The organism is Spirosoma sp. 209 (genome assembly GCF_002006735.1).
GTDB lineage: Bacteria > Bacteroidota > Bacteroidia > Cytophagales > Spirosomataceae > Spirosoma > Spirosoma sordidisoli.
Map to the genome: position 1 here is coordinate 115,343 of NZ_MVEC01000010.1, position 41,974 is coordinate 157,316.

General features: G+C 55.4%; 39 protein-coding genes and 1 CRISPR repeat array (1 of these 40 only partly in view). Of the genes, 25 read left to right on the forward strand and 14 right to left on the reverse strand.

The genetic code is table 11. The features are described from left to right. A protein-coding gene (locus B1C80_RS18015; RefSeq protein WP_077922593.1) for a cellulose synthase family protein crosses the window boundary here: on the reverse strand, nt 1–889 show its 5' portion. It extends 632 nt beyond the left edge of the window; the window shows 889 of its 1,521 coding nt (coding positions 1–889); it begins with the start codon at nt 887–889; its stop codon lies off the left edge, out of view. A gap of 97 nt (nt 890–986) precedes the next feature. Next, nucleotides 987–1,670, reverse strand: coding sequence for a glycosyltransferase family 2 protein (locus tag B1C80_RS18020; RefSeq protein WP_170315655.1), 684 nt, complete (start codon nt 1,668–1,670; stop codon nt 987–989). Nucleotides 1,671–1,799: 129 nt separating this feature from the next. Here B1C80_RS18020 and B1C80_RS18025 point away from each other — a divergent pair, with 129 nt between their 5' ends. The 4 genes from B1C80_RS18025 to B1C80_RS18040 all read left to right on the forward strand — a co-directional run bounded on the left by B1C80_RS18025 (nt 1,800) and on the right by B1C80_RS18040 (nt 5,502). Further along, nucleotides 1,800–2,600: a Rossmann-like and DUF2520 domain-containing protein gene (locus tag B1C80_RS18025; protein ID WP_077922595.1), complete on the forward strand. Its 801-nt coding sequence runs from the start codon at nt 1,800–1,802 to the stop codon at nt 2,598–2,600. A gap of 158 nt (nt 2,601–2,758) precedes the next feature. Continuing rightward, on the forward strand, nt 2,759–3,238 hold the full coding sequence (locus B1C80_RS18030; protein ID WP_139361680.1) for a hypothetical protein: 480 nt from the start codon (nt 2,759–2,761) through the stop codon (nt 3,236–3,238). Nucleotides 3,239–3,289: 51 nt separating this feature from the next. After that, nucleotides 3,290–4,315: a YCF48-related protein gene (locus tag B1C80_RS18035; RefSeq protein WP_077922597.1), complete on the forward strand. Its 1,026-nt coding sequence runs from the start codon at nt 3,290–3,292 to the stop codon at nt 4,313–4,315. A 164-nt stretch (nt 4,316–4,479) separates the two neighbouring features. Further along, on the forward strand, nt 4,480–5,502 hold the full coding sequence (locus tag B1C80_RS18040) for a M48 family metalloprotease (RefSeq protein ID WP_236648826.1): 1,023 nt from the start codon (nt 4,480–4,482) through the stop codon (nt 5,500–5,502). Nucleotides 5,503–5,559: 57 nt separating this feature from the next. On the opposite strand, the gene rocD is transcribed toward B1C80_RS18040, so the two are convergent. Next, nucleotides 5,560–6,810, reverse strand: a complete 1,251-nt coding sequence (gene rocD / locus B1C80_RS18045) for an ornithine--oxo-acid transaminase (RefSeq protein WP_077922599.1) — start codon at nt 6,808–6,810, stop codon at nt 5,560–5,562. A gap of 118 nt (nt 6,811–6,928) precedes the next feature. Between rocD and B1C80_RS28445 the strand changes: the two genes are divergently transcribed. From B1C80_RS28445 to B1C80_RS18060, 4 genes are all read left to right on the forward strand, one after another. After that, the gene (locus B1C80_RS28445) at nt 6,929–7,099 is read left to right on the forward strand and encodes a DUF5522 domain-containing protein (protein WP_170315653.1); all 171 of its coding nucleotides are present in this window, start codon (nt 6,929–6,931) and stop codon (nt 7,097–7,099) included. A gap of 60 nt (nt 7,100–7,159) precedes the next feature. Further along, entirely contained in the window at nt 7,160–7,399 is a 240-nt protein-coding gene (gene rpmB, locus B1C80_RS18050) for a 50S ribosomal protein L28 (protein WP_077922600.1), read from the forward strand. A 136-nt stretch (nt 7,400–7,535) separates the two neighbouring features. Then, the gene (locus B1C80_RS18055) at nt 7,536–8,258 is read left to right on the forward strand and encodes an RluA family pseudouridine synthase (protein WP_077922601.1); all 723 of its coding nucleotides are present in this window, start codon (nt 7,536–7,538) and stop codon (nt 8,256–8,258) included. A gap of 81 nt (nt 8,259–8,339) precedes the next feature. Further along, nucleotides 8,340–8,639, forward strand: coding sequence for a Dabb family protein (locus B1C80_RS18060; protein WP_077922602.1), 300 nt, complete (start codon nt 8,340–8,342; stop codon nt 8,637–8,639). A gap of 72 nt (nt 8,640–8,711) precedes the next feature. Here B1C80_RS18060 and B1C80_RS18065 read toward each other — a convergent pair whose 3' ends face one another. Further along, the gene (locus B1C80_RS18065) at nt 8,712–9,152 is read right to left on the reverse strand and encodes an Ohr family peroxiredoxin (protein ID WP_077922603.1); all 441 of its coding nucleotides are present in this window, start codon (nt 9,150–9,152) and stop codon (nt 8,712–8,714) included. Nucleotides 9,153–9,352: 200 nt separating this feature from the next. On the opposite strand from B1C80_RS18065, the gene B1C80_RS18070 reads away from it, so the two are divergent. From B1C80_RS18070 to B1C80_RS18090, 5 genes are all read left to right on the forward strand, one after another. Further along, nucleotides 9,353–11,134, forward strand: a complete 1,782-nt coding sequence (locus B1C80_RS18070) for a tetratricopeptide repeat protein (protein WP_077922604.1) — start codon at nt 9,353–9,355, stop codon at nt 11,132–11,134. 273 nt (nt 11,135–11,407) lie between these two features. Continuing rightward, nucleotides 11,408–12,130, forward strand: a complete 723-nt coding sequence (locus B1C80_RS18075) for a DUF4292 domain-containing protein (RefSeq protein WP_236648827.1) — start codon at nt 11,408–11,410, stop codon at nt 12,128–12,130. Between the two features lie 156 nt (nt 12,131–12,286). Beyond that, a complete protein-coding gene (locus B1C80_RS18080; protein WP_236648828.1) occupies nt 12,287–13,648 on the forward strand; it encodes a murein hydrolase activator EnvC in 1,362 nt (453 codons plus the stop codon). Nucleotides 13,649–13,756: 108 nt separating this feature from the next. After that, nucleotides 13,757–14,575 carry a 3-methyl-2-oxobutanoate hydroxymethyltransferase gene (gene panB, locus B1C80_RS18085; RefSeq protein ID WP_077922607.1) on the forward strand — a complete coding sequence of 273 codons (819 nt, stop codon included), beginning with the start codon at nt 13,757–13,759 and terminating at the stop codon, nt 14,573–14,575. 75 nt (nt 14,576–14,650) lie between these two features. Next, nucleotides 14,651–15,382: an RluA family pseudouridine synthase gene (locus tag B1C80_RS18090; RefSeq protein WP_077922608.1), complete on the forward strand. Its 732-nt coding sequence runs from the start codon at nt 14,651–14,653 to the stop codon at nt 15,380–15,382. Nucleotides 15,383–15,448: 66 nt separating this feature from the next. Here B1C80_RS18090 and B1C80_RS28155 read toward each other — a convergent pair whose 3' ends face one another. After that, complete coding sequence (locus B1C80_RS28155) at nt 15,449–15,637, reverse strand: hypothetical protein (protein WP_129602818.1); 189 nt, start codon at nt 15,635–15,637, stop codon at nt 15,449–15,451. Between the two features lie 328 nt (nt 15,638–15,965). Here B1C80_RS28155 and B1C80_RS18095 point away from each other — a divergent pair, with 328 nt between their 5' ends. Then, nucleotides 15,966–16,331 carry a hypothetical protein gene (locus B1C80_RS18095; protein WP_139361678.1) on the forward strand — a complete coding sequence of 122 codons (366 nt, stop codon included), beginning with the start codon at nt 15,966–15,968 and terminating at the stop codon, nt 16,329–16,331. 136 nt (nt 16,332–16,467) lie between these two features. Next, entirely contained in the window at nt 16,468–18,894 is a 2,427-nt protein-coding gene (locus B1C80_RS18100; protein WP_077922610.1) for a TonB-dependent receptor, read from the forward strand. Between the two features lie 54 nt (nt 18,895–18,948). Here B1C80_RS18100 and B1C80_RS18105 read toward each other — a convergent pair whose 3' ends face one another. Together B1C80_RS18105 and rsmH are read right to left on the reverse strand one after the other, a co-directional pair. After that, nucleotides 18,949–20,166 (reverse strand): pyridoxal phosphate-dependent aminotransferase, encoded by a 1,218-nt coding sequence (locus B1C80_RS18105; protein WP_077922611.1) that lies wholly within the window; start codon nt 20,164–20,166, stop codon nt 18,949–18,951. A 92-nt stretch (nt 20,167–20,258) separates the two neighbouring features. After that, nucleotides 20,259–21,167, reverse strand: a complete 909-nt coding sequence (gene rsmH, locus B1C80_RS18110) for a 16S rRNA (cytosine(1402)-N(4))-methyltransferase RsmH (RefSeq protein WP_077922612.1) — start codon at nt 21,165–21,167, stop codon at nt 20,259–20,261. 117 nt (nt 21,168–21,284) lie between these two features. Between rsmH and B1C80_RS18115 the strand changes: the two genes are divergently transcribed. Next, nucleotides 21,285–22,535, forward strand: coding sequence for a TlpA disulfide reductase family protein (locus B1C80_RS18115; RefSeq protein WP_077922636.1), 1,251 nt, complete (start codon nt 21,285–21,287; stop codon nt 22,533–22,535). Between the two features lie 105 nt (nt 22,536–22,640). On the opposite strand, the gene lpdA is transcribed toward B1C80_RS18115, so the two are convergent. Further along, a complete protein-coding gene (gene lpdA / locus B1C80_RS18120; RefSeq protein ID WP_077922613.1) occupies nt 22,641–24,041 on the reverse strand; it encodes a dihydrolipoyl dehydrogenase in 1,401 nt (466 codons plus the stop codon). Between the two features lie 217 nt (nt 24,042–24,258). On the opposite strand from lpdA, the gene B1C80_RS18125 reads away from it, so the two are divergent. Continuing rightward, entirely contained in the window at nt 24,259–24,825 is a 567-nt protein-coding gene (locus B1C80_RS18125) for a hypothetical protein (RefSeq protein ID WP_077922614.1), read from the forward strand. 7 nt (nt 24,826–24,832) lie between these two features. Here B1C80_RS18125 and B1C80_RS18130 read toward each other — a convergent pair whose 3' ends face one another. Next, nucleotides 24,833–27,013, reverse strand: a complete 2,181-nt coding sequence (locus B1C80_RS18130) for a tetratricopeptide repeat protein (RefSeq protein WP_077922615.1) — start codon at nt 27,011–27,013, stop codon at nt 24,833–24,835. A 560-nt stretch (nt 27,014–27,573) separates the two neighbouring features. Between B1C80_RS18130 and B1C80_RS18135 the strand changes: the two genes are divergently transcribed. The 3 genes from B1C80_RS18135 to nth all read left to right on the forward strand — a co-directional run bounded on the left by B1C80_RS18135 (nt 27,574) and on the right by nth (nt 29,164). Continuing rightward, nucleotides 27,574–28,173: an RNA polymerase sigma factor gene (locus tag B1C80_RS18135; protein ID WP_077922616.1), complete on the forward strand. Its 600-nt coding sequence runs from the start codon at nt 27,574–27,576 to the stop codon at nt 28,171–28,173. After that, nucleotides 28,148–28,399 (forward strand): hypothetical protein, encoded by a 252-nt coding sequence (locus B1C80_RS18140; RefSeq protein ID WP_077922617.1) that lies wholly within the window; start codon nt 28,148–28,150, stop codon nt 28,397–28,399. Before B1C80_RS18135 ends, B1C80_RS18140 begins: the two co-directional genes overlap by 26 nt. Before the next feature lie 105 nt (nt 28,400–28,504). Further along, entirely contained in the window at nt 28,505–29,164 is a 660-nt protein-coding gene (gene nth / locus B1C80_RS18145) for an endonuclease III (RefSeq protein ID WP_077922637.1), read from the forward strand. Nucleotides 29,165–29,191: 27 nt separating this feature from the next. Here the strand turns inward: nth and B1C80_RS18150 are convergent, their stop codons facing one another. Continuing rightward, nucleotides 29,192–29,611, reverse strand: a complete 420-nt coding sequence (locus B1C80_RS18150; protein WP_077922618.1) for a nucleoside-diphosphate kinase — start codon at nt 29,609–29,611, stop codon at nt 29,192–29,194. A gap of 138 nt (nt 29,612–29,749) precedes the next feature. Here B1C80_RS18150 and B1C80_RS18155 point away from each other — a divergent pair, with 138 nt between their 5' ends. From B1C80_RS18155 to rdgB, 4 genes are all read left to right on the forward strand, one after another. Continuing rightward, entirely contained in the window at nt 29,750–30,781 is a 1,032-nt protein-coding gene (locus tag B1C80_RS18155) for a bifunctional oligoribonuclease/PAP phosphatase NrnA (RefSeq protein WP_077922619.1), read from the forward strand. A gap of 80 nt (nt 30,782–30,861) precedes the next feature. After that, on the forward strand, nt 30,862–31,782 hold the full coding sequence (locus B1C80_RS18160) for an FKBP-type peptidyl-prolyl cis-trans isomerase (protein ID WP_077922620.1): 921 nt from the start codon (nt 30,862–30,864) through the stop codon (nt 31,780–31,782). A gap of 145 nt (nt 31,783–31,927) precedes the next feature. After that, on the forward strand, nt 31,928–32,833 hold the full coding sequence (locus B1C80_RS18165) for an FKBP-type peptidyl-prolyl cis-trans isomerase (RefSeq protein ID WP_077922621.1): 906 nt from the start codon (nt 31,928–31,930) through the stop codon (nt 32,831–32,833). Nucleotides 32,834–32,892: 59 nt separating this feature from the next. Beyond that, the gene (gene rdgB / locus B1C80_RS18170; RefSeq protein ID WP_077922622.1) at nt 32,893–33,471 is read left to right on the forward strand and encodes an RdgB/HAM1 family non-canonical purine NTP pyrophosphatase; all 579 of its coding nucleotides are present in this window, start codon (nt 32,893–32,895) and stop codon (nt 33,469–33,471) included. A 90-nt stretch (nt 33,472–33,561) separates the two neighbouring features. Here rdgB and B1C80_RS18175 read toward each other — a convergent pair whose 3' ends face one another. Together B1C80_RS18175 and B1C80_RS18180 are read right to left on the reverse strand one after the other, a co-directional pair. Further along, a complete protein-coding gene (locus B1C80_RS18175; RefSeq protein ID WP_077922623.1) occupies nt 33,562–35,676 on the reverse strand; it encodes a peptidylprolyl isomerase in 2,115 nt (704 codons plus the stop codon). Nucleotides 35,677–35,901: 225 nt separating this feature from the next. Continuing rightward, the gene (locus tag B1C80_RS18180) at nt 35,902–36,633 is read right to left on the reverse strand and encodes a DUF3291 domain-containing protein (RefSeq protein WP_077922624.1); all 732 of its coding nucleotides are present in this window, start codon (nt 36,631–36,633) and stop codon (nt 35,902–35,904) included. 42 nt (nt 36,634–36,675) lie between these two features. On the opposite strand from B1C80_RS18180, the gene B1C80_RS18185 reads away from it, so the two are divergent. After that, entirely contained in the window at nt 36,676–39,009 is a 2,334-nt protein-coding gene (locus B1C80_RS18185) for a glycoside hydrolase family 95-like protein (protein WP_139361679.1), read from the forward strand. A 123-nt stretch (nt 39,010–39,132) separates the two neighbouring features. Here the strand turns inward: B1C80_RS18185 and B1C80_RS18190 are convergent, their stop codons facing one another. After that, nucleotides 39,133–39,660, reverse strand: coding sequence for a hypothetical protein (locus B1C80_RS18190; protein WP_077922626.1), 528 nt, complete (start codon nt 39,658–39,660; stop codon nt 39,133–39,135). A gap of 93 nt (nt 39,661–39,753) precedes the next feature. Further along, a complete protein-coding gene (locus tag B1C80_RS18195) occupies nt 39,754–40,359 on the reverse strand; it encodes a thioredoxin family protein (RefSeq protein WP_077922627.1) in 606 nt (201 codons plus the stop codon). 286 nt (nt 40,360–40,645) lie between these two features. Next, a CRISPR array of direct repeats spans nt 40,646–41,944; the repeat unit is 37 nt; unit sequence GTTTCAATCCATCTTTCTCTGGATCAGCCATTTGAAG. Nucleotides 41,945–41,974 lie beyond the last annotated feature (30 nt).

Here is a 41,974-nt window from a genome sequence, read left to right on the forward strand (position 1 = left end):
GGAGGACCTTGACGAACAGCTTGCGGGCACACTCGGCCGCGCCCTTCATCCAGCGGTACTGCTGCGACTTCAGCGCGTTCATGGCCACCGGCAGCTCGGCGGGCGACCCAACGTCCTGCCGATATACGAATTTCCAGCCCCGCAGCTGCGCCCGGTAGCTGAGGTCGAGGTCTTCGGTCAGGGTATCGCTCTGCCAGCCACCCGCGTCGGCAATGGCTACCTTCCGCCAGACGCCCCCCGTCCCGTTGAAATTGGCTAGAAACCCACCCGCATACCGGCCGCTCTGCTCAATCGTAAAGTGGGCGTTGAGCCCAAACGCCTGCAGCTGGGTCATGAGCGAAAAGTCTTCGTTCAGGTGCTCCCAGCGCGTTTGTACGATTGCCACTTTAGGATCGGCAAAGTGCGGAACGGTTTTGAGCAGAAAATCGGGGTCGGGAACAAAGTCGGCGTCGAAGATGGCAATGAACTCGCCTTTGGCAAATTCGAGACCGTAGCCTAACGCCCCCGCCTTGAATCCTTTCCGCTCGGGTCGGCGCACGTGCTCGATGTCGAGCCCCCGCCGTTGGTATTCGGCTACCTTGGCCGCAATGATCGCCACCGTTTCGTCGGTCGAGTCGTCGAGTACCTGTATGTCGAGTTTATCGCTGGGGTAGTTAAGCTTTGCTACGGCATCGATCAGTCGCTCAACCACGTACAGTTCGTTATAGACCGGCAGCTGCACCGTTACGCGCGGCAGGCGGTCGGGCTGCGTCAGATCGGCCGACTGGATCATCTCACGCCGTTTTCGCTCCGTGCGCAGGTAGATGATGATCAGGCTTAGCTGACCGCAGTTGTAGAGAAACAACAGCATCAACGCCAGCCCGTATAGGATAAGCACCAGCACTTCCATGTTCGTTTTGATTCAGTCGTGACGTTGAGTAGGCAGGCAGAGTCGGGTGATAGGCGTGTTTCTTGTCCACATATTCGTTCAGCCCGGTTCCGTTCCCTCACCAATACTTAAATATAGTTGTAATGATCTTATAACCAGCCAGTACCGTTCCTTTCACGGTTCCCGATATTTTCGAGAAACCAATTCGCTTGCGGTAGTTGACGGGCACTTCTGTTGTTCGTAACCCCTGTTTGGCCGCTTTCAGCTGCATTTCTACCGTCCAGCCGTAGGTCGTATCCCGCATTCCCAGCGCCAGCAGACTATCGAACCGGATAGCCCGGAAGGGGCCCAGGTCCGTGTAGCGAACGCCATACAGCCAGCGCAGCAGGGTGGTTGCCAGCCAGTTGCCGAACACCTGCTGGGGTGTCATCGACCCTGACTCCCGATGCCCCAGCGCCCGCGATCCAATCACCAGATCGGCCGTGCCCGCAGCAATCGGAGCTACCACGTCCGGCATCTCGCCCGGGTAGTCGGAGTAGTCAGCATCAAGGAAAACTACAACATCTGGTTTTTGTTGCCGATTCTGAGCATAGGCGATGCCGCGCAGGCAGGCACGGCCGTATCCCTGGATCGGTTCGTGCAGTACGGTGGCTCCGGCGCGGGCCGCTTCTACGGCTGTCTGATCATTGGAGTTGTTGTTAACAACGATTACTTCGTCGACCAGATGGGCCGGAATGTCACGAACCACCGAACCAACCGAGTTCTCTTCGTTAAAGGCGGGAATGATAACGACTATTCTCAAGAGCTGTTTATTCAAACGTGTACCAGGGGCGGTTTGCTGACAGGCGCGTTGAGCCGACACCGAACACCGATTAGCGCCCACATTACATCCATAAACTCTACTTCACCCAAAAAAATCCTATACTTGACCATGGAAATTTCGTTCATCGGTGCGGGCAACCTCGCCTGGCATCTGGCCCCGGCCCTCGAAAACGCGGGGCATCACATCAACGAGGTATATAGCCGACAGCTTCAGCACGCTCGCCAGCTGGTCAGTAACCTATACGACGCCCACACGCACTCCGATCTGAATTTTGCCGATAGCCCATCCGAATTGTTTGTCCTGGCCGTTCCGGACGATGCGCTCGAAACGGTCTGCTCGCGGCTGGTACTCCCCGAAAATGCGCTGGTCGTTCATACGTCGGGCAGTATGCCGCTCGATTCGCTGAGTCAGTGGCTCAGTATATACAGCGACGTTCCGGTGCGGGCGGGAGTTCTTTACGCGCTGCAGACCTTCAGCCGTGGCATTACCTTCATGCCCTTCGACGAAATTCCGCTCTGCCTGGAAGCCGCCGACACCGCCACGGAAGAAACGCTGGTTCAACTAGGCCAGCAGCTCAGCGACGTGGTCTACGTACTCACTTCCGACGAACGCCGGGTGCTGCACATGTCGGCGGTATTTGCCTGCAACTTCACCAACCATCTGCTGGCGGTGGCGCATGACCTCACCACGACCCAGGGACTGGAGTTCGATCTGCTCCGCCCGCTCATTACCGAAACCGTTCGGAAAGCCCTTGCCGCCGACAACCCCGCCGACGTGCAGACGGGTCCGGCCCGCCGGGGCGACCTGGGCACCATTGAAAGTCACCTCCAGTTACTGACCGATCAGCCCCGCCTGTCGGAGATCTATCAGGTCATGACGACCAGCATCCGACGCCGGTATGAGCCTTAATTAGCGCGTTATGACGTATTTTCGCAAAATTCTACAACCTGAGTGGAGTAAATTTTGTAATAAAGTGGTTATGCAACTAGTTGTAATTACTGGCGATATTTGTTTAGCTTACCCATCGCCGTACTAATTCTCCTGAATCTGTGTCTACCAATCATTATTTGATCCATACACTCCTGAAGCCATATCTGGCGGGTTTATCGACCGAAGCAGAGAAAAAGGAGCTGGAAAGGCTACTGGCCGAAGATCCTGATCTTGTGGCGCAGATCGAAGAGGTAGAAGCAGGTCTCGAGCACTATCTGCAAAAAAACGCGGTGCCGCCCCCACCCAGCCTCGACTCAGCCATCTGGCAGCGCATCAACGGTACGGAAATTCAGAAGCGGGAACCCCAGCAACGCACCCAGGCCCCGCCACCGCCCCCCGAACCAGCCAGATCACCCTATATCGATGTCGAGGTCAGCAATACCCACATTCAGGTACACAAACACTGGCGTACAGCCTTCATCGCGGTATTCATTCTCTCAAAGGTCTTCCTGATTCTGGGGCTCTATTACTATTTCAAGGCCAGCAGTCAGGAGCAGGAGATCGAACGGCTCAAAGCCACCGTTCAGCAAACGGCACCCGCCGGCCGGCTCCCCTGAGCGCCCTGACCAACCGGCCACCGGCTACACGCATGTGTTAAGACCCGTTTTATGAAGATTTTCAGTAGCCTGCTTCTCGCGTTTCTGCTCCCCATCACGTCTGTACTGGCGCAGTGGCAACCGCAATCGGTACAGACCGACGCCCACTTCCGGTCAGTCAGTATGGCCAGCCCCGATGTTGTCTGGCTGGGCGGTTCAAAAGGCACCTTCGTTCGCACCACAGACGGGGGCCAGACCTGGCAAACCGGTACCGTTCCCAACGCTCAGGACTGCGACTTCCGCGATGTTCAGGCTATCGATGCCCAGACGGCCTTGCTGATGAGCGCTGGTCCGGCCGAGAAAGGACAGGCCCGACTCTACAAAACGACCGATGCAGGCCAGACCTGGTCGCTGGTGTATCAGACGCAGCAGTCGGGCGTATTTTTCGACGGCCTGGATTTCTGGGACAAACAGCACGGCATCGTTTTCAGCGATCCGGTCGATAACAAATGGGTGGTTCTCACGACCGATAACGGTGGCCAGTCCTGGCAGCCGGTACCACCGGGGAACCTGCCCCTCATGCAGCCCGGCGAAGCAGCTTTTGCCGCCAGCGGTACCAGCCTGGTCGTTCAGGGTAAACGCAACGTTTGGATTGCGTCGGGCGGTTCTACGAGCGGTCGTGTATTTCGGTCAAGAGACCGGGGCCGCAGCTGGAATGTTGCCACTACGCCCCTGCCCGCCGGTGAGGCAACGGGCCTGTTCGGCATGCGGTTCTTCAGCGAGAAGGTAGGAGTGGTCGTAGGCGGCAATTACAAAGCAGAGAGCCAGCCCGGCCCCAACGCAGCCATCACCCGCGACGGGGGCCAGACCTGGGAGCGGCTGACCGAAACCAACCCGCCCGGCCTGAAAGAAGCCGTGGCGCTACTGCCCGGCGACCGGCTGCTGGTCGTAGGTCCGACGGGTACCAGCCTATCGGCCGATCAGGGCCAGACCTGGCAACGGCTCGATACCGAAGGGTTCCACGCCGTAGCCTGCCTGAAGGGTACCTGCTATGCCGTGGGCGCCAAAGGGAAAGTCAGCAAGCAGGTCTTTAAGTAGGACCAATGAACGGCCATCAGCGCAGCCGGTGTCTCACGATAACAGCCAGAACCGCTTCAGCCAATAAAGTATAAACCGCCGTCGTTATTCAGCCGTGTTGAACGAATAACCCCATCCGGTTTACAGTGAAAGCGGTATCCTCTCTATCAGTCCTTTTATTGAGCGTGGTCGCTGCTGGCCCGCTATTGGCCCAGCCATCCGGCATCCTGAACCGGCCCGAAAATTTTATCTGCAACTACACCGGGCGGGGTACCAGTCCGCAGGTCGTCTGCAACCAGGCTACGGCCTCTAACGGTCACGCCGAACGCGTTGTGGACCGGATTCTCAGACCCATCGGGCTGATGCGCAACTTCAAGGTGGTAGAGTGTTCCAACACCGATAACTGTTTCGCTACGGTGCTGAAAGGGCAGCGGTTTATCGTCTACGATGCGGCTTTCATGCAGGGCATCGAAGAAGAAACCGAAACCGACTGGTCGGCCATCAGCATCATGGCCCACGAGATCGGTCATCACCTGCAGGGACATACCATCGATGGTCGGGGCGGGCAGCCGCAGAAAGAAATAGAAGCCGATAAGTTTTCGGGCTTCGTGCTGCATCAGCTGGGTGCCTCGCTGGACGAATCGGTGGTGGCCGTTCGGGCACTGGGCAACGAACACCCTACTCCCACCCACCCCGCCAAACCCGCCCGGATCGACGCCATTCGCAAGGGCTGGCTCGAAGCCGAAGCGATGTATCCCAAAAATCGACTGGCCGGCAAACCCGCCACCGCTATTGCGCCCAGGCCGGTTACCAATTCGGGCATGACCTCCCCCGTTGTGCGGCCACCGGTCGTAGCTAAAGCCCCGGCGGCTCCCGTACGTATGGCCGTCGGCTGCGTCTCGGGCGACTGTGCCGACGGGAAGGGCGTATTTGTGTACCCAACCCGCGAACGCTACGTGGGCGAGTTTGAAGAAGGCGACAAACACGGCGAAGGCACCGAATACTACCCCGACGGGAAGCTGAAATACCGGGGCAATTTCCGCGACAACCTCCGCACCGACTACGGCGTGTACTACTACCGCAACGGCGACCGGTACGAAGGCTGGTTTGCCCGCAACGTACCCAACGGCAAAGGCACCTACACCTTTGCCGACGGCGCCCGGTTCTCGGGCGTCTTCAAAAATGGGCAGCCGGTCTCAAGAGAATAACCAACGAGAAGGGGGACACGTCGATCGACGCGTCCTCCTTCTCGTTGGCTCCAGCTTCTAAAAATCCAGAATCGTCTTTTCGATAATGTCGCAGGCTTCGTGCATCTGCTCGCTGTTGATGACGAGCGGGGGCGCAAACCGGATCTTGTCGCCGTGGGTAGGTTTACAGAGCAGGCCGTTGTCCTTGAGTTTCATACAGATCTCCCAGGCCGTTTCGTCGCCGAACTGAGGACGCTCTGCCACGATGATGGCATTCAGCAGGCCTTTGCCCCGTACGGCTTTGACCAGATCGGTTTTCTGGATCAGCCCGGTCATGCGGTTCCGGAAAATCTCACCCATGGCCGCGGCATTTTCGGTCAGTTTTTCTTCCTCTACCACCTTCAGGGCTTCGATCGTTACGGCGCAGGCCAGCGGGTTGCCGCCGTAGGTACTGCCGTGTTCGCCGGGTTTGATGGTCAGCATCACCTCGTCCGAAGCCAGCACCGCCGATACGGGCATGGTTCCTCCCGACAGGGCTTTACCCAGCACCAGCAGGTCGGGCTTCACGTCTTCATGATCGCAGCAGATGCGTTTACCCGTCCGGCCAATCCCCGTTTGTACTTCGTCGGCAATAAAGAGCACGTTATAGCGGGTGCAGAGGTCACGAACGCCACGCAGGTACCCTTCGTCAGGCACCAGCACCCCCGCTTCGCCCTGGATCGGCTCGACCATGAACCCGGCAATGTTCGGGTCGCTCCGGAACGCATCTTCCAGCGCATTGAGGTCGTTATACGGAACAATGATATAGCCCGGCAGCAGTGGACCGAAATCGTTGGTACTGCTCGGGTCCGTCGACGACGATATGGCGGCCAGCGTACGCCCCCAGAAATTACCGGCTGCGTAAACGGTTTTGGCCTGGTTCTGCGGAATACCTTTGACTTTATAGGCCCATTTCCGGGTCAGTTTGAGCGCTGTTTCGCCCGCTTCGGCCCCCGAGTTCATCATCAGCGCTTTGTCGTAGCCAAAGTACTCGCACAGAAAGCGGACGCAGAGGCCGGCTTTTTCGTTGTAGAAAGCCCGCGAGGTCAGCGTCAGGCGCTGTGCCTGCTCGATCAGCGTGTTGATGATACGCGGGTGGCAGTGGCCCTGGCTCACGGCACTGTAGGCCGACAGGAAATCGAAATACTGCTTTTCTTCGACATCCCAGACATAAACGCCCTTTCCCCGCGATAATACAACCGGAATGGGGTGGTAGTTGTGGGCGCCGTACTGCCACTCTAACTCAATAGCCCGGTCCGTAGCCGAGGTGGTGGGAATCAATGTATCCATACGTGTAGCCGTTAATTGTCAGCCGATTACTAAAATCAGCTGACCTATTTTGCAACCAACTGACTGAACAGTCGGTTTCCCTCAAAAATACGGCTTCTCTGACAGACGCCCAAAAGCGATGCTGCCCCACCAACCCAGAAAGAAGATCCCCGGCCTGGCCGATGAGGATTATTATTACACCCCCGAAGGCTTCGTAGTTTTTACGGAGGCTTATCATCTCAAGCGTGGCTATTGCTGCAAGAACGGCTGCCGCCACTGCCCCTATGGATATAAAAAAAAGGAGAAGTGAGTTGCAGATTATGAATAAATTAGCCAATTTTGCGCCCTCATACGGAAAACGAGTACGGTAATGGCCAGAATTTGTCAAATCACAGGAAAACGCACGCGGTCGGGAAACAACGTTTCTCACGCCAATAATAAAACGAAGCGCAAGTTCTATCCGAACCTGCAGAAGAAGCGTTTCTTCGTCGAATCAACCGGCGAGTGGGTTACGCTTCGTGTGGCTACATCGGCCATCAAGACCATCAACAAAAACGGTCTGGAAGTAACGCTCCGCAAGGCTTACCAACGCGGTACGCTGTCGCTATAAGTCGATACCATCGGCATTCACGAGCCTCTTCCGCATCGGAGGGGGCTTTTTGTGTTTGCTTCGTGTTGAGCCGATCTATGGATTCGTTGACCCCTCAGCCGCCTGATCACGAACGCAGACCCACAACCCTCAATTCATGAAACTATCCTTCGAATCACTCATCGTTTTTGAGAACGACGATTACATACTCATCAACAAACCGCCCCACGTGGCTTCGCTCGATGAGCGAACCACCGACCGGAGCGGCCAGAGTATTATCCGACTGGCAAAGGCCTATCACGCCGATGCGCAGTTGGGCCACCGGCTGGATAAAGAAACCTCGGGCATACTGGCTATCGCCAAACACCCCGATGCCTACCGGCACCTGGCCATGCAGTTTGAGCACCGCGAGGTGACTAAACGCTACCATGCCGTTGTAAACGGCGTTCATAATTTTGAGGGCATCTCGGTATACCTGCCCATCTCACCCATCAAAGACGGAACCGCCGTGCGGATTGACCGGGAGAAAGGCAAAGTAGCCGAAACCATTTTCAATACGCTGCAGGCCTACCGAACCACAACGCTCGTCGAGTGTATGCCCGTGACGGGGCGAATGCACCAGATCCGGGTCCACCTGATGTGCCTCAAAGCGCCCATCGTCAACGACCCGACCTACGGCGGAGAACCCGTGTTTCTGTCAGACGTGAAACGGAAATTTAATCTGAAGCAGGGTACCGAAGAGCTGCCGCTGATTCAGCGGGTAGCACTCCACGCCCACTCGCTCACGTTTGCCCTGCTCGACGGTACGGAACATACCTTCGAAGCTCCCTATCCGAAAGACTTCGGCGTCCTGGTAAAACAGCTGGAGAAGTTTAACTAGTGGGCAACTCGATAGGTCGGGCACCCGGAAACTGGCAAAGTCTGGCAGACTGATTAACTTGCCAACTTACCGACTTATGCTATGTTTGTTCATACCGTATTCTTCTGGCTCAATCGCCCCGAAAGCCAGGACGACCGCACCGCCCTCCGGGCTGGTCTCGAAACGCTCAAAGAAATAAGCGACATCTCGGCTGCGTACATTGGCGCCCCGGCCGATACCCGGCGCCCTGTCATTGATCACACCTACGCCTTCTCGCTGACGTTTGTCTTCACCGACCAGGCGGCCCACGATGCCTACCAGGTTCATCCGGTTCACCTGGCGTTTGTCGACAGCTGTCGCCACCTCTGGGAACGCGTGCAGATCTACGACGCCGTTGGCTGATCACGCATAGAAAAAGGCCGGGCCAACAGAGTTGATCTGCTGGCCCGGCCTTTTTCATTACACTGCCGTCGGCTAGATCATCACTTCGATGGCCATGTCCATGTTGCCTTTAACGGCTTTGGAGTATGGACATACCGCATGAGCCGTTTCGGCCAGCTGCTGCAGCTGCTCCTTATCCATGCCGGGCGCCTTCACGACGATCTTCCCGGACAGGAACATGTTGTTGCCGTCTTTATTGAGCGAGATGCTGACTTCTACCGCGTGCTGGGGCAAAATTACTTTACGGCGCTCGGCCACAGCCATCAGCGCTCCGTTGTAGCATGAGCTGTAAGCCGCAGCGAACAGCATTTCCGGATTGGCGGCTTTTCCTTCGCCATGCATCTCGATAGGCCGGCGGACATCCAGCTCCAGAACGCCATCGAGCGATTTTACGTCGCCTTCGCGCCCGCCAACGTTGCTGACCGTAGCCGTGTATAGGGTTTCGACTTTAGATTGTGGTTCCTGGGTTGTCATACGAGCTGTTTGGTTGTTGAGCCATGAATACGTGTTGATAACCTAACCCGTAAATCGGCAAACTGTTAGCCGCCCGCCCGAGACAGCAATTATCAGTTATTTTGAACTACCTTTGTTTAAAGGACTTATTCGCGATAAAGCCGCAATAGAACCAACTAAGCCGCGTTTTTAGAGATACGCACGATAAGGTACCGACCAGCATGAATCCACTAATCAACGTATATCGCAACCGATCGGTCAGAGGATGGGCCATCGGGCTGGGGCTGCTGATGAGTATCGGGCTGCTGCCAGCGTCAGCCCAGCGAAAGCGTGCCGAAACCAAAGCCGATACCAGCCTCGCCAAAGCCAGCTCCACCACAACCGTTCGGATGGAAGAGGAAACGCTGTTTGCCGACGGGATGCGTTTTCTGATGACCGACGAGCCGTCAAAAGCCGTTACGCAGTTTGGCAAGGTACTCCAGAAAAACCCCGGTAACGCAGCCGCCCAGTACGCTACGGCCAGCGCCCTGATGAAGATGGGCAAAACGGCGGAAGCCATCCCCTTCGCCACCAAAGCCCACTCGCTCGACGCCGGTAATAAGTTCTACGCCCTGGTACTGGCCGAACTCTACGTGAAGCAGAAGCGGTACAGCGAAGCCGAAGAACTCTACGAAGTGCTCGTTAAAAAAGGAGCCGAAAACGCCGAATATGGCGTCGAGCTGGCCGCGATCTACCTCTTCGACGACAAACCCGACAAAGCGCTCGAAGCCTACGAACGGGTTGAACGCGAGCTGGGCATGAACGAAGAGATTACCCGCCAGAGGCAGCGCATCTACCTCAAACAGAACAAAATTGACAAGGCCGTCGAAGAAGCCGAAAAACTGGTGCAGTCAGAACCCGGCGACCCGGAATACCTGCTCGAAGGCGCCGAACTGCTCATTGCCAACGACCGCTCCGATCAGGCCATTACCTGGATTGACCGCGCGCTCAAGCTAAATGCCGACCTGCCCCAGGCGCACGTGCTGCTGGCCGATATCTACCGCAAAAAAGGGGATATGAACCGGGTTACGCAGGAGCTTAACCAGGTGTTTGCCAACCCGAATCTGGAAGCCGGCCTGAAAGCCCGGATCCTGTCCAGCTACGTGGGCCTGACCGGCGAGAACACCCCTGCTCAGCAGGATGCGCTCAAAATGGCTCAGGATCTGGCCAAATCGAACCCCAAAGACCCCAAGTCACAGATTATGGTAGCCGATCTGCTCATGCAGCAGGGCAAGAAAGCCGAAGCCCGCGACGCCTACGCCCGGGCGGCCCGGCTCGACGGCTCGGTCTACGAAGTATGGGGGTCGCTGCTGCAGCTCGACGGCGAACTTAACCAGGTCGATAGTTTGCTGGTTCACTCCGAGCAGGCGCTGGAGGTCTTCCCAACGCAGGGCCTCTTCTGGTACTCCAACGGCTCCGCAAACCTGTACAAACGGCGTTATCAGCAGGCCGTCGATGCCCTCGAAGAAAGTCAGAAGCTACTGGCAGCCACCACCAACAACGAGCTGAAACGCGGTATTCAGGCCCAGCTGGGCGACGCCTACAACGGCCTGGGCGATCACGCCAGGTCTGACGAAGCCTACGAAGCCGTGCTTAAAGTCGACCCGCTCAACGACCACGTCCTCAACAATTACAGCTACTTTCTGTCGCTGCGCAAGGCTAACCTGCCCCGCGCGCTGCAACTGGCCCAGAAGCTGGTCGAACGTCATCCTACCAACGCTACCTATCTGGATACCTACGCCTGGGTTTTGTACGTGTCGAAAGACTACGCCAAAGCACGCCAGTATCTCGAAAAAGCCCTGGCCGACCCGGCTGGCGTAAGCGGAACCATTATTGAACATTACGGCGATGTGCTGTACCAGCTTGGCGAACGCACACAGGCCGCCGAGCAATGGAAGCGAGCCAAAGCCAAAGGCGGCACCGGCCCCGAACTGGATAAGAAGATTACTACCGGCACGCTGTAAAACGGCCTGTTGTAAAAGCCGGTTTCTGATCGTTGCTTTGTCAGCATGGGCGGCAGACCGCCCGGCTTCTTACCCGTCGGAGCCCGAACGGACCGCTTACCGAAACGCGCATAAATGAATAGATACCTGTTGTTTGCTCTCTTACTGAGCATTTTACTCCATACAGAAGGCTGCCGAAGCCGAAACCTGCCGGGCTCAACTCCGTCCCCCACCGTCGGGACCACTACCCCGACGACCCGGTCCGATTCGGCAACGGCTCAGCGTCCGTCACCAGTGGCACCTGATACGGTAACGACCGCGCCCCCCGCCCGGCCGGGTATTGAAGAAGCCCGGACCAACGTGGCCGAAATCGACTTCCGGTATCTGACGGCCCGCTCCAAGATATCGTTTAAAAGCCCCCAGCAGGATATCGACAATGCCAACATCAACCTGCGGGTTCGCAAAGACAGCCTGATCTGGTTGTCGGTCAGTAAACTGGGTATCGAAGCCGTTCGGGGCCTGATCACCCGCGACTCCATCATTATTGTCGATAAGATTCACGGCGAGTACTCGGTCTACGATTTTCCGACGCTGAGCCGGCAGTTTAACTTTGCCATGAACTTCCAGCTCTTGCAGGCGCTCATAGTCGGCAATCTGCCCCTGCCCAAGCGCCCGGCTCAGAAAATCAAGAACGAGCGCGATTACCTGCTACTGCGGCAGAGTGAGGGCAAAGTACTGGTAGAAAATTACATCGGCGAGGAGGATCGAAAGCTGAAAAAACTGATGGTTACCGAGCAGCCTACCAAGAATACGCTGCGGCTCGACTACGAAGATTTCACATCGCTCAACAACTTCCTGTTTCCGTATACCAGCCTCGTTACGCTCGATTACCAGTCGAAAACCGACGGCCAGTTTTACCAGACGCTGCTGCGGATCAAGCACAGCAAGGTTGAACTGATCGAGAAAACCCCTGGGTTTCCATTTACCATTCCGGCCAGCTATAAAAGGCGGCCATAAACAAGTTTTTCGGCGCCCCTGCCCGGTCTATGGCCACGCCTTATGCCGATGTATGACCGCCGAAAATTGACAACTGAATTTTTGTTTATGCGTATCCCGCTCCTGTTCCTCTCTCTTCGTTGGCTGCTGGTCGGTTCGTTGCTGCTGCTTGGTCTGATGCAGCCGCCAGCGGCTATTGCCCAGCAAACACAGCGCAGCCGGCAGGCGCTGGAGAAAGAGAAAAAGCAGAATATCGAGAAAATGAATCAGATCCGGACCGTACTTAAACAGACGGCGTCCGAGAAACAGGTGAGCATGGGCCAGCTGAAAGCCCTCGATCAGCAAATTCAGACCCAGTCGCGCCAGATTGGGCTGCTGAACAAAGACCTCCAACTGACCGAATCCGAAATTGCCGAACTCAGACAGGCCAGCCGGGCCCTGACCCGCGACCTCGAAAAGCTCAAGGATGAGTACGGTTCCATGGTCTACGCAGCTGACAAACGCCGGCAGCAGGTTAACCCACTTGGTTTTCTGTTCGCTTCAGACAACTTCAACCAGCTGGTAGCCCGGTACCGATACCTGCGCCAGTACTCCGACGCGCGCCAGAGCCAGGTCCGCCAGATGAACAATGTGCAGACCATGCTGCAGGGCAAGCAGCAGACTACCCAGCGCAAGCGCCAGCAGCAACGCGGCACCCTGGTGGTGAAGATGAGTGAGACCAAAAAGCTCGAGCTGCTGAAGGTAGAGAAAAACCAGGTCGTTAAAGCCCTCGGTCAGAAAGAAACCGAACTGCGTACCGAACTGGCCGAAAGCCGACGGGCCGTTAGCCAGCTGGAGTCGATGATCACCCGCATCATTGCCCGCGAAGCCCGTGAACGCGCCGAGCGAGAGGCCCGCGAACGCGCCGAACGCGAACGCATCGAGCGGGTAGCGCGGCTGGAAGCGGCCCGGAAAGCCGCCGAGCGCAAGAAAGCCGAAGCCGCCGTGGCAGCCGCCGAAAAAGCTGGCGAAAAACCAAACCCGGCCGACGTAGCCAAGGTAGAACGCCCCGCCGATCCGGAACCTGCTCCGCCCAAACCTGACGAACGGCGTAACAACAACCTGAACGACGAAGAAACCGCGCTGGCCTCGTCATTTGCCTCGTCGCGGGCGCGGCTGCCCTGGCCCGTTGGTCGCGGTTTCGTCTCCGACCACTTTGGCCGCCGACCGCACGCGGTCCTCAAAGGCATTTACGTAGAAAACCAGGGAGTGGATATTCAGACCAACGCGGGCGAAGGCGTTCGGTCGGTTTATGACGGCATTGTACAGGACGTAGCCAATATGCCGGGCATGAACAACGTCGTGGCCATTCAGCACGGCAACTACTTTACGGTCTATGCCAAACTGCGGAGCGTCTCGGTGCGGGTTGGTCAGCGCGTCAAAGCCCGCGAAACCATCGGCACCGTAGCGACCGACAAAAATGGTGTCTCCGAAATCCAGTTTCAGATCTGGAAAGAGTTTACCAAGCTCAATCCCGAATCGTGGCTGGCTCCCCGGTAAACAGCGTACCGATACAGTCCAGACACCCATAACGAATACCGATCGTAAAAGCCGTACTTTTGCGGTCGGTATTCGTTTATCGAAACCTGTACACTGAAACTTGACGGTATGTCTGTCCATAACCCCGACATAAAGCGCATTACGACGCACACCATTCAGGAGCTGAAGAATAAAGGGGAGAAAATCTCTGCGCTCACGGCTTACGATTACTCCATGGCCCGCGCCGTCGATACCGCCGGTGTTGAGCTGATTCTGGTCGGCGACTCAGCCTCGAACGTTATGGCGGGTCACGAGACAACGCTGCCCATCACCCTCGACCAGATGATCTACCATGCGTCATCGGTGGTGCGGGCGGTGAAGCGGGCGTTGGTGGTGGTCGATCTGCCTTTCGGCTCGTATCAGGGCAACTCGTCAGAAGCCCTCCGGTCTGCTATCCGCATCATGAAAGAATCGGGGGCTCATGCCGTGAAGATGGAAGGCGGCCTGGAAATCAAGGAATCGATCGTGCGGGTGTTAAGCGCGGGTGTACCGGTTATGGGCCACCTGGGCCTGACACCCCAGTCCATTTACAAGTTCGGAACCTACGCGGTACGGGCTAAAGAAGAGGCCGAAGCGCAGAAACTGATCGACGATGCCCACATGCTTCAGGAGGTAGGCTGCTTCAGCCTGGTACTGGAGAAAATACCGGCGGCTCTCACCAAAAAAGTGTCCCAAAGCCTGGTTATCCCCTCCATCGGTATTGGTGCCGGGCCCGATGCCGACGGACAGATTCTGGTCGTGCATGATCTGCTGGGCATTACCAACGAGTTCAAGCCGCGCTTCCTGCGCCGGTATGCCGACCTGCATACCATTATGACCGAGGCTATTGCGCACTACGTTGATGACGTGAAAGCCAGCGACTTCCCGAACGAGAAGGAAGCTTATTAAGTTAAACTACATAATATAGTCTGATTGTGGGGCGATATACGCTCAGCGACCATGATACAGTAGGCACGATACAGCATGAAGAAGAAACCATTTCAGGTCATATACGAAGACAATCACCTGCTCATTGTCAATAAAGAGCCGGGTATACTGGTGCAGGGCGACCGCACCGGCGACACCACCCTGCTGACTGTACTGAAAGAGTACATTAAGGAGAAATACAACAAGCCGGGAGAGGTATTCCTGGGGCTGGTTCATCGACTCGACCGGCCGGTTAGCGGCCTGGTCGTGTTTGCGCGTACGTCAAAGGCGCTGGAACGTATGAACGAGATTTTCCGGAAGCGCCAGGTGCAGAAAACCTACTGGGCCGTTGTTCGGCAGAAACCGCCCAAAACTACTGATAAGCTTGTTAACTGGCTGGTGAAAGATGAGCAGAAGAACCAGGTAACCGTCTACGAGTACGAAGCTCCCAACTCGCAGCGGGCCGAACTCTCGTATCGGGTGCTGGGACGCATTAATGAACACTACCTGCTGGAAGTAACGCCTGTCACCGGCCGGCCCCACCAGATTCGGTCGCAGCTGGCGCATATGGGTTGCCCGATCCGGGGCGACGTCAAATACGGGTACGACCGGGCCGTTGCCGACAAGAAGATTTACCTGCATGCCCGGCGGCTTTATTTTCTGCACCCGGTCAAAAAAGAGCCGCTTATTTGTAAAGCAGCGCTGCCGGCCGATCCGTTCTGGGAAGAATTTCTCGAACTCGACGATGAAAATTACAAAGACAAAAACATGGATTTCATCTTTGGGTAAGGCTCATAATTGACAAAGCCGACTGCTCCCGGGAGCAGTCGGCTTTGTCAATTATGCTGAGAAAACTTACATCTGATACTTGTCAACTGTGGTTTGCGTCTCGCTATGCGGAATAACATCGGTCACAATCTGTTCCATCACTCGTTCGGCCATCTGGATGGCACCCCGTAGCGCACCGTATGCCAGGCAGAGGGGCAAGATAATGGGTAGAAAGAATGCCCACTGAAAAATCATATACAATCGAACGTTTCTCATCGGTTAAAGTGGTAAGAGAGTATAGTTAAGTTTACGGTAAAGCAACTTTGGCATCTTCTGAGTGGGCTGTTCTAAAACGATGCTCTTTTCATATTCAAAGTTAACCTTGCCTTAATACAAAAACAAGATTAAAATCAAAAAGTTTGAATGAGTGAAGGTTACCAGAACATATAAGTTTTAAATATAGCCCTCGCCTGTTTCCTACACAATCAGACATCATATCAAGTTGTGTGCCAGAATTTTAAGTAGTATGTCTGTATATTAGATAGTTGGATTTGAAGTCTATTTGATATTTTTACGCGTTCACCTGTATTTCGTCTGTATTCGCGTGTCTGTACTGGAACGTTATCGGTTTGGGCTGGGCCGTTTGCTGCTTGGTTTGTACCTCGCGGTACTAACCAACGGCGTCGTTTTCCGCCATGCCCACCGCTTGGCCGATGGTACGATCATTTGCCACGCGCACCCGTACAAGTCATCGCCGGGGACGCAGTTCCCTACCCATGCCCACAGCCGCGATGAGCTGATCTGGCTCGATGCCTTTGCCAATGCTTTGTATACCGATGCTGCGCCCGTTGCCTGGCTGGCGCTGCTGCTGACGGTCTTCTTCCTGACAGGCCCCTCTGTGCCCCGCCCGATTGCCCGGCCCGAGTCGGTCCATGTTGCTTTCCGCCACCGGGGGCCCCCGTGTGTATAGGTTATCTCAGCTTTTCCGATTTGTCTGATACGCTGTATGAGCCCGGCCTGCCCGCATTGAGCGGTTCAGGCTCGTGCGTATACGCCTTACCTGACAGCATTCGGCTGATTTATTCATTCTATACACTGCCACGTACATGGTTCGATTTCTTCTATTCATTTGTCTCATTCCCGGTCTGGCGTCTGCCCAGACGATACTCAGCGGTCACATTACCGATAAAACCACCCGCGAGCCGTTGATTGGCGCTACGGTGTACATCCCCTCCTCTCAGAAAGGCGGGGCCGCCGACTCAACGGGTCGGTACCGCATTACGGGCCTGACGGCGGGCTCGGTTCGGGTCCAGGTACAGCTGGTAGGTTACCGAAACATGACCCGCACCATTCAGCTCGGCGACGGCGAAACAACGCTCGACATGACCCTCGAACCCGAAGCAGCCCAGCTCCAGGAGGTAGTTGTAACGGGACTCACCACCGGGCAGACCGTCAAAGACAGTCCGGTTCCGATCATGACGTACAACAAGATTCAGTGGCTCCAGACCTCATCAACCAATCTGGTCGATGCCATCGGGAAGCTGCCGGGTATGTCGCAGATCACCACGGGCGTTGGCTTGTCGAAACCTGTCATTCGCGGACTGGGGTTCAACCGGGTTATTACCGTTCACGACGGCGTTCGGCAGGAAGACAACCAGTGGGGCGAAGAACACGCGCTTCAGATCGACGAGTACAGCATCGACCGGTATGAGATTATCAAAGGGTCGGGCAGTCTGCTCTACGGCTCCGACGGGCTGGGCGGGGTTATGAGCGTCATATCGGCTCGTCCGCCAGAACCCGGCGTGATGCGCGGGCAGATTTTGAGCAACTACCAGAGCAATAACGGCATGATTGGTTTATCGGGCGTGGTGGAAGGAACGAACCAGGGCGGCTTGTTCGGCCGCGTACGGGTGAGCACCAAAAGCGCCGGTAACTACCGGAACCGTTACGACGGGCGGGTATACGGATCCGCCTATCGGGAGTTTGACATCAACGGAACCATTGGCATTACCCGGAAATGGGGCTACTCGCAGTTGTATATCTCCAACTGGCACCAGGACATCAACATCGTTACGGGCGAACGCGACCGCAACGGCCGGTTCCTGAAGCTTGTACAGGTAAGCCCCGACTCAGAAGCGCTGGCGCCCGTTCCCGATGCCGAACTACGCAGCCGCCCAATCGAGCTGGCCAACTACCAGAATCTGAATCACTTCAAGACGTCGTGGAATACCTTCGCTAAAGTCGGGGGCGGCAACCTGTCGGCGATCATCAGTTACAGCCAGAACCGTCGGCAGGAGTTTGCCAGTACGCTTACGCCCGGGCAGCCAGCGCTGTATTTTTACCTTCAGAATGTATTCTATGATCTGAAGTATTACCTGGCCGGGCGCAACGGCTGGGACATTACCCTGGGTGGCAACGGGCTTTACCAGTACAACCAGAACCGGGGTCTGGAAGTCCTTTACCCGGGCTACCGATCGTTCGACAATGGCGTATTTGCATTCGCCCAGAAGAAAACCGAACGGCTGACGGTAAACGGGGGCGTTCGGGTTGACGTCCGGCGTATGCGCATCAACCAGCTTTATGCCGATGCTGAAGGTGCCTTCAGCGAGTCTCCGATTCAGGGGGGCCAGACTCGCTTTGGAGGCCTTGACAAAGTTTACTCGAACCCAACGGCCAGCCTGGGAGCAACGTATCTGCTGTCGAGCCGCTGGACCGTAAAAGCCAATCTGGCCCGGGGCTTCCGCGCACCCGCTACATCGGAACTCTCGGCCAATGGCGAGCATGCGGGCACCTTCCGTTATGAAATCGGCAGCCCCGACCTACGCTCCGAAACCTCGTGGCAGGGCGACCTGGGTGTTCAGTACGAATCACCCGACCTGACCGTTATGGCCAGCCTGTTTCAGAATCGGATCAACAACTACACCTATTCCGAAAAAGTGCTCGACCGGTTTGGCCGCGACTCGATCGTTGACCCGGCCCGCCCAATCCTGACCTACCGCTACGTGCAGGGAAACGCGGTGCTGTATGGCGTTGAAACTCAGGTTACGGTGAATCCCCGATCGGCCCGCTGGTTTCATTTTACCACCTCGTATTCGCTGGTGCGGTCACGAAATCTGTCGGCCAAAAATGATTCGGCGCGTTATCTGCCTTTTCTGCCGCCCCCCCGCCTGATCAGCCAGATCCGACTTACCAAAGCCGAAGCCGGCAGCCGTTGGCGCAATCTGTACGCCATGGTAGAACTGGAACACAACTGGCGGCAGAATCAGGCGTTGCTGGCCTTCGGTACCGAAACACCGACCCCCGCCTATACCCTTGTCAACCTGGGCACCGGCAGCGATATTGTCAGCAATAGCGGGCGAACCCTGTTCTCGCTGTACCTGACCGTTCAGAACCTGTTCGACATAGCTTACCAGAGTCACCAGAACCGACTCAAATATTTCGGCGTCAACGAAGCAACCGGTCGCGCCGGGGTTTTCAACATGGGCCGAAACGTCAGTCTGAAAGCGGTAATTCCCTTCGGAAAACGCTCCTAACCGAAAGCGGCCCGAACAGTCTTGTTCGGGCCGCTTTCGGTTATAACCTACTGCTTAGTGCAGCGTTGCTACGGCATCTTTAATGCGCTGAACCGCTTCGGCCAGGGCCTCGTCAGACGCAGCCGTACTGATACGCAGGCAGTTGGGAGCGCCAAATCCAGAACCGGCCACGGTTGACACATAGGCCGTATTCAGCAGCCACTCCGCAAAATCATCTGAATTTTCGATGCGGGTCGTACCGTCGGTCTTACCGTAGTAGTGGCTGATGTCGGGGAAAGCATAGAAAGCTCCTTCCGGCACGTTGGTCCGGAAGCCGGGTACTTCCCGCAGGAGTTGAACGACCAGATCCCGACGGCGCTGGTAGGCCTGGGTCATCTCTTTCGACGCATCGAGCGGGCCGCTGATGGCAGCAACAGCGGCTTTCTGAGCAATGGAGTTGGTACCCGAGGTTACCTGTCCCTGAAGTTTCTCTACCCCTTCCGCAATCCACTTGGCAGCACCGATATAGCCGATGCGCCAGCCCGTCATGGCGTATCCTTTCGCCACGCCATTGACCGTAATAACCCGATCGGCAATGGCCGGAATCGAGCCGATACTGAAATGACCTTCGGGCGTGAAGTTGATGTATTCGTAAATCTCATCGGCCAGCACGAACAGGTTGTCGTGTCGGGCAACCACGTCGGCAATGGCCCGCAGGTCGGCTTCAGAATAGATCGAGCCCGTTGGGTTATTCGGCGACGCGTACATCACGATCCGGGTGCGTTCCGTGATGGCGGCCTCAAACTGCTCAGGGGTTACTTTGAAGTTATTCTCGAACGCTCCGTCGAGCACAACGGCCTTCCCTTCGGCGAGTTTAACCATTTCGGAGTAGCTCACCCAGTAAGGCGCGAAGATGATCACCTCATCGCCGGGGTTGATCAGCGTCTGGATTACGTTGGCCAGCGAGTGTTTGGCGCCGGTCGACACAACAATATTTTCGGGTTTCCAGTCGATGTTGTTGTCACGCTTGAACTTGTCGGCAATCGCTTTGCGCAGGTCCGGATAGCCGGCAACGGGCGAGTATCCGTGGAACCCGTCGTCAATGGCTTTCTTGGCGGCTTCGCAGATGTGGGCGGGGGTTTTAAAATCCGGCTCTCCTACGCTCAGGCTGATTACTTTATGACCTAGCGCGGCTAGTTCACGGGCTTTTTTGGTCATCGCCAGCGTGGACGACTCCTCCAGCGCGTTGATGCGATCGGCTAACAAACTCACGGTGTCAAGCGTGGCAGACATAACAGGATGGTTTTTTATGAAATTGACAACAAACCGACCGCAAAGATACTAGGTTTTTAACGGCGGGGCAGTATCGTTTGACAAATAAAAATTTACAGTTTTTCAGCGATCCGCAGTTTAGCACTACGGGCGCGGGGATTACGGGCTACTTCGTCGGGCGTGGCTTCGATAGGTTTTCGCGTAACCGAACGGAGCGGCTTGATCTCATTCCCGAACAGATCCTTCTCTACTTCGCCCTGGAACTTGCCTTTGTTGATGAAATTTTTCACCAGCCGGTCTTCGAGCGAGTGATACGCCATCACCACCAGTCGCCCGCCCGGTTTCAGGATACCCGGCACCTGCTCCAGAAACTCCTCCAGCGCCGTCAGCTCTTCGTTCACCTCGATGCGCAATGCCTGAAAAACCTGTGCAAAGTATTTGTTTTCCTTGCCACGCGGGGCAAACCGCTGCAGCGCATTTTTCAGATCGTTAACGGTATTGAGGGACCGGTTCGATCGGGCCGACACGATGGCACCGGCTGCCGTTCGGGCGTTGGTGATTTCGCCGTACATACCCAGAATCCGGTGCAGGTCAGCTTCCGTGTATTCGTTGACAACCTGCCGGGCCGTACGGTCGGCCTGCTGATTCATGCGCATATCGAGGTCGGCGTCGAAGCGGGTAGAAAAGCCCCGCTCGGGCGTGTCGATCTGGTGCGACGAAATGCCCAGGTCGGCCAGAATGCCATCTACCTGATCCGCTTTATAGAGCCGGAGGTAACGCTTGATATTTCGGAAATTGGATGCCACAAACGTCAGGCGCGGATCGTTGATGGCCTGCGCGTTGGCCCGGGCGTCGGCATCCTGATCGAACCCAAACAGCCGCCCGCCTTCCAGCTGTTCGAGAAGGGCACGGCTGTGGCCCCCACCGCCAAAGGTTACGTCGACATAGGTGCCGCCCGGCTGCAGGTTCAGTCCGTCGAGGCAGGCCTGCAGCATAACAGGCTCGTGGTAATTCGTTGTCATTCGTTATTATTGGTTATCATTCGTCTAACCGCCCTTTTTGGCGCTGTCGAATGATTATTTTCGGTTGAACCAACCTGTTTGCCCGGTCGTTTCGTGAACAGCATGTCCCATCTCCGCATGAAAAAAATCGTTTCCTTCGGGGCCATTGCCCTGCTCATTGCCACAGCCATGGCCTGCTCAGGTCAGTCAGAATCAGTAACCGTCACACCGGGTCAATACCGCGCCGTACTGAAAACCCGCGGTGGTGACTTACCGTTCGGTCTCGATATCCAGCCGGGCCAGGCAGCAGGCTATACCGTTTTTGCACTCAACGGCAGCGAACGGCTTCCCATGGACCCGGCTACGGTACAGGGCGACTCGATCCGGATTCCGATGGCCCTTTTTGAATCAGAATTAGTTGCAAAGATAGACGGTAATACGCTCCGGGGCGTGTGGCGCCGGCGACGAACTGCTCAACAAATACAAACATTACCGTTTGAGGCCACGCTCGGCTACACGCAGCGCTTTGTACCGACTACCCAAACCGCAGCAGCGACCCTGACTGGCAGCTGGGCTACCGACTTCGGCAACAAATCGGGGCGGGTCGATACGGTCAATGCGGTAGGGGTGTTTAAGCAGACAGGCAACCGAGTGGCCGGTACCTTCCTGACTCCCACCGGCGACTACCGCTATCTGGATGGCAACGTGGTTGGCGACAGCCTGTTCCTATCCTGCTTTGATGGGTCGCACCTGTTTTTGTTCAAGGCCAGGCACAATCCGCAGGCTAAAACGCTGTCCGGAGGGTTCTGGTCGGGCGTATCGGGCTACGAACCCTGGGCGGCCCGCTTCGATCCGGCAGCCAAACTCCCCGATCCGGCCAGCCTCACCTACCTGAAGCCGGGCGCCAAAACGCTGCGCGTCTCCTTCCCCGAACCCAACGGCCAGCTGGTCTCCCTGAGCGATCCGCGCTTTAAGAATAAAGTGACCGTCGTGCAGATTTTGGGGTCCTGGTGTCCGAACTGCATGGATGAAACCAATTTCCTGAGCCCCTGGTACAAGCGCAACCGCGGCCGGGGCGTCGAAGTACTGGGCCTGGCTTTCGAGCGATCGGCCAACATGGCCGAGTCAGGGCCAAAAATTGACCGGATGAAGCAACGCTTCCAGATCGACTACCCGGTCGTGCTGGCCGGCACCAACGACAAAGCCGAAGCCAGTAAAGCACTCCCCGACCTGAATGCAGTGGTGGCCTTTCCGACCACCCTCTTCATCGATAAGAAAGGCCAGGTTCGGCACATACACACCGGCTTCAGCGGCCCCGGAACCGGAGCGTATTACGACCAGTATGTCTCCGAATTCAACCGACTGATCGATAAACTACTGACTGAATAAGCCTCCGCACGGACCACTGTCGAACGAAGTACGGCTCAAAATCAACGAAGCCCGGCTGTTGAAAAACAGCCGGGCTTCGTTTTATAGGTTTGCCAAAAAAAAGCCTTACATGTTGATAGCCCGGTTATCGGTAGCGGCCAGACAGGCTTCTTTAAACGCTTCGGTATACGTCGGGTGGGCGTGCGACATCCGGCTGACGTCCTCGGCCGAGGCCCGGAACTCCATAGCCACAACCGCTTCGGCAATCATGTCTGCCGCCCGGGGGCCGATGATGTGAACCCCCAGAATCTCGTCCGTTTCTTTATGAGCCAGCACTTTCACCAGCCCGTCGATGTCCATACTCGCCCGCGCACGACCCAGTGCTTTGAACGGGAATGAGCCGGTCTTGTACGGGATACCCTGTTGCTTCACCTCTTCTTCGGTATAACCAACGGCGGCTACTTCGGGCCAGGTGTATACCACGTTCGGAATGAGCCGATAGTGAATATGGGGTTTTTGACCCGCAATGGTTTCGGCAATGAACGTACCTTCTTCTTCCGCTTTATGGGCCAGCATAGCCCCCCGAATAACATCGCCCAGTGCGTAGATGTGTGGCACGCTGGTCCGCAGGTTATTATCAACCTCAACTTTCCCCTTGGCATCGGTTTTCAGACCGGCAGCTTCCAGATTGAGACCATCCGTATACGGACGGCGCCCTACCGAAACCAGGCAGTAATCACCCGTCAGCGTAATCTGTTTGCCGTCGGGCGTGTCGACGCTCACCACCACTTCATCGCCCTTGTTCTCAACCTGGGTTACCTTGTGGTTGAAATAAAAATCAGCGCCGAGTTTCTTGATGGCTTTCTGTAACTCTTTACCCATCGTTTTATCCATGGTAGGAATCATGGAATCGAAAAACTCGACGAACGATACTTTACCCCCCAGCCGGGCGTAAACCGACCCAAGCTCAGCGCCGATAACGCCAGCCCCGATAATGATCATGTGCTTCGGCACCTGTTCGAGCTTCAGCGCTTCGGTTGAGGTGATGATACGTTTCTTATCAACCGGCATCGACGGAAACGACAGCGGTTTCGAGCCGGTGGCGATGACAATGTTCTTACCTTTTATGGTTTCTTCGCCCCCGTCCGTTTTGGCAATTTTAACCGTATGCGCGTCTACGAAAGAGCCTAATCCATAGAAGGTATCGATTTTGTTTTTCTTCATCAGAAAAGCAACTCCCTTCGTGGTCTGATCAACGACGTCCTGTTTGCGGCTGATCATCTGCGCCAGATCGACCTGCAGGTTGTCGAGTTTGATACCGTGCTGGGTAAACGTGTGAGCGGCATTGTAATAGTGCTCCGACGAATCGAGAAGGGCTTTGGAGGGGATACAGCCTACATTGAGGCAGGTTCCGCCCAGGGCTGGGTATTTCTCGATGATAGCTGTTTTAAGCCCGAGTTGCGCACACCGGATCGCGCCGGTATAACCGCCCGGTCCTGAACCGATAATAATTACGTCGTATTCCATGAAACAGTTGTTCAGCAGTTTAAGGCATCAGATTTCAGTTCATTGCAGGCTCCGACCTGTGATCGATACCCTGTACGCCTGAGACATGAACCCGTTTAGTAAATAGCATTGTCGCTGCAAATTTGGTTCAGAATTCTGTTCGCTAAACCGATTTCTAAAAAATCGTGTTGGTGGTTGGTGAAGGTCATTGCCTTCAACCGTCATCCGGCATTCGTTTATGCGCTTCGTTTCGCTACTTATCTTCCCTGTATGGCTGACTGTCAGCAGCTGCAACAACCCCAACCAGCAAAACCAGCCTCCTGTTTATTATGATGTGGCCGGTTTTGTTCAGAAACAAATTAAGGGACTAACGGCCCGCAAGCCACTTGTTCGGAAAACCGTTCAGATCAATCAGGAACGCAGCCAGCAGCAAACCGCCGAACTGGACTGGAGCCGCGAGCTGGAACTGTTCAGCCAGGCAGATATCAACAAACCGGCGCTACGCAGCAGCTATCAGATTGCCCGCCCCGATTCGCTGACGTATCAGTACACCCTGAAAAAATCAGAAGAACGCCTGACGGTTCGCTCGCTGACGGTCCGGCTCGACTCAACAACGCGGCAGCCCCGCCAGATTGAGGCCGTACTGCAAACCAGTAACCCACTGTATTCGTCAGAGCGCCATCTATTGCTGGAGAACGGCCTGTCAGGACAGCAGTGGCAGGTGAAACGGTATAAGCTGGCCGGATTTCAAAAGCTGTCGTACTTCGACAAAAACGAGTTCATGGTAGAAGGTCGCCTTCCCTAGCCGACCATCAGCTTACTACGGTGTTGACCGATACGGGCAGGATAAAAATGAAGGTTGTGCCCCCGCCCCGCTCCGAGTGCACTTCGTAACGACCCTGAATCTGATCCATCCGGGCCTGAATATTGCGTAGCCCCATACCGGTGGCATCGGTCGGGTCCATTCCGCAGCCGTTATCCTTGATAATCATGTTCAGTTCCTGATCGAACCGACGGAATAGTATGTCGGCTTCGGTAGCTTCTGAATGCCGTAAGATATTACTGCACAACTCGATACAGATTGAATACAGATTAAACTCGGTTGTTTTTCCCAAGCGTGGTAGCGCGGCCACGTCCAGCCGGAACGTTACGGTCTGCATCAGGTTGAGCTTGTTAATCAGCCGCATCAGCGCTTCGGACAATCCCTGCTTTTCGAGTTCGTCGGGCTGCAGGTTATGCGACAGGTAGCGTACCTCCGCGAAGGCTTCTTTGGTCATACCGAGCAGGTTCTGGTAAATCAACTGCTCACGCTCCGACAGATGCGTCGGGTTCAACGCCGACAGGCTCGTTTTGATGGCCGCCAGCAGACCACCCAGGCTATCGTGCAGATCGGCGGCCATTCGTTTGCGCTCCAGCGTTTGCCCACGTAGCAGCGCGTCTTCAATTTCCCGGTTTTTGGCCCGCAGCTGGTCGTTAGCCGCTTTTAGCTCCGCCGTTCGTTCTACGACTTTCCCTTCCAGATCGTGGTTAAACTCCTCGATCCTGCGCTTTTGTCGATCAATGAGCCGGCTTTTCCGGAAGTAGATTACGGTAAATACGAGCAGCATGACCAGTCCACTCACCAGGAAAAAGCGAATGATTTGCTCTCGTTCAATATCGCGTTTGAGCGCGTCGACGCGGGCCATACTCTCCAGTCGGCTTTTCTGCGAATCGGCCCTCAACCGTTCGGTCTCAACGCGCTGCTGCAACTGGCTCAGCCGGGTTTTACTGGCGAGCTGCTCCCGTTCCGTCTCGGCCAGTAACCGGCTTATTTCAGCCTGCCGACGTACATCGATCAGCTGTTGCTGTTGAATCAGCCGTTCCCGATCGGCTTCGGCCCGCACCTGGTTGATGTCATACTTTTTCTGCATGGCCGACAGCTCTTCTACCCGCCGGAGATTGGTCAGACTATCCCGCAGCACTACGTATTCTTCGTACATAGCCAGCGCCTGATCAGACTGGCCGGCTGCCCGATACGCCCGATACAAGGCCTGGGTAGCCATCTGCCGCATACGCAGGTAACCGGACTGACGGGCAACGGCCAATGCTTTTTCGCCAAACTCAATGGCCAGACGCGGTCGGTTGGTAAGGGTGTAACATTCGGCCAGCCTGGCCCAAACGGCAGCCTGCCCCGCCCGGTCGTTCAGCTGAGTCCAGACGGCAAGCCCTTCGTCAAAGATCCGTATGGCCTGCTCGGGCTGGCGCCGGCTGATGAAAAAATCACCCAGCCGCTCATCAGCATAAGCCAGATTAGTTTGCGAGCGCGTTTCCAGCGCAATCTGCCGACTGGCTTCAAACTGCTGACGGGCCAGGTCGTACTGCCCCTGAATTTCATAGACCTCTCCCATCTGCGTAATGGCCTGGGCCGTTAGCAGCTTGCGGTTTTTCCCTGTCAGGGAGGTGTTCTGGGCCAGCAGGTTCAGGGAGGCCTGGTAACTCTTGAGCGCGTTCTGGTATTCTTTCAGCAGTACGTAGATATCGCCCATGTTCATCTGCACCTGCCAGAGCGGAGAGCTCTCGCGCGGCAAACGTATACAGGCCTGGGAAACGCGCTGATTGATCTGTAGCGCCTGCAGATAGTCGGCCTTGACAACGCGCAGGTAATATTCCTGCTGCATGAGGCCGCGCACCACGAACAAAGGATTATGATACGCCAGGGCGCGCTCTTCCAGCCGTTTGGCGTAGGTATAGCTACTGTCGCGCAGCGAGCCGCGGGTTTGCTTGAACACGGCCGTCATGAACCGCAGTCCTTCGAGCCGCAGGGAATCGGTACGACGGGAGCGTGGCAGCGATTCGACCTGCTGACGGTAGGTACGGCCCAGCGTCAGCAGACTGTCAATATACCCCGCATCGCCCCGCCGGTCGAAGTTAAATTCCGGCAAACCCGGGAACGATTGGGCTATACCGGCCAGATGCAGGCCGAGCACCGCGATACCGAACCAAAACCATCTCATAGGTATGTACTGGAAATCCAGCAGACAACGTAGCCTCTAAAGTAAGAAATATACTCAGAAAATCAAGCAATTAGCCCGGCAATTTTGTTGAACGGCATGGGGTTTTTGGGAAGTGCGGCCCAGTGGTTTCTGAATAGAATTTACGGAAATGCCCTCGCGTATTCAATCAAAACCATTTACTTTACGACCTCGGGTTGCTGGCCCCCCGTTATTAGTCGTCTGAAAATGCCGCCCGGGCAACCCGGTCAAAAACTATTTTTTCATTCATTTAAACGATTGCCCCTCTGGGTGAATCTATACTGAAGACGCTAACGTAAGTACAATTAAATCTGCGAAAAAGCATTTCTTTGCCAATCCAAATCAAAACCGGACAGAAGCGCCTATTCAATTATTTTTTCGCTGCGTTTAGCCCGGTTTGGCAGATTTTTTGTACTGACAATTTGGAAATGAGCACAGAATATTCTTAATTTTATAGCGACGAATCTCCCGGTTACAAAAAACTTAATCCCCCCACACACTATCGGAACACAGCTCTACGTTACTTAATTGTCTTACTGAAAATGGAAAAAGCCCAGGTAAACGATAGTGAGCTGATTTCCCTGTATATCCGTGGTAATGAAAAAGCCTTTGCCAAACTAGTGCAACGGCATAAGTCGAAGATTTACACCACCATTTACTTAATTGTAAAAGACCAGTATGTGGCGGAAGATTTGATGCAGGACACGTTCATCAAGGCCGTGGATACGCTCAAGTCAGGTAAATACAACGAGGAAGGTAAATTCCTACCCTGGATCATCCGGATCGCTCATAACTTGGCCATTGACTATTTCCGAAAAGATAAACGCTACCCCAGTGTGGTGTTTGAGGACGGAAGCAGTGTGTTCAACACGCTAGAGTTCGCGGAGGATTCGGTCGAATCACTCCAGATTCGGCAGGAAACACACGAGCATTTGCGCGAGTTGATCCAGCGGTTGCCCGAACAACAGCGTCAGGTGCTTATCATGCGGCACTACGAGGAAATGAGTTTCCAGGAGATTGCCGATGCTACCGGCGTCAGTATTAACACGGCATTGGGACGTATGCGTTACGCGTTGATCAATTTGCGTAAACAACTAAGCAAACGTTCGCCGAGTTATGACAAAAACTTTTACCCAAGATGATGTAGTCCGGTATGTCTACGAGGAAACCTCTCCCGAGGAAAGCCTCCTCATTGAAGACGCCCTGATGTCGGAACCGGAATTGATGACGTTCTTTCTCGACGCCCTCGAAATGAGGTCGTTGATGAACCGGATTGAACGCGAACCCCGGCCAGATACGGTCCAGTCTATTCTCAATTATTCCAGAAACCATCCGGCAAACCCGCCTGCCCGTCTGCGTCATACGTAAGCGAGCTGGTGTGTTTTGTCGTTATGTAACGGGTATAACCCCGCACAAGGTCAGTTTCCCAATCGGGAACCTACCTTTGTTCGGGGCTATACCCGTATTATCTATATGCTGAAAAAAGAACGTTTCCGCCGTTTCATTGAGTACTTTACCCAACACTATCCCGAGCCACAGACCGAGCTGAATTTTTCCAATCCGTTCGAGCTGCTCGTAGCGGTGATTCTGTCCGCCCAGTGCACCGACAAACGCATCAACCAGATTTCGCCCGCCTTATTTGCACGGTTCCCGGAGCCGGAGTCACTGGCGGTAGCCTCGGTCGACGAGGTCTTCAGCTACATCCGTAGTGTGTCGTATCCGAATAATAAAGCCAAACACCTGGTTGGCATGGCCCGAACCCTGCTGGAGCGGTTTGGAGGAGAGATCCCGGCTACGGTGGAGGAGTTACAGACGTTGCCGGGCGTGGGCCGTAAAACAGCCCATGTGATACTGTCGGTCGTGTATAATGAACCGACTATGGCTGTCGATACCCATGTATTTCGGGTATCACACCGGCTGGGGCTGGCTCCGCTTACCGCCACAACCCCACTGGCCGTTGAAAAGGCCCTCATGGCCCACATACCCAAACAGTACGTTCCGAAAGCGCACCACTGGCTTATACTTCACGGCCGGTACGTTTGCCTGGCGCGGAGTCCCAAATGCGACGCTTGTGCGCTGCGGGATTTTTGTAAGTACTACGAAAAGCGAATGGGGTCCATAGTGGTGCAGTGAGCTAATCGGCTCACTGCACCAGTGGATTTAATACTGCTCCGTAGCGGAGAAAAAGAAACTGCCCTCAATCTGAGCGTTCTCGTCAGAATCAGACCCGTGAATTGCATTGGCCTCGATCGACTTGGCATACAGTTTCCGGATGGTCCCTTCTTCGGCCTGGGCGGGATTGGTTGCTCCGATCAGCTTCCGGAAATCGGCTACTGCATTCTCTTTCTCGAGAATCATCGGAACGATGGCACCTGACGACATGTACGTTTTCAGGTCGTTGTAGAACGGACGCTCGCTGTGTACAGCGTAAAACTGCCCCGCCCGCTCGGTTGTCAACTGCGTTTTTTTGATAGCGACGATGCGGAAACCCGCTTCTTCGATCATTTTCGTGATTGCTCCGGTATGCCCGGCCGCTACGGCGTCGGGCTTAATCATGGTGAACGTACGGTTCGTAGCCATTATGGGTTATTGTATCCAAATTTTATTTGGGCGCAAAGCTACGAACTTCCCATCGAAATGCCGCGCTGGTACATAGGCCGACTGGTATCCAAATTATTCGTACTTTTGGGTTTCGATTGAGGCTCCGGCCGTTTGTGTATGCAAGACATTGAAGCAATTGGTGCGGTTATTGGGAAACACCCAGGTGGCCCCGCGCAAACCGTACTGATTACCACCCACCAGAACCCCGATGCCGATGCTATGGGCTCTTCGCTGGGACTGGCGGGCTACCTCCGCAAAAAAGGCCACCGGGTTACGGTGGTTACTCCTACCGACTACGGCCAGAACCTGCATTGGATGCCGGGTAATGAGGGTGTCATCGCGTTTGACGAGAAGCAGCGCGTAGCCGTCAGCCAGCTGTTCGACGAAGCCGATCTGATCTTTTGCCTCGATTTTTCGGCCCTCGACCGCATCCGGGAACTGGGCCCGCTGGTACGGCAATCGCGGGCGCGGAAAGTGATGATCGATCATCACCTCGAACCCGAATCGTTTGCCGACCTCACCCTCTGGGACCCTACCGCTGCCGCTACGGCCGAGCTGGTATACCGGCTCATTGTTGAACTCGGCGATAGAGACCTGCTCGATGTGCCGATTGCAGAATGCCTTTACTCGGGCCTGATGACCGACACGGGCTCGTTCCGCCACTCCAACACGACCGGTAATGTGCATCGCATGGCCGCTGACCTCCTCGACCTCAACATCGACGTAAGCAGCATCCACCGGCGCATTTTCGATAACGTCTCCCTCGACAAGTTTCGGATGCTCGGCTACGTGCTGAACGAAAAGCTGAAGGTCCTGCCTCAGTACCGGTTCGCATACATCACCCTGACCGATGCCGAACTCAAACGCTACCGCTCCAAAACCGGCGATACCGAAGGCATGGTCAACTACGCGCTGGCCGTTGAAGGGGTGGTGATGGCCTGTATTCTCATTGACCGGGTTGACGAAATCCGGTTGTCGTTTCGTTCTGTAGGTGACTTCTCGGTGCGCGAACTGGCCAGTACGCACTTCGACGGTGGAGGCCATCGGAATGCAGCGGGCGGACGCTCGAAAAGCAGTCTGGCCGAAACGGAACAGAAACTCTTATCCATATTGCCGGACTATCAACAAAAGTTGGCAGAAACGGTGTAAACCAGCAGTTTTGTCGTTTCCGACCGGCACTGGCCCTCGGAAACGCTAAACCACAAACCAACCAATAAACCAGTTAAAACATGTCTCTTAAACATTTCGGGAAAGCCGCCCTGATCGTCGCTGTGGTAGCGGCCTGCGGTAAAAACCGCGTTCAGGTAACGGATAACGGCCTGAAGTACCAGATTCACGAGCAAACCGAGAGCACCCGCAAAGGTAAGGTAGGCGATATTCTGACGCTTCACCTGACGCTGATGAACAATAAAGACTCGGTGCTGCGCGATACGCATAAAGAAGGCGCTCCCTTCCAGATGCTGCTGCAGGTTCCACCTTTCAAAGGATCGTATGAAGAGGGCCTGACCATGCTGGGCAAAGGCGACAGCGCCACGTTCTACGTAAGTGCCGACTCGCTCTTCACCCGCGCCATGCAGCCGCTGCCGCCGGGCGTTCAGAAAGGTACCGATATCGGTATTGCGGTAAAGGTACTGAACGTACAGACCGAAGATGAGTACAAGAAAACCCAGGCCGCCGATTTCGAGAAACAAAAAGGCATTGATACCAAAACCATCGAGAGCTACGTGGTCAAGAATGGCCTGGCCGGTAAAGCTCAGAAAACGGCGGGTGGCGTATATTACGTAGTTACCCAGCCGGGCGCGGGTCCTACCCCCTCGGCCGGCGATATCGTATCGGTACAGTATACCGGCAAACTGCTGGATGGTAAAGTATTCGATAGCTCCAGCAAGAATTTCAACCCGCAGGCCGACGGTCGGCCCGTCCAGTTCCCGATTGGCGTTGGTCAGGTCATTCCGGGTTGGGAAGAAGGGGTGATGCGGATGCACAAAGGTGAGAAAGCTACCCTGATCATTCCGTCAACGCTGGCTTACGGCTCCCGCGCCAACCCCAAGATTCCGGCCAACTCGGTACTGCTGTTCGACATCGAACTGGTCGATTTCCAGAAAGGCCAGCCCAATCAGATGCCGGGCATGCCACAACCAGGCCGGTAAGCAGTTCAGGTCGTACTGACGGGCGTGCGTTTGGCTCATCCGTCAGTACGACAGCCTGATTTTTACAGGCTTCAGTAAACAGAGAACGGCGTTATTTTCGTTCTCTGTACAGAAACTCCCGGCAAAGGGCCTTGTATAAAAAGTTATGATACTCAGTAAGAATCGCTCGTTTTGGGCCGTTGGCCTGTTGGCTGTTTCGGCATTGCTTAGCGCCTGCGAACAACCAGGCGAAGCCCTGATCGAACGGAAGAAGCGCGAGAACGAAGCCGATATACTGGCTTACATCGCCCAGAACAACCTGAACGCAACCAAAACCGACGAAGGAATCTGGTATTTTCAGACAAAGGCGAACGCAACCGGCCAGGCTCCCCTGACCGGCGACGAGGTGAAATATCATTTCGTTGCCCGTCGGCTGGATGGTGTCATTGTCGATAGTACCGATCAGGCCGGTAACAAACCCGAAACGGTTATTCTGGCCGGTACCAACACGATTGGTATTACCCTCGGTAAATACGCGGGTATTCTGAAGCTGAAACAGGGCGAAGAAGGAGCCGTACTCGTTCCGGCCTACCTGGATGGCGGCCGAAACGGGAATCTGGTGCTGCCCCAGTACTCCCCGGTTCGGTACGACCTCAAAATCGTATCGGTTCGGAATCAGAATCAGCAGATTCAGGATTACATCCGGGCCAATAATCTTACCGTCACGACCCTGACCACCGATAGTGTTCGGGTCATCAAAACGCTGACGCAGCCTGCTGACTCGATGGCTATTGTAACCGGCAAAACGGTGACGATGAAGTATGTTGGCAAGCGGCTGAACGGCACAACGTTCGACTCGAACACCGCGGGTACGTTTAAGGTGCAGATCGGCACCAAGCAGGTTGTTCCCGGCTTTGAGAGCGGACTGACAGCCCTTCGGGCCGGTGAGAAAGCAACCATCATCTTCCCGTCATCGCTTGGTTACGGAACAACGGGTACCGGAAGCGGAGCCAACCGGATTCTGCCCTATACGCCACTTCTATTCGAGCTGGAAATCGTCAAAGTCGAGTAACCCGGCCGCAACCTCAGGAAGCCGTTTGTAGTTCTATCTGCAAACGGCTTTTTTTGCTTATGGAACTTTGCTTTGCCACCAACAATCCGAATAAACTGAACGAAGTATCAGCCGCCCTGGGCGACGCTTTCACCCTTCGTACCCTGCAGGACATTGGCTGCACGGATGAACTACCCGAAACCAGCGGCACTATAGCCGGCAATTCGCGCCAGAAAGCGGAATACATCTGGAAGCATTTTGGGGTATCCTGCTTTGCCGATGACTCAGGACTCGAAATAGACGCCCTGGATGGTCGCCCTGGTGTTGACTCAGCTTACTATTCGGGCAGCCGCGATGCCGCTCAGAACATACAGCGGGTGTTAACCGAGCTGCAGGGACAAACCAACCGTAAAGCCCGGTTTGTTACCGTATTTACGCTGATTCTGCATGGGGTTGAACACCAGTTTGAAGGCATTTTTGAGGGCTCCATTATCGACAGCCCACGGGGTACAGGCGGGTTCGGCTATGACCCGATCTTCCTGCCCGACGGGGCCGACCGGACGCTGGCCGAGTTGACCATGGCCGAGAAAACCGCCATCAGCCACCGTTCCCGGGCGCTCGCCAAAATGGTGGCTGATCTGCGGGAACAAGCGTCCTGAACCAATCCTATTGATTGCCGGTACCGTGTCGGCTGGACATAAAAAAACCTGCTTCTGATCAGAAGCAGGTTTTTCTTTGAAGCGGTATCTTTAATAAAACTTGGCCCGGCGATCTTCAACTTTAGCGGCTTCTTTGATAGCCTCGTTGATATAGAAACCAGTGCGGGAAGCTACGTTCTGTTGCAGCTGGGTTTTGTACAGATTGTAATCGGCAACCGCTGGCGCTGGCGTCAGGCGGGTTGTCTCAACCATCAGTACACCGGCGTCTCCGGCAAACGGCTTCGAACGCTTGCCAGCCTTCTGGCCAAATGCACGACCCAGGGCTACCGGATCGACACCAGCGCTACGCAGGAAGCCCGTTGCCAGGTTTACATCCTGAACTTCTTCAACCAGCGCACCGGCACCGTATTTCTGCGCGATCGACTCGAGGGTGCCGCTGGCACTGCCGAGTTTGCCTATGATCTGCTCCGCTTTCAGTTCGTTGCGAACTTTGGCGGTCAGTTCGGTACGGTAGTCGTCAATTTTAACCTCGTCTTTGTCGGTCTTGTTGGTCAGCACCGCAATAACGTACTGGTCGCCAACTTCAAACGGCTCCGATACCTCGTTAACGTCCGTTTTGTCGTCAAATGCCCAGCGTACCACCGCCCGGGCATCGGTTAGCGCGTTGATGTTCGATGCGCCTTCGGGGATACGATCGGCGGTGGCCACAACCAGCGATTTGTCTTCTTTAACCTTAGCGTCGAACTCCTCCTTCGTCTGCACTTGCGAGGCAAACTGATCGGCTTTGCGAAGTGCTTCGTCGCGGGTGGTCTGGCTGGGCGCAATGGTTTTGCCGATACCTACAACCCGGTACAGCTGGTTCGTTTTGGCTTCGGTTACTTTGATGATGTGGTAACCGAAATCGGTTTCGATAACGCGCGGAATCAGTCCTTCACCAGCAGCACCGAACACGGCCGACTCAAACGGTTTCACCATCTGGCCATCGTTTTTAAAGTACCCCAGGTCACCACCATTCTGCGCCGATCCGTCGGCACTGTTGGTTTGGGCCAGTGCTTCAAAGTTGGCACCACCCTGAATCTGGGCCAGGAGTGCTTCGGCCCGGCGACGGGCATCGGCCTTGGCCGAATCGGTCTGAGCCGTTGGGCGAACCAGGATGTGGCTGGCGCGGGCCGTGAAGCTCGTGTCGCGCTTGGTACCGCCGTACTTATAGATGAAATAAGTGTTGCCTTCGCGGAAGGGGCCGTAGATACCACCCGGCGAGAAGGTAGGAATGGACGCGCGGAGCTGCTCGGGCATTTCGCCAGCCGTCAGGTACAGCGGCACGCGAACGTCAGAGTTTTGCTGGGCAAAAGTCGAGTCGTTCGGTGCGGCACCCAGGCCACGGGCCAGGGTCTTGATTTCGTTGTACAGGGCGGTGCTGTCTTCTTTCGATGGCGCCACCGAGAACGTCACGTATTGGAGCGAGCGGCTGTTGGCACCCGGATACTCGTCTTTGTGCTTGTTGAGGTAGTCCTGCAGCTGCGAGTCGGTAACCTTCACCGTTGTGTCGTTGATCGTGTAGTAGGGCACGAACAACAGCTTCACATCGGCTTTAGTGTTCTGGGCCTGGTATTCCTTCTGGGCTTCGGCCGTGGTGGCAAAGATCGACAGACGCATCAGGCCTTCGTACTTACTGCGAAGCCGGTCGGCGCTCAGGTTTTTCTCGAAACTGGCCCAGGCAGCCTGTTGCTGCGGAGGGAGGTTCTTCAGACCCTTGAGGTAGCTAACGATCTGGCTCTTGTCAAACACGCCCGTTTGGGGGTTCGTAAAGGCCTGCCGAACAGCTGGGCTGATGTTATTTCCCTGAACCATGTCGATGAGTTCTTCGGGCGATACTTTCAGACCGAGCTTGTCGAATTCTTCCTGGTAAGCAATCTCGAACAGCAGCTGGTTCCAGGCCTGCTCGCGGAGCTGAGCCATGTCCTGATCGGCGGGTGCGCGACCGGTCTGCTGTTCAAACTGCGCCCGGAGTTCATCTACCTTGGCGTTGAATTCCTGATAGTCAATGGATTTGCCGGCAATTTCGCCAACTTCCTGCTGGTTTCCACCGAATAGCAAGCTTCGGCCGCCGAGCAGATCTCCCCCCACGATGAACAGAATCAAGCTGACGGCGATAACACCGACGGCCAGCCCTGACCGTTCTCTGATCTTGTTAATAACAGACATTTCGCGTTATACGTACAATTTAGCCCGCAAAATAACAATTTTCCTCATTGGGATACAAGGGTTTTGGGCACGAGATAGACACCGGTCACGTATTTTTTTACGAGGCTGTCAGTAAACGGAGCTGACTATACTTACTCCAGTCGATCGGTTCTCAAGGCGCTCATCTACTGTTCATTCGACAACGGCCGGTTCAGCAGGGCAGGCAGACGGCCAAGACCCGATCGTTTACCGGTCCCAGCGCAACACGGTGAAGCGCGCAAACAGCTCTTCGGAGTACCACTGCCGCTGGCGGGTAAGCCGCACCACCTCCCGGTGCCCACTCTGCCGGTACGCATACTGATCAACGGCGGCTGCATCGCGCCAGACACTGATGGTACACTGTTGCACCAGCGGCACCTCCCCTACCCCGATCCCGAACAGCAGGCTATCGGCCTGGTCGGTAAGCCGCTGGCGGGCCTGAGGTACGTGCCGCCAGAAGTCAGGTAAAGCCCGGGCGCGGATCGTAGCCCGCGTCAGCACCGCCACGGGGGCCGAGGGGTCGGGGGCGGCTGGCCGTTCGGGTTTTTTCGGGCGTTCGTCGGCCGTGGCCCGCTCCGGGTTTTCGGCTCCCTGCCCGGTGTTCAGGATAAAGGGATTGGATCCGTCCCAAAGTCCGTGCGATTTGAGGGGCGACAGGTGGAGGGTGCTGATTTTTTCGGTACCCTGGGCGAGCTGCCGATAGCCATCCGTCTGGGCGAACGTGCTGGCCCGGTGGCTATCTTCCCAAACGCCTAGATGAACGTAGGTGGAGAAGTCGGGGATAAGACCAAAGTTGATGCCGCTGCCCATCAACTTGCTGAACCGCAGGCCATCGGCCGAAACCGGCTGCATGAGTACCCGGCCCATATTGGCAAACGCCCGGAAACGGGCCCGGGGCTGGTAACGGAAAATAGTAACGGTTACGACGGGTGCTGACATGATGAGTATAAACGGTCGTTGCAGGCGCTTGTTTCGGGTATCATGAAACGCATCGTTTTTATTTATCTCTTTCTCGAACTGGCAGTCTCAGCGACATGGGCCCAGCCTACTCAACCGCTTGTCTGGCACTTTCCCATTACCCGTCCCCATACGGGTATTTTACTGGGCAACGGCACCCAGGGCCTTATGGTTTGGGGAACAACCCGCCAGCTGAACATTACGGTTGGGCGGGCCGGTTTCTGGGATCATCGGGGCGGGAACGAGTTCACCGCCAAAACTACCTATCAGGACGTTAAGCGGCTCCTGCAGGCTGGCAATTATGCCGGTATCAAAGAAGCGTTCGCTATCCCCAAAACCGGCGATCAGGGATTCGGTCGGCCCCAGCAGCTGGGCGGAGGACGGCTGGAAATTACCATGCCCGAAGGCTGGCAGCTCCGTCAGGGTGAGCTCGACATGAGCCGGGGCGAAATAACGATTACCCTGAACGATACCAGCGGCCGGTCTGAGTTGATCCGCATCGGCCAGTCGGCTCACAACGAACTAGCCTGGTTCACGTACCCGGCCCTATTTCTGCAAAAAGGGGGCCGGCCTGGTCAGACTTATTTTAACAGCCAGTATAGCAAGCTGGTTCCGGCGGGAGAGGCCGTACCTGACCGGCTGAGCGCTGCCGGTGTCAAAAAGCCCTTTGTAAGCGAAACGGTAGATAGTTTCGGACTGCTGATGAGTCAGGAGCTGCCTGCCGACTCGACCCTGATGATCTTCTGGAGCGACGTAGGTAACCAGACGCTGGCCTTGACTACCTCGCTCCAGCCACCAGCGGCTCCACGACTTAAGCGGTTATCGGTAACGCCCACCGATAGCCAGCAGACGGCTCGGTTCTGGCGGGACTACTGGACGTCGGTTCCGAAGATTACCCTGCCCGACCCGGCCTTGCAGGAGATGGTCGACTACGGGTTATACAAACAGGCTTGCGTATCGCCCCCGCAGGGCGTAGCTGCCACCCTGCAGGGACCATTCATGGAGGATTACCAGATCGTTCCCTGGAGCAACGATTACCATTTTAACATCAACGTACAGATGATGTACTGGCCCGCCCTGGCCACCAATCGGCTCAGCCATTTCAGTCCGCTCTGGCGCATGATGCGCGGCTGGATGCCTACCCTCCGGCGCAACGGCGAATCATTTTTCGGTCGTAAGGGCGCGCTCATGCTCCCGCATGCTGTTGATGACCGCTGCCACGTTGTTGGCACGTTCTGGACCGGCACGATCGATCATGCCTGTACGGCCTGGATGGCGCAGATGGCCTGGCAGCACTACCGCTACGGCCTCGATCAGCCCGATGCCCACCAGGTGCTCCAAGACATGGCCTGGCCGCTGCTGGTTGGCGCGTTTGAAGGCTATTATGCCATGCTTGACGAAGTGCCCGACTCTGAGAGGGGCGGCAAGCGGTTCTCGCTTCCCATTTCTGTATCGCCCGAATACGGGGGCGACGGCCCCAATGCCTGGGGACGCGATGCCAGTTTTCAGCTTGCCGCGCTCCACCGCATCTGCCGGATTTTGCCCGAAGCGGCCAGGCTCATGGGCCAGCCCATCGATCCCCGCTGGGCCGACGTTGCCAGGCGGTTGCCGCTCTATACGACGGTAAAAGGGGTTTTCATGCCCGAGCAGAACCGCCAGAACGAGCGCATCGGCTTATGGGCGGGGAAAGATCTGGACGGTAGCCATCGGCACCATTCCCATCTGGCCGGCATCTATCCCTTCGCCACCCTGGACTATACCGATCCGGCCCAGCGCAAAATCATTGACAACAGCCTGACGGCCTGGCGGTTTCGGGGTGCGGGCGCCTGGACGGGCTGGTGCGTCCCCTGGGCTAGTATTCTCCTGGCCCGAACCGGCGAATCGGAAGCCGCCGTACACTGGCTGCACTACTGGAAAGATAACTTTACGAACGAAGGACGGGGTACCCTTCATAATGCCAACAACAACGGAAACAGCCTCATGGGCGCCCCTGACTGGACTAAGGAACCCCGGAACCGGGAAATCATGCAGCTCGACGGTGGCTTCGGCGCGCTTAACGCCGTGCTCGAGTTGCTGGTGCAAAGTCGGGACGATGGTATTTATGTTTTGCCCGGCCTGCCGCGTACCTGGCGCGACCTGTCCTTTGACCGCATCCGCACCGAAGGCGCCTTTCAGGTAGGCGCAACGGTACAGAACGGGCAACTCCGCGAGATTCGTGTCAAAAGTCTGGCGGGTGGCCCCCTCAGGCTCGTTCATCAGCTGGGCGACCGCTATCTGGTAAACGGACAGCCAGCTACCGGTTCTTTATTTGAGAAAAATTGTCAGAAAGGTGAGGAAATGGTTTTCAGGCCGTTGTAGACCTTTTTACCAGTGTAGAGTAATCGCCACGAAATTATACCATCAGCTAAACACCGGGGGCTCCCCGAAACGAAGATACTTCTCGTTTCGGGGAGCCCCCGTTAACTATATACCAGCTTCGGACTAGTTGTCGTCTTTTCCGTCCGGATCAACTTTATCTTCGGCTTTGTCAAAGGCATTTCCGATGTTTTTACCGGCCTTTTTGAAACCTGTTTTAATATCTTTCCAGGCGGCAGCCGTTGCGTTCTGAGCTTTGTCGATGTCGTTACCCAGCTCTTTGCGCTCGGCCTCCAGCTCAGCCAGTTCTTCTTTGCTTTCGGCTTTGGCTTTAGCACCCTGGCTTTTGATATCGGCCTGTAATTTATCGATCCGGGCATCCAGCTTGTCTTTCTGAACGTTCATTTCGGCAACAGCTTCCCGGCGCTCGCGCTCAAAATCATCGCCTGCTTCGCGCATATCTTCACGCGTTTCGGCCGTAGCTTCTTTGGTGTCAGCCTCAATGGCATCGCCGGTACGTTCTACAGCGTCTTCGGTGCGCGACTCATTTTTGTTGTCAGAACCGCAAGCCTGCAATAGGGCCAGCGAGGCAACCAGCATCATGGTTCCGGCAACGTTGCGAATCTGGCTCAGGATCAATACTGTCTTTTTCATAACTGATGTGTAGTTTGATTTACACCAAGCAGATTGGCAAAGGCCGTGCCAGAAAGGGGAGCCGGTCAGAGCCGGCCCTAATCGGTACCGCACTCAGTTTTTCCATTTCACCGCGCAGCCGATGGCTTTGGTGAGGGGCGATTGGACGGGCCGGCCAGCCAGCAGATTGCTCACGGCCTCATCGGCATAGCGCCGTTGCACCTGACTGCCATCCTGCGGACTGTCGTCGATGGTACCGATGTACTCGACCGTGAACTGACCTTTGTTATTTTTCAGGACAAACACCTGTGGGGTTCGGGTGGCCCCAAAACTCCGCGTAACGGCCTGCGTTTCGTCTATGACATAGGCGAACGAAAAGCCCTTCTCGCGGGCGCGGACTTTCATGTTGTCGAAGGAGTCATCTTCATAAGCCGCCGGATCGTTGGGCATGATGGCCAGAACAGGATAGCCCTGCGCCGAAAACTTACGGTCGAGCGCCACGAGCCGGTCGTCATAGGCTTTCGAGAACGGGCAATGGTTGCTGGTAAAGACCACAATCAATCCTTTCTGGCTTTTGTAGTCGGCCAGGCCTACGGTGCGCCCGTCCACATTCTTCAGCCGGAAGTCGGCTACCGCATCGCCCAGGGTATAGCCCTTGGGTTGCGCGTTCACCCCTTGCAACGTAAACAGCACCCACAGGGTAATCAGCGCATAGCGCATTGGTTCTCTCGTTTTCAACTTGGTTGTTATTTGCCAGTTAGACAACAAATAGACCCTAAAGATTAGTTTGGTAATCAAGCTCCATAACGCTCATTGTTACCGAATCTACAGGTTCTAAAACAAATAACCAACCCAGTCCGCTAAAATTGGCGTTCTCACGATTTCAGCCCAGTCTACCGTATTGCTACGAACCTGGCTTCCGCTGTTTTTTGCGCCCAGTGAAAGATCCCGTTCACCCTTTTCTCGAATCTGCTCAGTCATTCTCGAAAAGCGCCGAAGCCATAACACCTCAATTCATTCTTCTCTGTATCAGCCATTCGAAGGATACGGCGGCCGATGCGTTCGAGCTGACCAAATGCGCGTTTCAATCCATCTTTTTCTGGATCAGCCATTCGAAGACGATTGTGACGGAAGGCCGCAACGGCTGGACGATGAAGTTTCAATCCATCTTTCTCTGGATCAGCCATTTGAAGAAGGCCTCGGAGTTCGATAAGGCTGCCGGCTACGGGTTTCAATCCATCTTTCTCTGGATCAGCCATTTGAAGAGTGGCGAGCCATCGATAGAGCTTTACGATAGCATCTTGTTTCAATCCATCTTTCTCTGGATCAGCCATTTGAAGCCCGGGCAATGTCTCCAGCGGCACCTACTACGGGGTGTTTCAATCCATCTTTCTCTGGATCAGCCATTTGAAGCCTACTGAGTATTAGGGCTTGACAACTGCTGAAGGTGGTTTCAATCCATCTTTCTCTGGATCAGCCATTTGAAGTGTTCCGTCTGCCGCAATACGGGCGAAAAGGCCAGGCGTTTCAATCCATCTTTCTCTGGATCAGCCATTTGAAGACCTTGATTTTTCATGAAAGGAATATTTATAGACCGATTTCAATCCATCTTTCTCTGGATCAGCCATTTGAAGTCGACCGTCGTTACCGATCAACAGGTAAGCCTGGAACGGGAGCGGTTTCAATCCATCTTTCTCTGGATCAGCCATTTGAAGACCGCCCCCCGGCTGGCGGTCGAGATCATCCGCTACTAGTTTCAATCCATCTTTCTCTGGATCAGCCATTTGAAGCGAACGGCTGACGGTGCTCCAGCCCCTGCAGATTCAGTTTCAATCCATCTTTCTCTGGATCAGCCATTTGAAGAATGCGAACATAGCTACAGGGCTTTTTGGACAACATAAGGTTTCAATCCATCTTTCTCTGGATCAGCCATTTGAAGGGGAAACGTAACACCCATAATGTTGTCGTTACGCTGTTTCAATCCATCTTTCTCTGGATCAGCCATTTGAAGCCAACGCGGAGCTGCATCGGCATCTAATTAATTTGATGTTTCAATCCATCTTTCTCTGGATCAGCCATTTGAAGATACGTAAGCTCATTGCGGCCCGAGACAATATTGTAGTTTCAATCCATCTTTCTCTGGATCAGCCATTTGAAGATACGTAAGCTCATTGCGGCCCGAGACAATATTGTAGTTTCAATCCATCTTTCTCTGGATCAGCCATTTGAAGCTGTTTGCGGGTTTCACGCCGGACTCGCGGTGGATACGTTTCAATCCATCTTTCTCTGGATCAGCCATTTGAAGACGGTGAAAAACTCCATAGGATTAGGTATT

Bases quoted from the DNA above. Each gene is read 5' to 3' on its own strand.
- B1C80_RS18025 (WP_077922595.1), top strand. From the start codon at position 1,800: ATGGAAATTTCGTTCATCGGTGCGGGCAACCTCGCCTGGCATCTGGCC.
- B1C80_RS18035 (WP_077922597.1), top strand. From the start codon at position 3,290: ATGAAGATTTTCAGTAGCCTGCTTCTCGCGTTTCTGCTCCCCATCACG.
- rocD (WP_077922599.1), bottom strand. From the start codon at position 6,810: ATGGATACATTGATTCCCACCACCTCGGCTACGGACCGGGCTATTGAG.
- B1C80_RS28445 (WP_170315653.1), top strand. From the start codon at position 6,929: ATGCTGCCCCACCAACCCAGAAAGAAGATCCCCGGCCTGGCCGATGAG.
- rpmB (WP_077922600.1), top strand. From the start codon at position 7,160: ATGGCCAGAATTTGTCAAATCACAGGAAAACGCACGCGGTCGGGAAAC.
- B1C80_RS18055 (WP_077922601.1), top strand. From the start codon at position 7,536: ATGAAACTATCCTTCGAATCACTCATCGTTTTTGAGAACGACGATTAC.
- B1C80_RS18060 (WP_077922602.1), top strand. From the start codon at position 8,340: ATGTTTGTTCATACCGTATTCTTCTGGCTCAATCGCCCCGAAAGCCAG.
- B1C80_RS18065 (WP_077922603.1), bottom strand. From the start codon at position 9,152: ATGACAACCCAGGAACCACAATCTAAAGTCGAAACCCTATACACGGCT.
- B1C80_RS18070 (WP_077922604.1), top strand. From the start codon at position 9,353: ATGAATCCACTAATCAACGTATATCGCAACCGATCGGTCAGAGGATGG.
- B1C80_RS18080 (WP_236648828.1), top strand. From the start codon at position 12,287: ATGCAGCCGCCAGCGGCTATTGCCCAGCAAACACAGCGCAGCCGGCAG.
- panB (WP_077922607.1), top strand. From the start codon at position 13,757: ATGTCTGTCCATAACCCCGACATAAAGCGCATTACGACGCACACCATT.
- B1C80_RS18090 (WP_077922608.1), top strand. From the start codon at position 14,651: ATGAAGAAGAAACCATTTCAGGTCATATACGAAGACAATCACCTGCTC.
- B1C80_RS28155 (WP_129602818.1), bottom strand. From the start codon at position 15,637: ATGAGAAACGTTCGATTGTATATGATTTTTCAGTGGGCATTCTTTCTA.
- B1C80_RS18100 (WP_077922610.1), top strand. From the start codon at position 16,468: ATGGTTCGATTTCTTCTATTCATTTGTCTCATTCCCGGTCTGGCGTCT.
- B1C80_RS18105 (WP_077922611.1), bottom strand. From the start codon at position 20,166: ATGTCTGCCACGCTTGACACCGTGAGTTTGTTAGCCGATCGCATCAAC.
- rsmH (WP_077922612.1), bottom strand. From the start codon at position 21,167: ATGACAACGAATTACCACGAGCCTGTTATGCTGCAGGCCTGCCTCGAC.
- B1C80_RS18115 (WP_077922636.1), top strand. From the start codon at position 21,285: ATGAAAAAAATCGTTTCCTTCGGGGCCATTGCCCTGCTCATTGCCACA.
- lpdA (WP_077922613.1), bottom strand. From the start codon at position 24,041: ATGGAATACGACGTAATTATTATCGGTTCAGGACCGGGCGGTTATACC.
- B1C80_RS18125 (WP_077922614.1), top strand. From the start codon at position 24,259: ATGCGCTTCGTTTCGCTACTTATCTTCCCTGTATGGCTGACTGTCAGC.
- B1C80_RS18130 (WP_077922615.1), bottom strand. From the start codon at position 27,013: ATGAGATGGTTTTGGTTCGGTATCGCGGTGCTCGGCCTGCATCTGGCC.
- B1C80_RS18135 (WP_077922616.1), top strand. From the start codon at position 27,574: ATGGAAAAAGCCCAGGTAAACGATAGTGAGCTGATTTCCCTGTATATC.
- B1C80_RS18140 (WP_077922617.1), top strand. From the start codon at position 28,148: ATGACAAAAACTTTTACCCAAGATGATGTAGTCCGGTATGTCTACGAG.
- nth (WP_077922637.1), top strand. From the start codon at position 28,505: ATGCTGAAAAAAGAACGTTTCCGCCGTTTCATTGAGTACTTTACCCAA.
- B1C80_RS18150 (WP_077922618.1), bottom strand. From the start codon at position 29,611: ATGGCTACGAACCGTACGTTCACCATGATTAAGCCCGACGCCGTAGCG.
- B1C80_RS18155 (WP_077922619.1), top strand. From the start codon at position 29,750: ATGCAAGACATTGAAGCAATTGGTGCGGTTATTGGGAAACACCCAGGT.
- B1C80_RS18160 (WP_077922620.1), top strand. From the start codon at position 30,862: ATGTCTCTTAAACATTTCGGGAAAGCCGCCCTGATCGTCGCTGTGGTA.
- B1C80_RS18165 (WP_077922621.1), top strand. From the start codon at position 31,928: ATGATACTCAGTAAGAATCGCTCGTTTTGGGCCGTTGGCCTGTTGGCT.
- rdgB (WP_077922622.1), top strand. From the start codon at position 32,893: ATGGAACTTTGCTTTGCCACCAACAATCCGAATAAACTGAACGAAGTA.
- B1C80_RS18175 (WP_077922623.1), bottom strand. From the start codon at position 35,676: ATGTCTGTTATTAACAAGATCAGAGAACGGTCAGGGCTGGCCGTCGGT.
- B1C80_RS18180 (WP_077922624.1), bottom strand. From the start codon at position 36,633: ATGTCAGCACCCGTCGTAACCGTTACTATTTTCCGTTACCAGCCCCGG.
- B1C80_RS18185 (WP_139361679.1), top strand. From the start codon at position 36,676: ATGAAACGCATCGTTTTTATTTATCTCTTTCTCGAACTGGCAGTCTCA.
- B1C80_RS18190 (WP_077922626.1), bottom strand. From the start codon at position 39,660: ATGAAAAAGACAGTATTGATCCTGAGCCAGATTCGCAACGTTGCCGGA.
- B1C80_RS18195 (WP_077922627.1), bottom strand. From the start codon at position 40,359: ATGCGCTATGCGCTGATTACCCTGTGGGTGCTGTTTACGTTGCAAGGG.